The organism is Paenibacillus sophorae, assembly GCF_018966525.1.
GTDB lineage: Bacteria > Bacillota > Bacilli > Paenibacillales > Paenibacillaceae > Paenibacillus_AQ > Paenibacillus_AQ sophorae.
In genome coordinates this window covers 55941-113611 of the sequence record NZ_CP076607.1, presented here as the reverse complement: position 1 = coordinate 113611, position 57671 = coordinate 55941, and the positions used below count along the sequence as shown (strand labels likewise).

At 47.3% G+C, this 57671-nt stretch carries 40 protein-coding genes, 1 tRNA gene and 3 rRNA genes (2 of these 44 cut by a window edge); 37 read left to right on the top strand and 7 right to left on the bottom strand.

Annotation, left to right across the window (positions count from 1 at the left end):
- On the bottom strand, positions 1–1103 hold the 5' end (the start) of the coding sequence (locus KP014_RS00555; RefSeq protein ID WP_036604520.1) for an O-antigen ligase family protein. The gene continues 1360 nt to the left of window position 1, outside the view; 1103 of the gene's 2463 nt are visible here — the first part of the coding sequence; its start codon is at positions 1101–1103; the stop codon falls past the left edge of the window.
- Positions 1104–1227: 124 nt separating this feature from the next.
- Between KP014_RS00555 and KP014_RS00550 the strand changes: the two genes are divergently transcribed.
- The 25 genes from KP014_RS00550 to KP014_RS00430 all read left to right on the top strand — a co-directional run bounded on the left by KP014_RS00550 (position 1228) and on the right by KP014_RS00430 (position 34875).
- A complete protein-coding gene (locus tag KP014_RS00550; protein ID WP_036604521.1) occupies positions 1228–2589 on the top strand; it encodes an ABC transporter permease in 1362 nt (453 codons plus the stop codon).
- An 11-nt stretch (positions 2590–2600) separates the two neighbouring features.
- Positions 2601–3821 carry an ABC transporter ATP-binding protein gene (locus tag KP014_RS00545; RefSeq protein WP_036604523.1) on the top strand — a complete coding sequence of 407 codons (1221 nt, stop codon included), beginning with the start codon at positions 2601–2603 and terminating at the stop codon, positions 3819–3821.
- Positions 3818–5410 carry a class I SAM-dependent methyltransferase gene (locus KP014_RS00540; protein WP_036604525.1) on the top strand — a complete coding sequence of 531 codons (1593 nt, stop codon included), beginning with the start codon at positions 3818–3820 and terminating at the stop codon, positions 5408–5410. The genes KP014_RS00545 and KP014_RS00540 overlap by 4 nt, the downstream gene beginning before the upstream one ends.
- Positions 5411–5432: 22 nt before the next feature.
- Positions 5433–7775, top strand: a complete 2343-nt coding sequence (locus KP014_RS00535; RefSeq protein WP_063619562.1) for a glycosyltransferase family 2 protein — start codon at positions 5433–5435, stop codon at positions 7773–7775.
- 154 nt (positions 7776–7929) lie between these two features.
- Positions 7930–8196, top strand: a complete 267-nt coding sequence (locus KP014_RS00530) for an EamA family transporter (RefSeq protein WP_246590612.1) — start codon at positions 7930–7932, stop codon at positions 8194–8196.
- Positions 8197–8223: 27 nt separating this feature from the next.
- On the top strand, positions 8224–10224 hold the full coding sequence (locus KP014_RS00525; RefSeq protein WP_036604528.1) for a hypothetical protein: 2001 nt from the start codon (positions 8224–8226) through the stop codon (positions 10222–10224).
- Between the two features lie 19 nt (positions 10225–10243).
- Positions 10244–11356, top strand: coding sequence for an FAD-dependent oxidoreductase (locus tag KP014_RS00520; protein WP_036604530.1), 1113 nt, complete (start codon positions 10244–10246; stop codon positions 11354–11356).
- Positions 11353–12327 carry a glycosyltransferase gene (locus KP014_RS00515; RefSeq protein WP_036604531.1) on the top strand — a complete coding sequence of 325 codons (975 nt, stop codon included), beginning with the start codon at positions 11353–11355 and terminating at the stop codon, positions 12325–12327. The genes KP014_RS00520 and KP014_RS00515 overlap by 4 nt, the downstream gene beginning before the upstream one ends.
- 15 nt (positions 12328–12342) lie before the next feature.
- Entirely contained in the window at positions 12343–13119 is a 777-nt protein-coding gene (locus KP014_RS00510) for an NAD-dependent epimerase/dehydratase family protein (protein WP_036604533.1), read from the top strand.
- A complete protein-coding gene (locus tag KP014_RS00505; RefSeq protein ID WP_036604535.1) occupies positions 13116–13931 on the top strand; it encodes a sugar phosphate isomerase/epimerase family protein in 816 nt (271 codons plus the stop codon). The genes KP014_RS00510 and KP014_RS00505 overlap by 4 nt, the downstream gene beginning before the upstream one ends.
- Positions 13932–13948: 17 nt before the next feature.
- Positions 13949–14770 (top strand): glycosyltransferase family 2 protein, encoded by an 822-nt coding sequence (locus tag KP014_RS00500; protein ID WP_036604553.1) that lies wholly within the window; start codon positions 13949–13951, stop codon positions 14768–14770.
- A gap of 231 nt (positions 14771–15001) precedes the next feature.
- Entirely contained in the window at positions 15002–16024 is a 1023-nt protein-coding gene (gene rfbB, locus KP014_RS00495) for a dTDP-glucose 4,6-dehydratase (RefSeq protein WP_036604537.1), read from the top strand.
- Positions 16024–16893 (top strand): dTDP-4-dehydrorhamnose reductase, encoded by an 870-nt coding sequence (rfbD, locus tag KP014_RS00490; protein ID WP_036604539.1) that lies wholly within the window; start codon positions 16024–16026, stop codon positions 16891–16893. Before rfbB ends, rfbD begins: the two co-directional genes overlap by 1 nt.
- A gap of 94 nt (positions 16894–16987) precedes the next feature.
- Positions 16988–20218: a hypothetical protein gene (locus KP014_RS00485; RefSeq protein WP_036604541.1), complete on the top strand. Its 3231-nt coding sequence runs from the start codon at positions 16988–16990 to the stop codon at positions 20216–20218.
- Between the two features lie 287 nt (positions 20219–20505).
- Positions 20506–21498, top strand: coding sequence for a glycosyltransferase family 2 protein (locus tag KP014_RS00480; RefSeq protein ID WP_036604543.1), 993 nt, complete (start codon positions 20506–20508; stop codon positions 21496–21498).
- Positions 21495–21812: a chorismate mutase gene (locus KP014_RS00475; protein ID WP_036604545.1), complete on the top strand. Its 318-nt coding sequence runs from the start codon at positions 21495–21497 to the stop codon at positions 21810–21812. Before KP014_RS00480 ends, KP014_RS00475 begins: the two co-directional genes overlap by 4 nt.
- 170 nt (positions 21813–21982) lie before the next feature.
- The gene (locus KP014_RS00470) at positions 21983–22930 is read left to right on the top strand and encodes a glycosyltransferase family 2 protein (protein ID WP_051500667.1); all 948 of its coding nucleotides are present in this window, start codon (positions 21983–21985) and stop codon (positions 22928–22930) included.
- A complete protein-coding gene (locus KP014_RS00465) occupies positions 22927–24333 on the top strand; it encodes an undecaprenyl-phosphate glucose phosphotransferase (RefSeq protein ID WP_036604546.1) in 1407 nt (468 codons plus the stop codon). Before KP014_RS00470 ends, KP014_RS00465 begins: the two co-directional genes overlap by 4 nt.
- Before the next feature lie 269 nt (positions 24334–24602).
- Complete coding sequence (gene pcrB / locus KP014_RS00460) at positions 24603–25319, top strand: heptaprenylglyceryl phosphate synthase (protein WP_036604548.1); 717 nt, start codon at positions 24603–24605, stop codon at positions 25317–25319.
- A 70-nt stretch (positions 25320–25389) separates the two neighbouring features.
- Positions 25390–27738: a DNA helicase PcrA gene (gene pcrA, locus KP014_RS00455; protein ID WP_090833793.1), complete on the top strand. Its 2349-nt coding sequence runs from the start codon at positions 25390–25392 to the stop codon at positions 27736–27738.
- A 130-nt stretch (positions 27739–27868) separates the two neighbouring features.
- Entirely contained in the window at positions 27869–29893 is a 2025-nt protein-coding gene (gene ligA / locus KP014_RS00450; protein ID WP_036592882.1) for an NAD-dependent DNA ligase LigA, read from the top strand.
- A gap of 228 nt (positions 29894–30121) precedes the next feature.
- Positions 30122–31843 (top strand): alkaline phosphatase, encoded by a 1722-nt coding sequence (locus tag KP014_RS00445; RefSeq protein ID WP_036592883.1) that lies wholly within the window; start codon positions 30122–30124, stop codon positions 31841–31843.
- 12 nt (positions 31844–31855) lie between these two features.
- Positions 31856–32572, top strand: a complete 717-nt coding sequence (locus KP014_RS00440; protein WP_036592884.1) for an ABC transporter ATP-binding protein — start codon at positions 31856–31858, stop codon at positions 32570–32572.
- Complete coding sequence (locus KP014_RS00435) at positions 32569–33801, top strand: ABC transporter permease (protein ID WP_036592885.1); 1233 nt, start codon at positions 32569–32571, stop codon at positions 33799–33801. Before KP014_RS00440 ends, KP014_RS00435 begins: the two co-directional genes overlap by 4 nt.
- A gap of 15 nt (positions 33802–33816) precedes the next feature.
- Positions 33817–34875, top strand: coding sequence for a hypothetical protein (locus KP014_RS00430; protein ID WP_175491781.1), 1059 nt, complete (start codon positions 33817–33819; stop codon positions 34873–34875).
- A gap of 175 nt (positions 34876–35050) precedes the next feature.
- Here the strand turns inward: KP014_RS00430 and KP014_RS00425 are convergent, their stop codons facing one another.
- Positions 35051–36319, bottom strand: coding sequence for a molybdopterin-dependent oxidoreductase (locus KP014_RS00425; protein ID WP_090833792.1), 1269 nt, complete (start codon positions 36317–36319; stop codon positions 35051–35053).
- A 194-nt stretch (positions 36320–36513) separates the two neighbouring features.
- On the opposite strand from KP014_RS00425, the gene KP014_RS00420 reads away from it, so the two are divergent.
- The 4 genes from KP014_RS00420 to KP014_RS00405 all read left to right on the top strand — a co-directional run bounded on the left by KP014_RS00420 (position 36514) and on the right by KP014_RS00405 (position 41151).
- A complete protein-coding gene (locus tag KP014_RS00420) occupies positions 36514–37221 on the top strand; it encodes a response regulator transcription factor (RefSeq protein ID WP_036591623.1) in 708 nt (235 codons plus the stop codon).
- Between the two features lie 24 nt (positions 37222–37245).
- Positions 37246–38385 (top strand): sensor histidine kinase, encoded by a 1140-nt coding sequence (locus KP014_RS00415; protein WP_051499631.1) that lies wholly within the window; start codon positions 37246–37248, stop codon positions 38383–38385.
- Between the two features lie 85 nt (positions 38386–38470).
- Positions 38471–39241 (top strand): hypothetical protein, encoded by a 771-nt coding sequence (locus KP014_RS00410; RefSeq protein ID WP_036591627.1) that lies wholly within the window; start codon positions 38471–38473, stop codon positions 39239–39241.
- Positions 39238–41151: a transglycosylase domain-containing protein gene (locus KP014_RS00405; protein ID WP_246590611.1), complete on the top strand. Its 1914-nt coding sequence runs from the start codon at positions 39238–39240 to the stop codon at positions 41149–41151. The genes KP014_RS00410 and KP014_RS00405 overlap by 4 nt, the downstream gene beginning before the upstream one ends.
- A 125-nt stretch (positions 41152–41276) precedes the next feature.
- Here the strand turns inward: KP014_RS00405 and KP014_RS00400 are convergent, their stop codons facing one another.
- Complete coding sequence (locus tag KP014_RS00400; protein WP_090833791.1) at positions 41277–42530, bottom strand: MFS transporter; 1254 nt, start codon at positions 42528–42530, stop codon at positions 41277–41279.
- Between the two features lie 465 nt (positions 42531–42995).
- Here KP014_RS00400 and KP014_RS00395 point away from each other — a divergent pair.
- From KP014_RS00395 to rrf, 4 genes are all read left to right on the top strand, one after another.
- Positions 42996–44552, top strand: a 16S ribosomal RNA gene (locus tag KP014_RS00395).
- Positions 44553–44650: 98 nt separating this feature from the next.
- Positions 44651–44726, top strand: a tRNA-Ala gene (locus KP014_RS00390).
- Positions 44727–44855: 129 nt separating this feature from the next.
- Positions 44856–47784 (top strand): 23S ribosomal RNA (locus KP014_RS00385).
- Between the two features lie 54 nt (positions 47785–47838).
- Positions 47839–47955: ribosomal RNA gene (rrf, locus tag KP014_RS00380) — 5S ribosomal RNA — on the top strand.
- The 16S, 23S and 5S rRNA genes sit together here with 1 tRNA gene alongside, the layout of an rRNA operon.
- A 216-nt stretch (positions 47956–48171) precedes the next feature.
- Here the strand turns inward: rrf and KP014_RS00375 are convergent.
- The 4 genes from KP014_RS00375 to KP014_RS00360 all read right to left on the bottom strand — a co-directional run bounded on the left by KP014_RS00375 (position 48172) and on the right by KP014_RS00360 (position 52988).
- The gene (locus KP014_RS00375) at positions 48172–49215 is read right to left on the bottom strand and encodes a LacI family DNA-binding transcriptional regulator (protein WP_036595666.1); all 1044 of its coding nucleotides are present in this window, start codon (positions 49213–49215) and stop codon (positions 48172–48174) included.
- Between the two features lie 152 nt (positions 49216–49367).
- Positions 49368–50204 (bottom strand): sugar ABC transporter permease, encoded by an 837-nt coding sequence (locus tag KP014_RS00370; protein WP_036595664.1) that lies wholly within the window; start codon positions 50202–50204, stop codon positions 49368–49370.
- Positions 50204–51544 (bottom strand): carbohydrate ABC transporter permease, encoded by a 1341-nt coding sequence (locus tag KP014_RS00365; RefSeq protein WP_246590610.1) that lies wholly within the window; start codon positions 51542–51544, stop codon positions 50204–50206. Before KP014_RS00365 ends, KP014_RS00370 begins: the two co-directional genes overlap by 1 nt.
- A gap of 148 nt (positions 51545–51692) precedes the next feature.
- Positions 51693–52988 (bottom strand): sugar ABC transporter substrate-binding protein, encoded by a 1296-nt coding sequence (locus KP014_RS00360; protein ID WP_051500119.1) that lies wholly within the window; start codon positions 52986–52988, stop codon positions 51693–51695.
- Positions 52989–53425: 437 nt separating this feature from the next.
- Between KP014_RS00360 and KP014_RS00355 the strand changes: the two genes are divergently transcribed.
- The 4 genes from KP014_RS00355 to mcsB form a co-directional block, all read left to right on the top strand.
- On the top strand, positions 53426–55108 hold the full coding sequence (locus KP014_RS00355; protein ID WP_036595660.1) for an alpha-glucosidase: 1683 nt from the start codon (positions 53426–53428) through the stop codon (positions 55106–55108).
- 670 nt (positions 55109–55778) lie between these two features.
- Positions 55779–56240: a CtsR family transcriptional regulator gene (locus tag KP014_RS00350; RefSeq protein WP_025690718.1), complete on the top strand. Its 462-nt coding sequence runs from the start codon at positions 55779–55781 to the stop codon at positions 56238–56240.
- Between the two features lie 29 nt (positions 56241–56269).
- On the top strand, positions 56270–56794 hold the full coding sequence (mcsA, locus tag KP014_RS00345; protein WP_036595658.1) for a protein-arginine kinase activator protein McsA: 525 nt from the start codon (positions 56270–56272) through the stop codon (positions 56792–56794).
- Positions 56795–56823: 29 nt separating this feature from the next.
- Positions 56824–57671, top strand: partial view of a protein-arginine kinase McsB gene (gene mcsB, locus KP014_RS00340; RefSeq protein WP_090834682.1) — the 5' portion only. 217 nt of this gene lie beyond the right edge of the window; only the first 848 of its 1065 coding nucleotides appear in the window; the start codon lies at positions 56824–56826; its stop codon lies off the right edge, out of view.

Genomic DNA, 57671 nt, shown 5'->3' with positions numbered 1-57671 from the left:
TAAGCGGCAAGTGCCACCAGCACCGTTGCGCCGATCGGAAGCCACAAATTGGCGAACCTGCGGTCTGCCCCGCGTCCCAGGCTCGCTTCAAGCCTAGGAGCGGCAAAACGCTGCACCGCCCAGCATAGAACCGCCGTAACGGCTGAAGTAATCAGCAGGTAAGCCCAGCCTTTGACAGCCGCCGAAGGGTCGGGGACGAGGCTTAGACGTTGACCAATCTTGGTGACCGGACTGATCACCGCCAGCGAGGCGATACCCGCGATAATCAGATAGATAATCCATAAGATTTGCCGTGCCGGTTTCTCGAACAGCAGCAGAAGCACGAATGCCACAGGCAGCATGACAAGCCCGCCCCGTGAGAGCGTCAGCAGCAGCGATACGATAATAGGTACAAGCATGAAGCCGTTGATTAGCGCGCCGTGCGCTTTTTTCGAACGAATCAGTGCAAATATCGCCACCAACAAGAACGCCATCAGGAAGCCGGCATATGTATTGGCGTACTGAAATATCGAAGTCAGACGCGGTCCGAGGTTGGTATCATACAGCACTGCGTCCAGATATTTGCCTCCTCTAACCGTATTCGAGAACCAGCCGATCAGCCCTCCGGCAACATTCCAGGCGCCCAGCCAGTTCATCAGTCCGAACCAGACAATCAGATAAGCCACTGTCAATACAGCGGTTTGTATGATAACATTAACTTGTTTTTGTCGAAGGAGGTAGAGACTTACAATGAACACAGCCGCGTACATGCTCTGAATCAGCAGCATATTCATCGCCATATAGTGCGAAGCGGCGACAAAGAGCGACAGGAAATACGTCAGAGGAAGCAGCAGCACGGCTACCGCCAGCAGATCCCGTTGGTCTTCCAATTTAAACCTTTTGTAATAAAGGGCGACCCAAAAGAACAGCATCAGACACCCGAGCAATACGGCTAGATAAATCGGTTTCTCATAGTCCGTCTGCTGCCCGTTAAATAATCCCACTTGAAACGGGGCCCAAAATAAAAATAAAATAAAACCAATCACCAACACCCAAAGCGAGTCGGGTATCTTCTCAGCATTTCTCGACTGAGCAGCCTTTTTACCGTATACTGGATTAGCCAACTTTTTAATCTCCTTTTCCTGTAGATACGACAATATTTTAGCATAAGGACAGGTGTAATTAAACTTAATAAAATTAACTACAGCAATCTCGGCCTTTACTTGATAAATAGTTAGGAGAAGTATAATGAAAGCGGCAAAGCATCTTTTGTTATTTATGTGTGCTTTAATTGTTTTAGGAGTATCTTACTACTATATCAATTTGTATTGGAAAGAAAACACCGATGTGTCTTTGCATATCAAAGTCAAATCGGAACAAAAAATAGACTATCAGTTGTTTTATGCGGATGATCCCGATGCGTGGAGTGAAGAGAAGTCTATTCATATTAGTTATACTAATCCGGGTGATTGGAAAGAGCTTGTATTCAATTTGCCGGAGTATTCTTTTATCCGAATCGATTTTGGTAACGAGAATAATATAGTAACTGCTCGTGATTTGTATATCACCGCAAATTCAAAAGTGAAACTAGATGTAAACGAAATTAATGCGAAGCTAAATCAGTTGAAGATTGAAAAAAAGGAATCCGAAGAATATCTCTTGAAGGCTGGCGGCAAAGATCCGTTTATTTATTTTGATGCCAGCAGATATATTACTGAAGCTAAGCATGGCGGAAGTTGGAGTTTGAAAATCATATCTTTGTTTTTAAGCCTGCTTGCCGCAGCCGCCTTTTATTTTATAGGAAGATATGTGAAAGAAAGCATAAGGTTTGTGAGAGATTTTTCTGCTAATAAGGAACTTGTTCTAAATCTGGCGAAGAATGATTTTAAAACGAAATTTGCTTCGTCATATTTGGGTGTTTTGTGGGGATTTATAAATCCCTTGCTCACTATCGGCACCTATTGGTTTGTATTCCAAGTTGGACTGAGAAGCGGCGATGTAGGGAATGTCCCATTCATTATTTGGTTTATTGCCGGTATCATTCCATGGTTTTTTTTCTCCGACGCTCTTTCAACCGCTACTAACGCTTATCTTGAATATAGCTATCTTGTAAAAAAGGTAGTCTTTAAAGTTGAGTTGCTTCCATTAGTTAAGATATTTTCGGCATTTTTTGTTCAGTTATTTTTTATTATTTTTATATTTGTTATTTATGCATTTTATGGGCGATTCCCAACCATATATAGCTTTCAACTGATCTACTATGTAGTATGTTTGTTGGTCTTAGCTGTTTCGGTATCATTCCTCACTTCTTCAATCGTTCTTTTCTTTAAAGACCTAAATCAGATAATTGCTGTAATTCTTCAGATCGGATTTTGGTTCACACCAATTGGTTGGACGGTCAGCATGCTTTCCGATTTTTGGAGCAGAGTTTTCAAATTAAATCCAATGTTTTATATTGTACAAGGTTACAGAGATACGTTTATTGACCATATTTTATTTATAAATCGCCCGTACCAAACTGTGTATTTTTGGTTGTTTTGTCTTGTATTGTTTACTTTTAGCATAAAAGTCTTTAAAAAACTTAAACCGCATTTTTCGGATGTGCTATAGGAGTGAGATTATTGAACGGGATAATAGAAATAAATAATCTTGTGAAAAAATACAAGTTATATAACAAGCCAACCGATCGTTTTAAAGAAGCGGTCCATCCCTTCAATAAAGTCTATCATAAGGAATTTGTCGCTTTGGATGGCATTACACTTTCCGTAGAGAAGGGGGATGCTGTTGGAATACTTGGCAAGAACGGCTCGGGTAAATCAACGCTCCTAAAAATCATTACGGGAGTATTGTCGCCAACCGGCGGCAGTGTTGAAATCAATGGGAAGATTTCTGCTATTCTGGAATTAGGGGCCGGGTTTAATCCTGAATATACGGGCCGGGAGAATATTTACTTGAACGGTTTAATGATGGGTTACGGCAGAGAGAAGATGGATGAAAAAATTGACTCGGTAATCGAATTTGCCGATATCGGTAAGTTTATAGATCAGCCTGTCAAAGTATACTCTAGCGGTATGTTTGCCAGACTTGCCTTTGCAGTATCCATAAATGTGGAGCCCGATATTCTCATCGTTGATGAAGCCCTGGCTGTTGGAGATACACGGTTCCAGACAAAATGTATTGATAAAATGAAGGAATTAAAGAGAAACGGCACTACGATCCTCTTTGTTTCTCACGCTTCAGAGCAAGTAAAGAGGTTCTGTAATAAAGCGGTTTGGATAAAAAATGGGAAGATAGAAGCGCTGGGAGATTCAAGTGAAGTCGTAGACTTATATGAGGATTATATGAGAAACGATACAGAACAGTTAACGGAGGGAACTGAACCGAGAGCGAACAAAGTGATTACTTCGATAGAGCCGGATTTTGTTCTTCCTTCCAATCCTGATGTGCTAGCTCTTATCACGAATGTTCAAATTAATAAAACGTCACTTCGAACATTTGAGGAGTTAATTGTAGAAATAGAATATGAAGTATATGAAGAGTCGATTGACGATCTGCTATTAGGAGCAGCAATTTATACGCCGAGTCGAGACTATATTTTTGGTCCAAATACTTTTTTGGAAAATATTTCGATTCCTAATAAAATGGGAAGACATAAAGTGAATTATTGTATTCCGCAGCTTCCCCTTTTGGGTGGAACCTTTTGTTTAGATGTGGGTCTTTTTAATAATGAGGGAATCATCAATATACATTATATGGAGAACGCGGTATCTTTTACTATAACCAATAAGTACTTTTCAGAAGGATTAGTTTATATAAAGCACAATTGGGAGGTACTAAAATGATAGATGTTCTTTTTGATCAATATCAACGGTATCAAAACGTTACTGATATAATTAATTCGATGAGGATGCCTGGGCAAGTCTTTAATATTCTTGAGGTGGGTGCCAACGAACATCAGAACTTAGAGAAGTTCTTGCCGATTGACCAAATAACCTATCTAGATATACAATTGCCTGAATATTTACAAAATAATCCTAAATATATATTAGGTGATGCAACCTCAATGGATTTTTCTGATGATCACTATAATATCGTTGTTGCATTAGACGTATTTGAACATATCTTTGAAAAAGATCGTGAAAAATTTCTAAATGAACTTAACAGAGTTAGTTCGGATTTCTTTGTTATTACAGCCCCTTTTCATTCTCCTGAAGTGGTTGAAGCAGAAAGAAGGGTAAATGCGGTATATAAATCGATTTTTGGCAAAGATTTTATCTGGCTAGAAGAACATATGATGAACGGTCTGCCCGTTTTGCGTAAGGTGTCTGAGCATCTTAAAGCGCAAAACATTCAGTTTGAGATGATTAATCATGGAGATGTGCGCATCTGGGAAAGGCTAATGGCTATACATTTCATTGCAGCTCAAGACTCCAGATTGGGGATTTATAGAAATGAAATTGATAGGTTTTACAATCAACATCTTTTTGCAAATGATTTTGTGGAGAAGTCCTATAGAAAAATATGTGTAGGATCAAAAAGTAGAAACTTATCTGCGTTACCATTAAGAAAAATAAATTTATCTAAAAGAGATGAAGACCTATTAAAACTAGATGGGATGGAAAAGATCTTCTATAGCCTAGCTGACTTGCCTTTGAAAATAAATATTAATGATGCTTCTGCAGACTTTATTCAGATTTTTAAAGATGAAGGGGCAGGATACACTGAAGATAAAAGTATTAAATTCAACCTGAAAAGTAACAGACAGCACATACATGCTGATCTTAAATCTCAGAATCTTAAATCAATAAGAATAGACCCGTCTAATTTTAAAGGCTCATTTGAAATCAAAAATATTATAATTACTATAAACGCTCAAAACAACCTTCCAAAAGCAGCATATACGATTAGTGGGAACTTTAATCTGAATTTTAATAACACTTTTATTTTCCATGAAGATGATCCTTATATAATTCTGAGTATTTTAATGGAAGAAGCTATAGAAGAAGTGAGTTTCGACATTGTCAAGTTACCCCAAGATGAAGCTTTTATTTCTATAGTTGACTATTACACTGAACACATGAGAATTATTGGCGAAAAGACGAGACTGATGGGGATTTCACATGCAAAAAGTATTGAGGAATTGGAACAGCAAATATCAGTATTGTCAGCAAAGATTAATGAACTAATGATTACAAATCAATCCTTAATTACGGAGTTGGAAAATCATAAATTTTCGAATGATACTTCCAGGAAAACTATAAATGAAATTAACCAAAAAAATGCTCAGTTATCCCAAACAAATGGGGAGTTACACCAAACTATTCTTGAATTACGACGAGTAAATAACAGTAATGCAGCTGAATTAAAATCCATATATGAGTCTAGAGGATGGATTTATTTAACAAAGTTGAAGAGAGTTATAGGGAAATAATATTAAGAGAGCAGGTGCTTCTTTGTTTTCAAGATTAAAATCGATTTTTTTTATCTTACTTGGAGTATTTGGTGTAAAAAGTAAACTGAAATTAATTCCTTTGAATGACTTGAAGAAAGATGGAGACCGCTGGATTTCATTTGGAGCAGATCCAAGTTTTTTGGTAGATGGAAAATTCGGAAATGGATGGAACGAAATGTCATGGAGTTCAAATGCTGGGGAACGTATCCCTTTAAAGATGTACTGGGATGATGGCGAAGGTTTTAACGAAGGTCGTAGCCTAATTATCGGTGAAATCACCAAAGGTAATTCCAATACTAAAACGTATCTTTATATTCCTGACGATGCAATAGCAATCAGATTGGACCCTGGTGAAAAGAAACTTGACTTTAGCTTTAGCAGTTTGAAAATGAAGAAAGTTAGTAGAATTTGTGTTGCTGTGAAAGCTTTAAGAAATTACTCTTCTCAAAGAGGCTATGGTTACCGAGGGATTGTCAGTTTGATAAGAAAAGTTCTGAACGCTATCAAAACTAGTGGTATGAAGTCACTATGGGTTAATGCTAAACAAATTATGGAGTACAATAGCAATAGCATGGTTAACGATTATAGTAGTTGGCTTGAGAAAAGCAGGTTTTTGGAAAAAGAGATCTCTCAAATAAATGATGAAATTGAAGCTTTTGAATATAAGCCCTTAATATCTATTATTCTTCCCGTTTATAATATAGAAGAGGTTTGGCTGAGAAAATGTATCGATTCCGTATTGGCGCAGTATTATTCTAATTGGGAACTATGCATTTCCGATGATGCCTCTACTAAATTACATATCACGAAGGTGCTAGAAGAGTATAAAGCTCGTGATAGTAGAATAAAGGTAGTATACAGAAATGAAAATGGGCATATTTCTAAATCATCAAATTCTGCTTTGGAAATTGCGACCGGTGAATTTATCGCACTGCTCGACCATGATGACGAACTAACTCAAGATGCTCTTTATGAAAATGCTTTACTGCTTAACAGATTTCGTGATGCAGATATTATTTATAGTGATGAAGATAAGATTTCAATCCAAGGGGAACGATTTTCTCCCTTTTTCAAACCGGACTGGTCTCCTGATTTGTTACTCTCTCAAATGTATATTTGTCACCTAACAGTTTGTCGCAAAAGCCTAGTTGATCAAGTTGGAGGGTTCCGCGAAGGGTATGAGGGAAGTCAGGATTTTGACCTAATGTTAAGGGTTACTGAATTAACCAATAACATTTATCATATTCCCAAAATCCTTTACCATTGGAGGGCAATTCAGAACTCTACCGCTTCTAGCGGGACGTCTAAGGATTATACACATATTGCTGGTTTGAAAGCGGTAGAGGATGCAATAGATAGAAGAAAATTGTCTGCAACTGTTGTATCAATAGAAGGCCATTCCAATATATACTTAACTAAGTTTAAGCCTACCAGCAACCCTAAGATTTCTATTATTATTCCAACCAAAAATATGGCTTCTGTACTAAAAACATGTTTGGATTCCATTTTCACAAGAACTAGATATTATAATTATGAAGTTATTATAATTGATAACGGAAGTACAGAACCTGAAATTTTTGAATTGTATAAATATTGGGAAAAGAATGAAGAAGAGAGATTTAAAGTCTATGTGTTGGACATTCCTTTTAATTACTCAAAGTTAAATAATTTTGGCGCAGAAAAGGCCAGTGGAGACTTATTACTATTGTTGAATAACGATACTGAAGTTATCTCCGAAGATTGGTTACAGGAAATGGCTGGACAAGCAATTCGTCCAGAAATAGGAGCTGTAGGTGCATGCTTATATTACCCTGATAAAACACTGCAACATGGAGGAGTCATACTAGGACTTGGAGGAGTGGCCGGGCATAGCCATAAACATTTTGCTTCGGATAGTTCTGGTTATTACCGAAGATTAAAAATTGTATCAAATTATACAGCTGTAACAGCTGCATGCTTAATGATACGTAAAGAAATATTCTTTGAAGCGAACGGTCTAGAAGAGGAGTTGCAAGTTGCTTTTAATGATGTTGATTTCTGTTTAAAAGTCTGGAGCTTAGGATATAACAATTTATGGCTACCACACGTGAAGTTATACCATTACGAATCAAAAAGTAGAGGATATGAAGATACCCCAGAAAAACAATTTCGATTTGCTGGGGAGATTGAATGGGTTAAAAATCGTTGGTCTAGGATTTTAAACAATGATCCAGCTTATAATCCTAATCTAACAAAGGACAAAGAAGACTTTTCAATAGGTACCCCCTCTGAAATTTATGAAAACAATCTTAGTATTATGAGATGTAAAAAAGAGAAAGCACACTCAATTGAAGTTAATATTTAACTTATAGTTTTTGGGAATTTGATATTAAAGAAACTTAGCGATGTTAGTTCTATAAGTTAGCGAGGAATAAAAAATGTGGATATACTTATTTGTTTCAATTATACTTAACGTCTCCGCACAGACTGTTCTAAAATTCGGATTAAACAAACTGCAGTTGGATACTATAAATTCTGATAGTATTGTCAAGATCATTTCTACGCCAAACATATGGTTTGGCGCTTTGCTTTATGGTGGCAGTTTTTTTGTTTATTTGTTTGCTCTGTCAAAAGGAGAAATTGGAAGGTTGTCTCCTATTGCACAGGCGCTAACAATAATAGGGCTCGTATTGGTTTCCGTTGTTTTTTTTCATGAAGGTTTAACAATGTCCAAAACGATTGGTACTATCCTATTGGTAGCAGGTGCTATAATTATTTTTCACTGATATTCAGCTTTGGGAGGCTGGGGGAAATTGAAGTTGGAAGAGAATTTCAATAATACGAAATACAGATACAGTCTGTGGATAATCATATTTTTGTTCTGTGGCTATATGGGTTGGATTTTTATTGATTATTATGCAAACAATAACGAAAAAATAGCCTTTCCACATTATCTAGTTGCCTCACTCTTATTTTATGGGGTTGTAATAATACTTCTTAAACAAATTAAATACAGAGAACTTACCTATATCATGTTTGCTTTGTTAGGCCTATACTACATTTTATTTCTCCCCTTTTTTTCTCCAATTGATGAGGGAGCCCATTTTGACTATATACTGCATATTATTCAACAGCATAAACTGCCTACGCTTTACGACATAATTAATACAAATGAGCTTTATAAAGTGACTGGAGAGCTAGTGCCGAGTAATACACAATATGAAGCTGTTCAGCCACCGTTATATTATTTAGTTTCCTCATTATTAGCAGCCCTTTTTCAAAAGAGTTTGATTTTTAGTGTCATAATGTTGCGTGTGTTTGGCATCGTTCTTATTCTTCTGACTTATTTTTTTATTCAAAAAACTTATCTGGAACTGGTGAGAACAAACATCATTGAGAAGAATGATCACCTGTTTCATGCTGTTTCTCTTTTATTTTTTTTGAATCCAGGCTTTATGACAAGAATGATCACCATAAGCAACGAGCAATTAGTTGTATTTCTAATGAGCGTATTAATTTTTTACATAGTAAAAATATTGGGTGAAAAACATTCCTTCAAACATCTAACATATCTTTCCCTAATAACTGCAGCAATGATTTTAACTAAATTCACTTCCATATATATTATTGGAGTAATTATTCTATTTTACTTATTGAACAAAGAGATAAAAGAGGCCTTATATTATGCTATATTCAGTGGGATTCTAATTTCCCCATGGTTTATTTTTAATTTGTATCATTATCAAAAATTTACTGCGAACAGTCTTCATGTTGCTTTCGTGAAAGGGATTGTAAATCCTAATAATATACAATTATCGATATACTATATTCTGCAAAAAACTAATTTTTTTCTGGGATCTTTCTGGAACCCGCAAGAGAGTGGGTTTCCAGGAATAAAAGAACCTTACTTCACGATCACGAACTTATTGTCCTGGGTATTGATAGGAACACTTGTCGGAGCGACTATATATGCAGTCAAGTCTTGGAGAAATCTTAAGGATATTAAATCTCAACTTATAACTCTACTTACTTCCAGTATTTTTTTAAACATAATTATTCTGTGTTATGGGACTATTTCTCAAGATGTTGATATAATGATCGGTAGATATGTATATATGAATTCGATTGGATTTATTATATTGACAGTCGTGCTGACTCAGAAAGTAATTGTTAAAAAGTATCATCATCTATTTGGATGGATTTTGTTAATGATGATTTGTTTCTTAACAGTCAATTTTATGTTTGACACGGCCCAGTCGAGGCAGAATTTCGCAACAAAAATTAAGGTAAACATCCTTGAAGAAAAGATTTCATTGGAGAATTATCAACAAAAGATATACAATCCATTTTTAAATACTCAGGATTTAAAGAACATCCCTTCGAAATTAGATGGCAATCTCACCGTTAAACTGGATAATTCCAATGTATTCCATCCCGAACTATATCAGTTTAATAATATTAGTTTAGAGAATTTGAATGAATTAAAAATTATAGGCAATGATCCTTTCCTTGTTGTATCCTTAAATAATGCTCATTCCGTACAAGTCGCGGACTTGATTAAGGTGACCCTAAACAATGTACAGCAGGATGGGATAGGGCAATTGTTTTGGGATGACGGGACTGGATATTCAGAAAATAGATCTATAAAGTTTTCAATTTTGAAAGGGGAACATTCATACTTTATACCCGTGGGGAGAAACGCTTCATGGATGGAGAGCAAGAATATTAATAAAATTAGGATGGATGTTGATGGATATGCTCCTAATAATACGTTTATCCTGAAAGAATTTATGCTTACAAAAGTAATGAGCTGACCTGAAAGGATGACAAGTTTTGAAGTTCGATTATGTGATATTTGGAGCGGGCATTTATGGGCTTTATGCAGCGCATTTGCTTGCTAAGAAGGACTTAAAAGTGGCTGTTATAGAATTCGATGATAAACCTTTACAGCGAGCTAGTTATATTAACCAAGCCAGGGTGCATAATGGCTATCATTATCCTAGGAGTGTATCCACGGCTGCAAAATCGGCAAGCTATTATGAGCGGTTTTCTAGGGATTTTTCGTTTTCTATCAATGATAGTTTTAAAAAGATTTATGCTATATCTGCAAATGACTCGTTGACAAACGCGGAACAATTTTTGAATTTCTGTGAGTATGTCAATATTCCAGCCTATGAAGTCAGCAGCAAGCCTTATTTTAATCCCGGCTTGGTAGAGGCGACGTATGAAACTGTAGAGTTTAGCTATGATGCAAATATTATACGCAACTGGTATGTGGAAGAGCTGGGGAGTTTCAAAAATGTAACAATTTATTATAATAAACATCTAGATCGGAGCTTTAAAGAAGAAACTGATTTCAGACTGCTTTTTAAAGATGGCGATATTATAACAACACCTAAAATACTTAACGCTACTTATGCAAGTATCAACCAAATATTAAAGATTTTTGATTATGATTTGTTTACTACAAAATATGAAATATGTGAAGTTATAATGACTAAGGTATCGCAAAGCATGAAAAATGTAGGGATAACCGTTATGGATGGTCCATTCTTCTCGTTGATGCCATTCGGCGTAAGCGGGTACCATTCATTGACTTCGGTAGGTCATACTCCACATGAATCATCTTTCAATCCATTACCGGAATTCACATGTCAGAATTATCGGGAGGATTGTTCAAAGGATCAGCTCCAGAACTGCAATACTTGCTTTGTTAAGCCAGAGTCAGCTTGGAACAGAATGCACCAGTTAGCTAAGAAATATTTAATGCCAGATATTGCTGTAGCCTATGAAAGCTCATTATTTGCCGTTAAAGCGTTGATAAGCGCTTCAGAGCTGGATGATTCTAGACCCACTGTAATTAAGGAATTTTCCAATTCACCGTCTTTTATTTCAGTATTTTCGGGGAAATTTAACACAATTTATGATTTGGAGGAAGTGCTATGAAAGAGCAGGTTTTTGTTTCTGTCGTTGTTTATGCTCATAATAATGAGTCAACGGTGGGTCATACACTGACTACGCTTGATCAACTGTTCGATAAAAATTTCAAAAGTTATGAAATTATATTAGTAAACGACTACAGCCAGGATGAAACAGTTATTAAAGCAAGGGAAGCTATCAAACAAATCCATGGCGATACCACCATAATTAACTTATCAAGAAAACATGGCATTGAACATGCGATGATGGCTGGTTTAAATAAATCTATGGGAGATTTTGTGTTCGAGATTGAGACTGCGACAATAGACTATCCTGTTGAACTGCTTTATGAGCTTTTCCAGACAGCAACCAAAAAGGGATTCGATATTGTAGCTGCAACAGCAGGTTCAACAGGCTGGAAGTCCAGACTATTTTATAAAATGCTTAATAATCTATCCTATATGAAATTATCTTTGCAAACCGAAACCATCAGACTGGTAACTCGTAGAGCGCTCAATTCCATGCTGAATCTCAAAGAAAAGGTCAGATACCGCAAGGCTCTATATGAACTTACGGGTTACTCCAAAAGTCTCGTAACGTATCAATCCCTTTTCAAATCTAAAGGAAAAAAGATGACCAGGGAGAATGTATCACTGGCCATTGATGCTCTGGTTTCTTTCTCCAACGCCGGCTTAAAGGCTGCTCATTATTTAACTTTTGCTTTCTTTGGATTTTCCATTTTTATGGGCGCGTATGCGCTCTATAATTATTTCTTTAATCAATCAGTTGTTGAAGGTTGGACAACATTAATGATTTTAATTTCATTCGGTTTTGCGGGATTGTTCTTTATATTCGGTGTAATCGGAGAGTATATTTCGAGAATTCTTACAGAAATTCAAAATCGGCCATTCTACAGCACCAGCTCGGTAGAGATGTATAAAGAGAAAAGACAGCATCTCCAATTAGTGGAACGCAACAAAGATAATTTATCCGTTTAAAGGAGAGGTTTTACTTTGACAAGTTGTCTGATAGGCTATACGGGTTATGTAGGCTCCACACTGCTGAGAAGTACAGCGTTTGACGATTTGTATAATTCTAAAAATGTAGATGATATCAAAGGAAGAGACTATGATCTCGTCGTTTGCGCTGCCGCCCCGGCAGTAAAGTGGAAAGCCAATCAAAATCCTGAAGAAGATTTGCGAAATATTGAAAAGATTATAGGGAACTTGGAAACAATAACAGCAAAGAAATTTGTTCTAATCTCAACCGTTGATGTCTACAAGAATCCCATTGAAGTGGATGAAGAAACCGAAATCATTCCTGAAGAAGTAACACCGTATGGGCGGCATAGATTCTATTTGGAAGAATTCGTGCAAGCAAATTTTCAGAATCATCTTGTTATAAGACTTCCAGGATTATTTGGAGAAGGTTTGAAGAAAAATTTCATTTATGATCTTATTCATACCAATTGTCTGCATTTAACTCATCGCGATAGTCAATTTCAATTTTATAATATGGATTCGTTATGGAATGACATTAAGACCGCTTTAAATCAATCCCTCTCATTGGTGAATTTTGTCGTAGAACCGGTTAGTGCGCATGAGGTGGCTAAAGCAGCTTTGAATATATTATTTGATAATGTTACAGAGAATCCCCCTGTTTTCTACGATATGCACAGCAAATATAGCTATCTTTTTAACAATCGTGAATCAAAAGAATATTTTAAAAATAAGAATGAAATTTTATCGGAAATAAAGGCCTTTATATCGAAAGAGAGGGCTGAACTGTGAAGCTTTCTATTTCGAATATAGCTTGGGAAGCAGATGATGAGGAACAAGTTATAAAGGTATTACAGAGTCGCAATGCTACAGGTATAGAAATTGCTCCAACAAAAAAGTGGAAATCACCCGTCGATTGTACAGAGCATGAACTTAATAATTACCGAGTACAATGGATAGATCGCGGTTTAGAACCAGTCGCCATGCAGTCTCTTTTATTTGGCCAACCAGATTTAATTTTATTTGGCGAAGAGAATAGTCGTGTCCAATTAATCGACTATTTGACGAAGATTATTAGGGTTGCCGGGGTTCTAGGAACAAAGGCATTGGTATTTGGCTCGCCTAAAAACAGATTGGCAGGAAGCTTGAGCTCTACTGAAAGACTTGATATTGCCATTTCCTTTTTTTATGAATTAGGCCAAGTTGCTTTGGAAAATGGCGTGGTTTTTTGCATTGAACCTAATCCATCCCAATATGGGTGTGATTTTGTTACCGATACAGACCAAGGTATTGAACTTGTAAAGGCAGTTAATCATCCAGGCTTTAGATTACATTTAGACGCTGCGGCTATGAACCTAAATGGTGAGAACTATTATGAATCAATCGAGAAAAGCTTGCCTTATTTAGCCCATTTCCATGTGAGTGAACCTTATCTGGGTTTAGTAGGATCCAATGCTATGGAACACCATCAATCCATTGCCAAAGCGCTGAAGGAACTTCACTACAAACAGTATATTTCAATCGAGATGAAGAGCGGTTTATTGCCATCTAATGTTGAGAGCGTTAGGAGAGCTGTTGACTTTGTGGGAGAAACGTATCTCTAATGGGGGGACTTCAAACAATGAATAAGGAAAATTGGCAAGTTCCTAATTATGCGGCAAATGAGCTGAATGATAGATCAAGGAATAAATACTGTGTATGCATACCGGTCATAAATGAAGGGGAAAAGATACAGAAGCAATTAAAGAAAATGGCAGCCATATCTTCTAATATTGACATTATTATATTAGATGGTGGAAGCACGGATAATTCGTTGAACCTGCAGTTTTTGGAGGGGTTAGGAATTAAGACGCTTCTCGTGAAGAAGGATTCGGGGAAATTAAGTGCACAGCTCCGAATGGGCTTTGCGTATGCCCTTGAACAAGGGTATGAAGGGGTCATTACTGTAGACGGCAATAATAAGGACAGTGTCGAGTCTATTCCGTCATTTATAGAGAAACTTGATGAGGGCTACGACTTTGTACAGGGTTCGAGATATGTTCCCGGGGGCAGTGAAATTAATACGCCTTTATCTAGGAAGCTTGCCATAAAACTGATCCATGCACCAGTTATTTCTTTGATTGCAGGTTTTCGCTACACAGATACAACCAATGGTTTCAGAGCCCACTCAAGGAGCTTTTTATTGGACCCTAAAGTTCAGCCGTTTAGAAATATATTTAGTACTTATGAACTGCTGGCTTATTTGTCAGTTAGAAGTTCCAGATTAGGATACAGAGTGATAGAAATTCCTGTGACTAGAGCTTATCCCAAAGGGAAAATCCCTACTAAAATCAGTCCTTTAAGGGGTAATATGCTTCTCATGAAAATATTGTTTAATTTGGCACTTAAAAAATATAACCCTGAATCTAATGTGGAATATCAAAAAGGTGCGCAATCACTTTAAAGTTTCGTAACAATTCTGGTACCTATTTGGTACAAATCCTGCTATATGGTGTACTTAGGATAATGAAAATCATGATGTTGTACCTAAGTAGTAACAAGTTCTATAATAATACGTGTAGTTAGGGCCAATTTATAAAATGCAGTGGACGAAATTCATTCCATCACACATAAATGTTGTATAAGATATAATATTGAAATATTTATGACTGATGAAACAAAGGTGGTTTAATTAATGAAACTCCTCATCACCGGCGGAGCCGGTTTTATTGGCAGCAACTTTGTTATGTACATGCTTCAGCAGCATCCCGATTACCAAATCGTCAATGTGGATGCTCTTACGTATGCAGGTAATCTGGAAAATTTGAAATCGGTTGAGAATCATCCGAACTATACGTTTGTTAAAGCGGACATTACGGATGTTCAGGCGATGGACTCTTTGATCGGCCAGGGCGTGGATGTGGTCGTGAATTTTGCGGCGGAGTCGCATGTGGACCGGAGTATTTTGGAGCCGGATGTGTTTGTGAAGACGAATGTGCTAGGGACTCAGGTGCTGCTGGATGCGGCGAAAAAACATAAAGTCACCAAGTTTGTACAGGTATCCACCGATGAGGTGTACGGTACGCTTGGGGCGACCGGTCTGTTTACGGAAGAGACGCCGCTGACGCCGAACAGTCCTTATTCTGCCAGCAAGGCGGGGGGGGATTTGCTGGTGCGCGCTTATCATGAAACGTTCGGTCTGCCGGTTAATATTACGCGCTGCTCGAACAACTATGGCCCTTACCAGTTCCCGGAAAAGCTCATTCCGCTGATGATCTCTCGCGCTTTGGCTGACGGGGCGCTGCCGGTGTACGGCGACGGCTTGAACATTCGCGATTGGCTCTATGTGGAGGATCATTGCAGCGCGATTGATCTGGTCATTCATAAGGGTGTACTGGGTGAAGTGTACAACATTGGCGGTAATAATGAGCGGACGAATGTGCATATCGTCAAGACGATTTTGCAGGAGTTGGGTAAGCCGGAATCTCTGATTACGTATGTGCAGGACCGTCCGGGGCATGACCGGCGCTACGGCATAGACCCAACGAAGATTATGAACGAGCTGGGCTGGAAGCCGAAGCATACGTTTGAAACGGGAATCAAGGAAACGATCCAATGGTACTTGAACAATAAAGAATGGTGGACTCGCATCCAGTCCGGAGAATACCAGAAGTATGCCGAAAAGCAATACGGCAGCCGTTTGGGGGATGCCCTGTAATGTCGACGAAGGTTCTGGTGACGGGGGCGGCGGGACAACTCGGCCGTGATGTGGTGCTGCTGCTGGAAAGCCGGGGGTATGAGGTGCTGGCCTGCGACCGGCAGGAGATGGATATTACCGATCTTGACCAGTGTGACAAGGTTATTGGAGAATTTGGCCCTGAGGTAGTCATTCACTGCGCCGCTCATACGGCGGTGGACGCCGCAGAGACGGATGTTGACGCTGCATACTTGATCAATGCTGTGGGAACGCGCAATGTTGCGCTCGCATCGGAGAAAGCCGGCGCCAAGCTGGTCTATATCAGTACGGATTATGTGTTCGACGGACAAGGAAGTCAGCCGTATCATGAATACGACAACACCGATCCCAAGAGCATCTACGGCAAGTCCAAACGAGCCGGGGAAATCCTGGTGCAGACCTTGTCGTCCAAGTATTTTATCGTGCGCACTTCGTGGGTGTATGGAAAATACGGGAATAATTTTGTCAAAACGATGCTGAAATTTGGCCAGGAAAAACCGGTGCTGCAAGTCGTGGATGACCAGAAGGGCTCACCAACGTATACGGTGGATTTGGCAAATTTCCTGCTGGAATTGATCGGCACTGAAAAGTATGGAATTTACCACGCCTCCAATACTGAAGTTTGTACGTGGTATGAGTTTACCCAGGCGATTTTTGCCGAGGCGGAGGAAATCTTGGGACTCAAGTTTACCGCTAAGCTGGAGCCATGTACGACTGAACAGTTTCCACGGCCCGCTCCGCGTCCGCGAAATTCTGTGATGGAGCATTTGTCGATCCGGACGAACGGTCTGCAGGATTTGCGGTCGTGGCGGGAAGGTCTTAAAAGTTTCCTGCTAGAGCTAAAAGTATAAGGAGTTCAACTCCCGCATCATTATATGATACGGGAGTTTTATTTGCATTTTATACTACCATTTATTTCTGGAGTTTAAGGGGATGTTGTAGGAGATGTTGAGAAAAAAATTGGGAGCAATATATAATACCCCAAAAAAATTATTAGTTTCCGTGTCAGCATCAGCTCTTTTGTTCTCATTATTACTAGCTTTAATATTTATGAAAAGCGTATTAATATATGAGCCTAATATAAAGGATTTTTCAGATCATATAATGTCTTCTGCTACGGCTACTAATCTGGACATAGCTGACCGTATAAATACATATATTATCTTTTTAATCGGTTTAATTTTAATTTCAGCCTTCTTTTTCTTTGTAATACATAGAATGATTATCAGCAGGTGTAATGATAGTACTTTACCTTTCATTCGCGTAATTACTGAAATTTCATTTATTGGTATAGCGGGTGTTGTAACAAGCATTTTATCTGCTGGACAAGATTTAGCTCTTTACTTTATAGGAGAAGTTATTTTATTAGGATGGATTTATATTAGGTTTTTTTACGATAAAAATATAGAACTAAATATGTTTATTTGGTATATATTAATGGCCATCCCACTTAGTTTATTCGTATGGGTTGTTTCGAAAAATCTCCATTTATTGGATTATTTTTTCAATATAAAACTTGTACAACAATTAGGAATAAATGTCGATGTCTTGTATATTATGTTGGGATGCTTTATATCAAGTGCAATCTTGCTTTTTGTATGTGAGAAGTTATTTAAGCATTTCAGAGATAAAACAAACATAGAAGATAATAAATTAAAAAATTTAATGTTTGTAGCTGGTATACCAGTTATGTTAACTGGAATCTTACAACCAATAATGCTTGAGGTACTGAATATATTCAATAAACGGTTCGGCATAATAATTAATAGGCCACTCTTAATGTATAGTATATTATTCGCTATATGTTTGATCTTATTTATGATTATTATCAGCTTTTCCAAAAGTAATAAAGAGTGGTTAAATATAGATAGAAAGAAATTGTTGTACAAGATTTATATCCCGATTATTTTAGCTACAGTTGCTTTTATGATAGCACAACCAAGTCGAGTAGCTGGTGTAGGCCGAGAGTATTTTGAAATGGCTAATCATGGATTAGCGATTGATCATTTCTTTAAATATGGAAGCATCCCTATAATTGAAAACTATGATGCTCATATGCTCTATAATCAAGTGTTCGCTTACTTATATTCTTTTGTTAATGGGTATGAACCATGGGCGGCCTTTTTATACGATAAGTATGTGGTAGTTATATATATACTTCTTGTGTATTATTTATTAAAGGCTCTTATTGGGGAGATCAATTCATTTTTCTTTATTATGACATTTCCTTTATTGGAGAATTTATTTAACATATTGTACTTGTTCTCTGGTATTATAGTTTTTTTTATTTACAGATGCGTTAAAGCTGGTTCTATTAAAAATACTATTAAGTTCTGGCTGGCTGCGACATTCTTATGTATTTATAGACTTGACTTGGGTGTTGCAGCAATTATTAGCGGAGTGGTTACCTATATAATCAGTTGTTTCTTTTACAGACAACGCTATTCAAAAATACTTAAATTTTTAGGTTCGGGTGTCATAATTATTTTCTCGGGGATAATTCTCTTTGTAGTATTATGTTTGATAAAGGGAATATCTCCGGTGGACAGAATTGTTGAATTTGTTAAACTATGCGAATCCAATCAAAACTGGGCTTATAGTAGTGTAGGAGATTATAATTTAATAGCTTATACAGTAGTCTATTACATATTGCCTATTTTGATATTGGTAATCTCTTTAATTACTATTGGGAAATATACAGTTTTACAAGATGAGGTACTAAAAGTAAATCAGCAGAATTTAATAATGTTTTTCTATTTCTCATTCTTTTATTTGGCAAATATCTCAAGAGGGATTGTGCGTCACTCTCTTGTTGAAGGTAGTATAACTCATGCGTTAGGAACATTCTCATTAGCCATTTTATGCTACATGATAATTAGATTTGGTTATAAAGATAAAATAGTCATCTTTTTAATAACTTCCATTATTACTATTGCATTGATTAATATCAATATGGTTACGCTGAAAGGAAACATATCTGTAACAACTAAAGCAATAACATCTACAAATTATTATCAACAATACACAAATTCATTTGACTTTAATGGATCTCGAGTTAGGGGAGAACTTTCGGATGCGACTCAGCTTAAAGACATACTAGACGCCACATTGAAGAAAGATGAGACATATTTTGATTTCTCGTCAACAAATTATTTCTTTGCTTTAGTTAATCGGAAAAATCCTATTTATGCTAATCAATCTCCACTAATGATTAGTGATGATACAACACAAAGACTAGCTTTGAAAGAAATTAAATTGAATAATCCTCCATACGTCTTGATGCCGATTGGGGGGAAGCTAGGAAGTAGTATTGACAATATTTCTGTTGATTTTAAGTACTATATGCTTTCTGAATATATTTACGAGAATTACACCCCTTTTATTAGGTTGGCTAACTTTGATCTTTATGTATTAAAATCAAAAAAAGATATTTTTCATGATAAGTTAGCGAAAAAAAGATTAGTTTCTAATGTTATAGAAGATCAACCAGAAGTTTGGGTGAGGGACATTGGGGATATTCCTTTATTATGGGCTGAACGGGATGGAAATGATGCATTTCTAAAGTCCTCATCTCTTACTCATCCAATAATTAACATCCATCAATTTTTCGTCGATACACAAGAGAGAATCATGAAACAACCTCTATTCTTAATAATAGAAATGGAAAGTGAAGCAAATCAACGTGCTGCAATTGAATTGAATTCTAAGAATAAGGATAAATTGGGGGGGTTTTTATTCAATATAACCAAAGGTAAACATAGCTATGCAATTCGCTTGAGTACAGATTATAAGTGGTGGGATAACAAAGTGAATTATTTAACCTTTTTATTTGATTCAAATGTGTCAATAAGTAAAATGTTGTATTATGATGATGAAAAAGATAAGTATTATCCTATAAACCCACAGTCTAATCAACAGCTGAAATTATCAAATTTATCCGATGAACACTGGAGTAACGGTATTGGAAAGGATAACTTTACACTATTATTTGATACTACACTTAATAATTTAGAGCAATTAAGAGTAGGAAATAAATTAGTATTTAAAGATGGAAGAAGGGTTACAATTACTTCAGTAAACATTTCTGGGGCATACATTCATGTCGAAATTGGACAAAAGTTGGACGCTTATTCTGATATTGCTTCATTTCCGAATTTAATCGGCATAAATGAATAACTTAACATTGACCTTTATATTAGGGTATTTCAGTTGATATATTAAGATCTGTAAAAGATACGGACTTTGGAACTAGAGGGTTGGAGAAAATAAAATATTGGAAAAAGGCTTAAGGAATTTCTGGCCGACGAACTAAGGGATTAATAGGATATTCTGAAACGACAGCTTTATAACAAATTCAAGACTCCCGGTCTGTACTGACAGACGGGGAGTTTTTGGTTTAGAAAGTGCCAAGTTTGCGATATACTATTGAATTATCAATGACTAAATCAAACAAGGAATAGGCCATGGCGAACAAAACGATAAGTGTACATATCGTAACGTATAACAGCGAGGCGGATATAATGGACTGCCTGAAGGCTGTACAGTATCAGGATTATCCGGTTGACCGGATTATTGTGGTCGATAACGCTTCTTCGGATGGAACGGTGCGGAATGTTGAGAAATGGTACGAGGGTGCAGGAGGAGACGACAAGCTGGGAGCAAAAGGAGAGGAATCCGAATACGGCTGCCCGCTCCTCCTGAATTCTTCCAACACCGGCTTCGCCCCCGCCCACAACCAGGCGATTGCCGCGAGTGATGCCGATTATGTGCTGGTGCTGAACCCCGACGTTACACTGGCACCGGATTATGTGTCCAGGCTGGTTGCCCGGATGGAAGCCGAGCCCGGAATCGGCAGCGCCACCGGAAAGCTGCTGTTCAAGGCGGACCCGGGGACGGTGGACAGTACGGGGCTGCGGATGAATAAGGCCCGCAGGGCTTTTGACCGGGGAGCAGGGGAGCCGGCGGAGAACTGGATGGAGTCGGGGGAGGTGTTCGGCGTATCGGGGGCGGCGGCGATGTATTCGCGTCGGATGATTGAGGAGATCAGCGTGGACGGCGAGTTTTTTGACGCGGATTTTTTTGCCTATAAGGAAGATGTCGATGTGGCGTGGCGGGCGCGGCTGCTGGGCTGGAAGGCGTATTACGTCGCGGATGCGATCGGATACCATGAACGGGGCTGGAAAGCATCGGGCCGCAGCGGGAAGCCGCTGTTTATCCGGAGAATTTCTTATATTAACCGGTATAAGATGATTGTTAAAAATGAGCCGCTCCGGACTGTGCTGAGAACTATTCTATGGTCTCTCCCATACGAAATTGCCGCCCATGGATATATGCTGCTGAAGGAGCCGAAGGTGCTAAAGGCGTGGAGAAGTTTTTTTGCGCAATGGGGTTCGCTGAGAAAGAAAAGAAAATGGGTTCAGGACAGGGCGAAGCGTAAGAAAGGAAGAGTGCGATGAAATCTTGCGGAAGCATCGAAGAGGTAAGGGCTAATATTGATAGGCTGGACCGGCAGATTGTGGCGCTGCTGTGCGAAAGACATTTATACGTGAATAAAGCGGCTGCATTCAAAAAGGATGCCGACGCCGTCAAAGCTCCTCAGCGTGTGGAGCAGTTAATAGCAAAAATACGGACAACAGCTGCGGAGCATGGCGGCGATCCGGATATAATGGAACAAATCTATCGCGGCATTGTATCGGCTTTTATAGAACATGAACTGCGGCTTCATCGCGAAATGACGAATGAAAAGGGCACCCAATCCGTACCCGATTAACAGGAACGAACAGGAAATGCGGCAGTACCCGCGAGGCTAATATTGTATTGATCTTACTCCAGCATTTTGCAAAATGCTTACTTGAGAGCATCCCGTTATTGAGCGCGGTTTTATGCTATAATATTGTCGATAGATTACTATTTTTGTCTGGAGCGTAAACAAAAGTGAATATCGATGTCAGCATCATCATTGTAAATTACAATACGTGCCGCTTGACGGTAGACTGTCTGCTGTCGGTGTATGACTCGGAAACGCAGTATACCTATGAAATCATTGTGATCGACAACCATTCTTCTGACGACTTGGTAGAAGTCATCCGGGAGCGGTTCCCGCAAGTAAAGCTGATAGCCAACCAGGAGAATACCGGATTCGCGCGGGCTAATAACCAGGGGATGGAGATTGCCTCAGGACGCTATGTGCTGCTGCTGAATTCGGATACGGTGGTGCAGCGAAACACGCTGGAGACGATGATTTCCTTGATGGACTGGCGGCCGGAGCTCGGGGCTTCGGGCTGCAAGGTGATTTTGCCGGATGGAAGTCTGGATAAGGCATGCAAACGCGGATTTCCGACCCCAGCGGCCTCCTTCTATTATGCATTTGGATTCAGCAGACTGTTTCCCGACAACCCGCGGTTCAATGGATACCAATTGGGATATCTTGACCCTGACAAGGAATATGAGGTCGACTGTCTGGTCGGCGCGTTCATGCTGGTAAGGCGGGAGACGATCGAGCAGGTCGGCGGATTGGATGAGACCTTTTTTATGTATGGCGAAGATCTCGATTGGTGTTACCGGATCAAGGAAGCGGGCTGGAAGATTTACTATTATCCCCAAGCTTTTATCGTGCATCTGAAGGGCGGCAGCGCACGGCGAAGACCGCCTAAGATCATTTATGAATTTCACCGCGCCATGATTGTCTTTCACCGTAAGCATTACAGCAAACAGTATTCTTTTCTGGTAAATGGGGCCGTATACGTAGGGGTAGGCGTTAAGCTTGCCGCAGTCCTTGTACGCAATGCTCTGACGTTGGGACGGCGGAAGCAAGTGCCTGTGCCGAGCCTCTCTGCTGCGGGCGAAGCCGGAGCGCGTTCCGAATCGAATGCCGAGGTGAGATTATGATCCGCCGCAATCAGCGGTTTTTGACACAGCTTTATATGGTCGCCGACTTTATTATCATTCAGGCTGCCTTTCTGTTCTCCTGGTGGCTCAAGTTCAAGAGTGACTGGATGCCTTACGAAAATCATATGCCGGTGGAATCGTATGCTTACTGGAGCTTGATTTATGGCACAATCGCCGTGCTGATCGGTATCCTGCTCACGCTGTATATGCCCAAACGGAAGAAGCGGTTTGCCGATGAGTTCCTGAAGATTTTCCAAGTGCATGTAATGGGTATCTTCATCCTGCTTGGCCTGATGTATTTTGTAAGAGAAATCGATATTTCCCGTCAGTATTTGACTATATATATCGGCACGATTATGCTCTCAACCATGCTGTACCGGTATGTGCTGAAGAAGATGCTGAAGTCTTTCCGGGAAAAAGGGTTCAACCGCCAGTTTGTGCTCATTCTCGGGGCGGGTACGCTGGGCAGAAGAATTTACGATAATCTCGCCCAGTACCCCGAGCTCGGTTATGAGATTATCGGGTTTCTGGATGATTACCAAAGTTGGGATACCCTCGACTCCCAGCGCTACAAGCCGATTCTCGGCAAGCTCGACGAGCTGCCGGCTATGCTGGAGACGATGCTGATCGACGAGGTGGTTCTCGCTCTGCCGCTCGATGTGCATCATAAGTTTCCCGCCATTATCGCGACCTGTGAAAAAGCCGGGGTCCGCACGCTGATCATTCCGGATTTCTTCGATTATCTGCCTGCGCGTCCGTACTTCGATAATTTTGCCGGGCTGCCGATGATCAATGTGCGCGACATCCCGCTGGACATGACGGCTAACCGGATGGCCAAGCGGTTGTTCGATATTATATTCTCGCTATTCGCCATTGTAGTGATGGGTCCAATTATGCTGATTGTGGCGCTTGGAGTGAAGCTGACTTCGCCGGGACCGGTGATTTTCCGGCAGGAGCGGGTGGGACTTAACCGCCGGACGTTCATGATGTACAAATTCCGCTCGATGAAAATGCAGCGGGACAACGAGGAGGATACGGGCTGGAGTACGGAGCATGATCCGCGCCGCACCCGGTTTGGGTCGTTTATCCGCAAGACGAGCCTAGATGAGCTTCCGCAGTTCTTCAACGTGCTGATGGGCCATATGAGCGTGGTCGGTCCACGTCCGGAACGCCCCTATTACGTGGAGCAGTTCAAGGGAGAAATTCCGAAATATATGGTCAAGCACCATGTGCGTCCCGGAATTACCGGCTGGGCGCAGAGCAACGGCCTGCGCGGCGACACCTCGATTGAGGACCGGATCAAGCATGATATTTTCTATATCGAGAACTGGTCGCTGCTATTTGATATCCGGATTATTTTCAAAACGATCCGCAACGGCTTCATCAATAAAAATGCATACTAACCTGAGGCTATCATACATCTCTTTCCCCGCTTCCGCCGCTTACAAGGCGGGGCGGGGAATTATTTTTTCACACCGGCTGCCAAAGGAATGCTATACATGAAGCAGAACGCGCCCATATCCTGTGTGACGGAAAAAAAGCGAAAAAATGTTCGTATTTTCTGCTTCTTTAAATTGACACGCCCAGTCCGGCTATTTTAACATATAAGAAGCAATAAGCGCGGCTGCTGAAGAGCGGCCAATTCATTTAAACCGAATAAGGATGAAAGATTATGACTGTGGTACGACAAATGATTGAGACCTGGCGCCATGTATTCAAGCTGGACCCGGACCGCGCGATTAGCGAAGAAGACCTAAGGGCGGTTTGTCAGTCTGGAACGGATGCGATTATGGTAGGTGGCTCTACAGGCATCACCTATGACAATACCGCCCGCCTGATGTCCGGAATACAGCAGTACGGTGTACCGTGCATCTTGGAGGTATCCGATCTGTCCGCCGTCGTGCCCGGCTTTGACGCCTATATGATTCCGATGGTGCTGAATGCATCCGATCCGGCATGGATTATCGGCCACCACCGAAGAGCCGTCGAGCGCTACGGCGATTTTATCCCCTGGGAGCTGCTGCTGACCGAGGGTTATATTGTGCTGAACGAAAGTTCCGCCGTGGCCCGTCTGACCGGTGCGGACACGGGGTTGTCAGCAGACGGAGCGGCCGCTTATGCGCATATTGCCGATAAGCTCATGACGCTGCCCATCGTCTATCTGGAATACAGCGGCAGCTTTGGAGATGTGGAGACAATGAAAGCCGTGCGTGAAGCCGTAGGCCATGCGCGTCTCTTCTACGGCGGTGGAGTTACCGGACCGGATCAAGCGAAGCTTGCGGCCTCTCTTGCCGATACAGTCGTCGTGGGCAACATCATTTATACCGATATTGGGCGGGCCCTATCGACAGTCAAGGCGGTTAAACAGACGCTGCTATCTAGTGAATAATGTAGTGGTTCTGTTCAGAACCACTCAATGAAATAAGCGATTTAAGCTATTGGAAAGGGGCATGCCCTACATGCAATCTGTTAACATACAAGATGCCGTAAGCCGGCTCAATCCTCCCCAGCGCCAGGCGGTCGAGGCGACCGACGGTCCGCTGCTTATCATGGCCGGAGCGGGGAGCGGCAAGACAAGGGTGCTGACCCACCGTATCGCCTGGCTGATTGCCAATCGAAAGGCTCCGCCTTGGGCGATTCTTGCCATTACATTCACGAACAAGGCGGCAAGAGAAATGCAGGAACGGGTGTCCAAGCTCGTAGGCCCGGAAGGCCGTGATATTTGGGTATCGACGTTCCACTCCATGTGCGTCCGGATCCTGCGGAAGGATATAGAACGGATCGGGTTTACATCCAATTTCTCGATTCTGGATTCTACGGACCAGCTTTCCGTTATCCGCGCTTGCATGAAGGAACTGAATATCGACACGAAGAAGTTCGAGCCGAAGGCGGTGCAGTCGATGATCAGCACAGCCAAGAACGAACTGGTGACGCCTGCTCAGTACGAGATGAAGATCGGGGATTATTTTGAAGGACTCGTTGCCAAAATATACACAATGTACCAAAAAAAGCTCAAAAGTAACAACTCGCTCGATTTCGACGATCTGATCATGACGACGATCCAGCTGTTCAAGGAAGTGCCTGAGGTGCTGGATTTCTACCAGCGGAAATTTAAGTACATTCATGTGGACGAATATCAGGATACGAACCGGGCGCAGTACATGCTCTGCCGCATGCTGGCTGACAGCCATCACAATATTTGCGTCGTGGGCGACAGCGACCAGTCGATCTACCGCTGGCGCGGCGCCGACATCACCAACATTCTCAACTTTGAGGAAGACTACCCGGAAGCCAAAGTCATTTTGCTAGAGCAGAACTACCGCTCGACCTCGAACATTCTGAACGCCGCCAACGGTGTTATCGCGCTGAATACCGGACGCAAGCCGAAGAAGCTGTGGACGGATTCGGAGGAAGGGCCGAAGATCAAGGTGTACCGGGCCGATTCCGAGCATGACGAGGGCTATTTTGTATCCGGAGAAATCAGCAAGAATGTGAAAAAAGGAAAGTCGTACCAGGATCATGCGATTCTGTACCGGACCAACGCGCAGTCGCGGGTGATAGAGGAAATTCTCATTAAATCGGATATTCCTTACCAAATTGTCGGGGGCATTAAGTTCTACGACCGCAAAGAAATCAAGGACCTGCTCGCTTACCTGCGGCTGCTGTCCAATCCCGACGACGATATCAGCCTGACCCGGGTGATCAATGTTCCCAAAAGAGGACTCGGCGACACGACGGTCGCCAAGCTTGCCGACGCGGCGGCATCCCGGGGCGTCTCCATCTTCCGCGTGCTGGAAACGGTGGACGACCTGGGATTTGCCGGACGGACGCGGAACGGGCTGGTCGAGTTCTACGACATGATTCTGGCGCTCCACCGGATGGTGGAATTTCTATCAGTGACGGAGCTGACGGAGAAGGTGCTGGAAATGTCGCAGTACAAGCTGGAACTGCAGAAGGAGAACACGATCGAATCACGCTCCCGCTTGGAGAATATCGACGAGTTCTTGTCGGTAACGATGGAGTTTGAGAAAAATAATGAGGACAAATCGCTCGTGTCCTTCCTGACTGATCTTGCCCTGATCGCCGACATCGACAGTATGAACGATGCGGACGAAGACCGCAGCGACGCTGTTGTGCTTATGACGATGCACAGCGCGAAGGGGCTGGAGTTTTCGGTCGTGTTCATCGTCGGCATGGAAGAAGGGGTATTCCCGCACAGCCGCGCCTTCCAGGACAATGATGAGCTGGAAGAAGAGCGGCGGCTGGCGTATGTGGGCATTACCCGCGCCGAGAAGCAGCTGTTCCTCTCCTGCGCGCGGGCGCGCACGCTGTTCGGGCGGACGACGGCCAACCCGCCGTCCCGCTTCCTGGACGAGATTCCGGAGGAACTCAAGGAAGACACCGTCATGACCCACGACCGCTTCCGCCGGGGCAGCGAGGCGGGAGGAGCCTATGGCGGCCGCGGCTTCGGCGCAGGCGGCCGCAGCAATTTCGGCGGCGGACGGGGCGGAGCCGCCGCCTCATCGCCGGGCGCCGCTGCAGGCTATGGCGGCGCTTCGGCGTCCGCGGCGGCGGGCCGCAGCCGCGTGACCGTGACCTCGGGCGGGGCTGCGGCCCGCCCGGCGAGTGGAGGAGCGTCCGCCGATTTCAAGGCGGGCGACAAGGTCTCGCACGGCAAATGGGGCGTCGGCACCATTGTCGCCGTGAAAGGCAGCGGCAACGACATGGAGCTGCAGATCGCTTTCCCTGCGCCGGTGGGCGTGAAACGGCTGCTTGCCGGATTTGCGCCGATCACCAAGGTGGAGTAAGGGTTCGGCTGTGGATGGTACGGCTCCGGCATAGAGCATGCGAGCCGCCGCCCGGCGATTAAAGAACCGGCTTTTGGATCAGGCTGAAGAATAAGGAAACTATTTGGTATGGCGGAGGGATGTCTCAAGCATGGATGCAATGCATACGATGGAAGAGCTTGTGGCGGAGCTGAATAAATATAACTATCATTACTATACGCTGGATGCGCCGCTCATCAGCGACAAGGAATACGACGCCCTGTACGACAAGCTCGCCTCCCTTGAGGCGGAGAGCGGCTTCATACTGCCCGATTCGCCGACCCAGCGCGTCGGCGGCGACCTGCTGAAGGGCTTTGTCCCGCACCGGCACCTCGCACCGCTGTGGAGCCTCGACAAAGCGCAGAATATTGAACAGCTCCGCAGTTGGAACGCCCGGGTTCTTCGGCTGGTAAATGACTATAACAGCAAGAATCCCGAGCAGCCTCTTCCGGAGCCCCGCTATGCCGTGGAGCTGAAATTCGACGGTCTGACGCTGAACCTGACTTACCGTGACGGGAGGCTGGTTCAGGCTTCCACGCGGGGCAACGGCGTTACGGGCGAAGGTATTCTGGCGCAGGTAAAGACGATCAAATCCGTTCCGCTGACGATACCGTTCAAGGAAGGCGTCATTGAGGTGCAGGGCGAGGGCATCATGAATTTGTCGGTGCTCGCGGACTACAACAAGAAGGCGGCAGAACCGCTGAAGAATGCGCGCAACGGCGCGGCCGGAGCACTGCGCAACCTGAATCCGAAGCTGACGGCGGAGCGGAGACTGAATGCCTTTTTCTACAATGTCGGCTACTCGGAAGGCGTAGAATTCCATGACCACCAGGAAATGATGCAGTTCTTACGCGACAATCAGTTCAAGGTCAATCCTTATCTGGCCTACTTCGACAACTTCGACGAAGTGTCGGAGCAGTTGGCCGAAATTGAGGAGGGCCGCTCCAAGCTGGACTACCTGATCGACGGCGTGGTCATCAAAATTACCGATTTCCGTATTCGCGAAGTGCTCGGTTATACGGACAAGTTCCCCCGCTGGGCGGTCGCCTACAAGTTCGAAGCGGAGGAGACGACCACCATTCTGGAATCGGTCATCTGGAATGTGGGCCGGACCGGCAAAGTGACGCCACTGGCCCGGGTCGAGCCGGTAGAGCTGGCCGGTGTTACCGTTCAGAACTGTACGCTTAACAATATCGGCGACATTGAGCGGAAGAATCTGAAGCATGCGCTCGGGACGCGTGTCTTCATCCGCCGTTCCAATGACGTCATACCGGAAATTCTAGGGAAGGTGACCGAAGAGAAGGACGGCGGGGAGATCATTTATCCCGAGCAATGCCCGGCTTGCGGTTCACCGCTGGAAATACGGGGAGCGCATCTGTTCTGCAACAATAAGCTGAACTGCAAGCCGCAGATCGTTGCGCGGATTACCCATTATTCCTCCAGGGACGCGATGGACATCGAAACCTTCAGCGACAAGACGGCGGGGCAGCTGTACGAGGAGCTTAACGTCCGCGAGCCCGCGGATCTCTATGAGCTGACGCTGGAGCAGCTGGTGAAGCTGGAGAGGTTCGGCGAGAAAAAGGCTACCAATCTTCTTCAGGCGCTCGAAGAGAGCAAGGGGCGGGAACTTGCATCCTTCCTGTACGCGCTGGGCATCCCGAATACTGGCAAGGCGACGACCAGGATGCTGGCCGACCATTTCCGCGATCTGAACGCCGTTATGACGGCGAGCGCGGAGGAGCTCTCGGCGCTGCCCGATATCGGCGGCATTGTGGCTGAGAGCATCGTTTCCTTTTTTGCCGATCCGTTCGTCGTTAATGGCATCCGCCGCCTGCTTGATTTGGGCGTTCAGGCCCAGGCGCCGGAAGCGCCGGCTCCGGTCGCAAGCGATTCCTTCTTCAGCGGCAAAACAGTGGTGCTTACCGGATCGCTGCAGCAGTTGACCCGTGAGGAAGCGGCGGAGAGACTGGAAGCGCTGGGCGCCAAAGTGACCGGCAGTGTCTCGAAGAAGACCGATCTTGTCATTGCCGGAGAGAAAGCCGGCAGCAAGCTGGCCAAAGCGCAGCAGCTCGGAATTCCGGTCATCGACGATGAGACCGAGCTGATCCGGCTGCTGGATGGCGGAGCGCCGTCCTGACATTCAGGGGATTTTTACCATGAAAATTATGCTAGGGGATGCACCCCAAAGTCATTAACGAGACTTTGGGGACATCCCCCTTTTTGCCGTTTCCCGGATCAACTGAAGTAAGAAAAACAGGCTATTTTCATAAAAATTAATCCAAGTCTGCCTATACTTTTACATGGAGCGAATACTCTCCCCTTAGACTAGGTTTGATCACTTACTACTGGGAGGGTAAATAAAAAAATGAACAAAGGTCTGAAGAAAGTTGCAATCGGCGGTTTGGCCTGCCTTGTCCTTTCCGCAGGAAGTTTTGCCTACGCGGCGAAAGGTTCTTCCAAGACACAAGCGGCCGCAAAAGCCCCGTCGAAGAATCTGATCGTCCTGATTGGCGACGGCATGGGACCCGCGCAAATCTCGGCGACGCGTTATTATGAACAGTATAAAAAAGGAGTCAAGCATCTTAATCTCGACCCTTATTATGTGGGACAAGCCACAACATATGCGGATCGCGGCGAAGACGGCGGCAAAGTGGTGTCGGGTGTCGTAACGGACTCCGCTTCCGCGGGAACGGCTTTTGCCACAGGCCATAAGACATACAATGCGGGCATCAGCGTATCCAATGAAGATGCGTCCAAGCCTTTCGCCTCCGTTATTGAAGCGGCGGTAAGCAGCGACAAAGCGACAGGTCTCGTAACCACCGCGCGGATTACCCATGCGACGCCTGCCGTATATGCGTCGCATGTCCGCAACCGGGATAACGAAGCGGCCATTGCCTCCCAGTACCTGGATAGCGGCGTGGACGTGCTGTTCGGCGGGGGCAAGCAATTTTTTGTGACAAAGGATGAGAAAGGCAAGCGGACCGATAAAAATATCCTGCCTGATTTCAAAGCGAAAGGGTATACCGTTGTCGAGAACACGAGCGCGCTGAAGGCTCTTCCGGCTTCCACCACCAAAGCGCTGGGTCTGTTCGGCAGCTCCCATGTCGCCTATACCCCGGACCGTACCGCTGAGATTCCAAGCTTGGCGGCAATGACGTCATCCGCATTGAAGATTTTGTCCAAGGATAAGGACGGTTTTGTCATGATGATCGAAGGCGGCCGGATCGACCATGCCGGACATGCCAACGATTTTCCGACGCTTATCCAGGAGACACTCGATTTCGACGCTGCCTTTAAGACCGCGATCGAGTTCGCCAAGAAAGACGGCAATACATCCGTAGTCGTGACCGCGGACCATGAAACCGGCGGCTTGTCCCTGTCGCGCGACAACATCTATGAGCTGAATATCGACCTGTGGGACAAGCAGAAGCATTCTTCGGAATCCATTGCCAGCAAGCTTGCCGAGGCCAAGACTCCTGAGGAAATCCGCAGCATTGTGGCGGAAAATACCGGCTTTACCGATCTGACTGACGAAGAGGTGCAAGCAATCCTGGCAGGCGATGGTTCCTCTTACAAGCAGGAGGGCGCCTACAATGCCGTTATCTCCAAAAGACTGCTCGTTGGCTGGTCCGGACACGGACATTCCGCCGTTGATGTTGGAATATGGGCATACGGTCCAATCGCCAATAAAGTGAAAGGCCAAGTGGATAATACCCAGATCGCCAGAGCTTCGGCAGCCATTGTAGGGGTCAATCTGGACAAGAGATCCTCTGAGCTTCAATCGAAATATGTATATCCGAAATTCAAAATCAATCGCGAGAATGAAGTGCTGTATCCTGTAGCATCGCTGATTAAGGCCCTTGGAGGAAGCTACAGCAGCGGATCATCCGTCTCGAAGGCCGCTTTTGGCAAAAACACGCTGAATATCAACATGTCGGCTCTGACAGCTACTCTGAACGGCAAGGCTGTCTCTTTCACGGTAGATAACGATAACGGAACCGTATATCTTCCGCTGTCCGCTTTCAGCCAGTTAACCGGCAAAAATCTGAAATGGGATTCGCTCTCCGAACGGATTGTCCTGCGTTAAGGGGGAGCAAGCATGCTGCAAATTTTCGGCCTGAACAAAAGCTTCCGAATTGACGGACGCAGTCTGCCGATTCTGGATATTCCCGCTTGGCAGGTGGAAAAAGGTGAAAAGGTGGCAATTACCGGACCCAGTGGGTCCGGTAAAAGCACGTTGCTCCATTTAATCAGCGGAATTGCGGTGCCGGACAAGGGTGAGATTCACTTGGAGGGTCAGCCGCTGCACACCATGACGGAGGCACAGCGGGATCGGCTTCGTTCACTGCACATCGGTTATGTGCTGCAGGATTTCCATCTGATTCCATCTCTTACCGCCAGTCAGAATATCGAAATCGCAATGGGCGCCAGCATGCCGGCGAAGCGGAGGAAGACGCTCATCTCTGAGTGGCTTGAGAGAGTAGGCCTGGCGGACCGGGCGAAGCATATGCCTTCCCAGCTATCCCGGGGTCAGCAGCAGCGGGTGGCGATTGTCCGCGCACTTGTGAACAATCCGCCGCTCTTGCTTGCGGATGAGCCCACCGGCAGTCTGGACTGGGAGACCGCCGATGAAATTTCGCGGCTTCTGCTCGATCTGAGCTCTTCCGGGCAGCAGACCCTGATTGTCGTCACGCATGACCTGAACATGGCGGAACGCTTTCCGAAATGTCTGGATATAAGGGAGCTGAACCGTGTTCGGAAGCATACTGAGCATCAAGCCGGAAGGGGCGGCGCACAGGAGGTAAGCAACGGATGAATCTTTTTTCATTGTCGCTGCGCAATATCCGCCATCGGCTTTTTCTCTCTTTTCTTACCGTCTGCGCGATCGGGGCGACCGTCGCTTTTATCGTCCTGTTCTCGCTTTTCCGGGACAGCGTCGAACAGGGGGCGGAAAAGGGATACGGTCCATTCGATCTCGTCATTGGCGCACAGGGCAGCGAAACACAGCTAGTGCTGAATACTTTCTATCATATTGGTGCGCCTACCGGGAACATTCCGGCGAACGTGCTGGAAGAGGCGCGGCGCGATTCGGGCGTGGACAAGGCGTATGCTATGACGACCGGGGATAATTACAACGGATTTCCGGTAGTCGGCATCGATCCGGAGTATTTTCTGACACGGTACGGCGACCGCACGCTGAAAGAAGGCGCGCTGTATACGAAGATGGGAGAAGCGGTTGTCGGATCGCATGTTGCCCAAACTCTCGGTCTGCATGTGGGTGATACGTTCACGGGGGCCCATGGACTTGTGGAGGAAGAAGGGCAACATTCCGGCGAAGAGGAGACCGGGGGCCACGCCGGTGAAGGGGAAACGGAAGAACATTCGCATGAAGGTTTTTTATATACGGTGACTGGTATTCTGCCCACGCTAAACACACCGGATGACAGAGCGGTGTTCACTACCGTCGATTATGCTTGGGCGGTTCATGAGCTTCAAGGGGAAGACCGCGAGATCACGGCCGTTCTGGTCAAGCCGTCAACTCTCCTTGGTGCGCATAATCTGAAGCAGACGCTTGATGGTAACGGCGGAGTTCAGGCTGCTTATACAAGCAAGGCCGTGTCTGATGTAGTGAACGCGGTCGATCAAGGTTCCCGGCTTGTCGAAATATTGGCCGGTCTGTGTGTGCTTCTTGCTGCGATTACGATTCTGCTGTCCTTGATCGCCGCCGCCGGAGAGCGCACCAAAGATGCCGGTCTGCTGCGGCTGTTGGGCAAGCCGAAGAGCTATGTATGGATGACGCTTATTAGTGAAGGTCTGATCCTGACGCTGACGGGTCTGGCCGCGGGTTTTCTTGCGGGACATTTAGCCGCACTGCTGTTTAAGGAAGTACTCTTTGCCAAAGCGGGAGTCCGAATAGACCCTTATTTGTGGAACGCCGAACACGGCTGGATTGCCGCGGGAACGATTGCAATTGGGCTGCTCGCCTCGCTGATTCCCGCCTTCCGGATGTACCGGCTTCACCCGCTCGCTTTGTTTAAATCTTAGGAGGTAGGCTGCCTTATGAAGACAAGACAAAAGTTTCTGACCGCCGCGGCTGTATGCCTTACCCTATTGCTGTCCGCATGCGGCAAGGATGGGCAAGAGACGTCGGCGTCTTCGTTTTCGTCGGTTCAGAACACCTCGGTATCTGCTGAAGAACAAGATAATTCCCAGGTAAATGAGGATAGGAAGGCAGCCGGAGATTCTGCTGCTGGCGGGGATTCTTCTTCGCCTGAAGTTTCCCCGGCCGCTTCTCCTTCTCCGGGTGCCGCCACTGCCGCTATCCCGTCTGCCGAACCGTCCCCGGGCTCCATTACCGCCGTTACCGGCTCTGCAGCACCATCTCCGGCGTCATCTGCATTGGCTTCGCCGGATACGAAGCCAACGCCGATCCCTAAGGCCGAAGCTTCGGCTTCAGAGACAAAATCGGCCAAAGCAACGCCTTCTTCTGGAGGGCAGAAGGCAATTGCCAGCTCCAAGCCTGCGGTTCTTCCCGCCCAAAGCGCCGAGGCCAAGCCATCCGGTTCTAACCGGAAAGCGTCTGCTTCCGCCGCTCCTTCTCCTACGCGTAAGCCGGTCTCTGCTTCGCCTTCGCCGTCAGCTTATGCTGACAACGGCAGCAAGACGGAGGTAGCAGCTTCTGTTGCTCCGCCGAATGCTGGAGGAGAGACGGCGGCCAAAAGCTCGGATGACGGGAACCCGTCAGGCACGGTAAAGATCGGCTGGTCGGAATTTTTTGACGGGGGCGACCAGACCCGGCCGTCGGAGCGTTTCTGGGACCTCAGCGAGAGCAAAAGCAAAGTGACCATCAAAGGCTTTATGGGCGAGGTGCTTTCCTTCGAAAAGCACTGGTTCCTGCTGATCCCTCAGCCTGGAGCCGAATGTCCTTTTGACAACGGGGACGAAACGTACTGGAACAAGATTATGATTGTATTTGTGCCGGACGATATTAAGCTGAGGCATAAATCGGGTCCGCTGCAGGTGACGGGACGGCTTGAGGTGGGGATTAAGATCGACGAGTCGGGATACAAGACCATGTTCCGGCTGTACGACGCATCCTTTGAGGAAATCAAGGAGTAGCACTGGTTCTAAAGGAGTAGCACTGGTTCTAAATGGAGGCTTGTCCGGGGAGAGAGATCTTTCTTGCGGACAAGCCTTTTTTGAAATATAAGACTTTATAAGCTTCGCGCCTATCGTTTGGTCTTATATTTTTACGAGAAACGTACCTGCAGACGGCGTCAGGCGTTTCTTCTTGTTATATTTTCTCTTTCCCCGGCAGCCAGGCGTCGACATCGTATCCCCGTTGTTCCCAGTAGCCGACATGGTCGCCTTCGATCAGTTCAATGCGATTGAGCCATTTCACCGATTTGTAGGCATACATTTGCGGAACGATAAGCCGCACGGGACCGCCCAGCTCATTGGAAATGGGCTTGCCGTCGTGCATAACGGCGACTAGCACATCGTCCATACGCGCTTGCTCCAGGGTAAGCGAGTCGGTGTAAACGCCGTCTCCGGAATAAAATTTGACGCTTGTGGCTGTACTCTGCACATCAGCCATGTCCATAAGCTTCGCAAGCGGGATTCCCTCCCATGTATTTTTATAGACCGACCAGCCTGTGATGCAGTGAAAATCGCTCACCTGAACCTCCCGCTGAAGCTTGACGAACTGCTCCCAGTTCCAGCTCAGCTTATTGTCCACCAGACCGTCGACCTTAAAAAACCAATTGGAATTGTCGAAGGAAGGGATGTCCGTCACCGTATAGATGCGGAAATGCCCTTCAGCGCCTCCGCCGATCGGCGGGGAAGACTGCGGCAGCGGAATAGGGTCGGGCAGGAGCCGGTTGGCATTGGCCACCGTTGACTCTCCCGCTGAAGGCAGCTGCAGCGACCGACCCATCCAGCGGACGAAAGTAGGCCCGAGCGTGACCGCCAGCCCTGCGCCGACGGCAGCTTTAAGAAATCCGCGCCGCGTGTAAATAGGCTGGGGATGCTGGAGCCCTTTTTCCGTTCCATTGGAAACTGCTGTGTCTTTGGTTTCTTGCTCCGGGCGAATCGACCGTTTGTCCGGTTCTTTAAGCCAGCGGGTGCGGGTAATCGAATGGTAAATAATAATCGGCAGTCCAATCCAGGTGAAAAGATCATGCGCCAGCAGCGCGGCATTGGCCGCCCGAGGACCGAAGGCTTTATACTGCCAAAGCACAATCCCTGACACAATCCAGCCGAACAGCAGCGTGAGCACCGTGATGACATTGGCTTTTTGCGCCGTCTTCCCCTTCAGTCGTTTCCAATGCTTGGCCGCCAGCAGCAGGTAATAGATCACCGGAGCGAGCAGGGCCAGCCCGGCCAGGGTATGCCCCCATTTTAGCCAGACTCTGCCTTCCCCCAGCCATTCCCGCCAAAATGCGCCCAGGAGCATCAAACCGCTTATAGCCAAGAACAGCACAAGCCAGGCATTCCATGCATGAATGGAGACTAGCTTTTTCCCGTAGCCTTTCCGAACGCGCGCCAGCGATTGTTTTAGCATTGTGCTTCCTCCTGTCCTTTTGAACAGATGATATTTCAAGTTTTAATTAATTGTAACGCAAAAGGCAGTCGTTGATAATACTTGAACACAGATCTACAGGGGTCATCCTCCCCCAACGATTGTACTTCTGGAATGGACATTTTCTGGTAAGATGAAGAGGGTAATGCTTATAGCACAAGAGGAGGCTGTCCGCTGTGAAGCAGGATACGATATTGCTGGTAGATGACGAGAAAGAAATTGTGGAACTGCTTGAGATTTATTTTAACAATGAGGGCTATCGGCTGCTAAAAGCCTATAACGGCCTGGAGGCATTGGAATGTCTGGAACAAGAGGATGTGGATCTGATTATTCTGGATGTTATGATGCCGCGGATGGACGGGATTGCCGCATGCCTGAAAATTCGCGAGGACCGGAATATGCCGATTATTATGCTGTCCGCTAAAAATACCGACATGGACAAAATTACAGGTCTCAGCCTCGGCGCGGACGATTATGTCGGCAAGCCGTTTAATCCGCTGGAAATTGTGGCCCGGGCCAAATCTCAGCTTCGCCGCTACCATAAATGGAACAGGGATCTTCCCGCCCGCAAAAGCGATCATGAGCTTCAGTTCGAGGATTTGCTTATCGACACAGCGAAGCATGAAGTCAGCGTGGATGGCCGCAAGGTTAAGCTGACACCCCGGGAGTTCGCCATTCTGGAGCTGCTGGCCCGTCATCAGGGTCAAGTGCTGAGCATGGAGCAGATTTATCGCAGCCTGTGGAATGAGCCTTTTCTTGACGGGGGAAACACGGTCATGGTGCATATTCGCAATATCCGGGAGAAAATCGAGCTCGATCCGAAGCGTCCTCGTTACATCCAGACTGTCTGGGGAGTCGGTTACAAGCTGGACGGTCCATCCTAAAGAGACGAAAGGCGGGATACCCGTATGAACGGCAAATTTATCGCTACCATCCGGTGGAAGTTTATCCTGGCTTTTATGCTTAGCAGTGTGTCGGCGGCGGGGCTGCTGATGGCTTGCTACCAGTTAGTGAACTCGATGGTATATTTGAACTCAGGCCCTCCGAATGCTCCGTACCGCCGAATTCTCCGGTGGATCATTAACCACATTGGCTCCGTTCCCTTGCTGACGACGGTGGGAATCGCCAGTTTTTTGCTGTTCTTTTTTATTTATACGCGCAAAATTGTCGTGTACCTGGAGGAAATCACACAGGGCATTCAGCAGATGACCAGAGTGGGAATGGCGCACAGAATCGAGGTCCGTACCGGAGACGAATTGGGGGTATTGGCTGAAAATATCAACGAGATGGCCAAGCGGCTGCAGCGCTCCCTGGAGGAGGAACGAAGGGCAGAAAATGCGAAAACCGACCTGATTACCGGCGTTTCCCATGATCTTCGGACTCCGCTCACCTCTATACTCGGGTTTCTGGAATACATTGAGCGCGACCGCTGCCGGGAAGAGGCCGAAATGCGTTATTATGTGAGCATCGCCTATCAGAAAACATTGGTGCTGCAAAAGCTGATTGACGACTTGTTCGAATATACCCGTGTGAACAGTGGAGGACTGCCGCTGGCTTTGCAAAAGCTTGATTTGAAGGCATTTATGCGCCAACTGGCGGAGGAATCAGTTCCCGCGCTGGAGCAGGCCGGCATGACTTATCGAATTGAGGATAACGCCGACCGTCTGTGGATAATGGCGTCTCCCCATGAGCTGGTCCGTACCTTTGAGAATTTGATTATCAATGCGATCCGCTACGGAAAAGAGGGCAAGAGAGTGGAGATCGGACTCAGCCGGGAAGGCGATGAAGCGGTGGTGCGAATCCGTAATTTCGGTGAGCGGATTGCGGAGAGCGATCTGCCGCATATTTTTGAACGCTTTTACCGGGCGGAGCGCTCCCGTTCGCAGCATACCGGCGGTTCGGGGCTGGGCCTGGCCATTGCCAAAGGGATTATCGAGCGTCACAACGGTATTATTTCCGCGCAAAGCGATATGAGCCGGACCGATTTTATCACCCGTTTCCCCTTATGCGAGGAAGGGACGCCTGAACCACTATTAAGAAAATCTTAAGAAAAGACCCTCGCAGTTCTTAAGATTTGGTCGCTATCCTTTAGCTTTAGGTCGGCAATTGCCTGAATGCGAGGAGGAAGAGGCCATGAAAAGATTCTACACGGTGCGGCTCGGCTATTTGTATATTACCGGCGGATGCGCTCTGCTGAGCGGCGTCCTTCTGTTTGTCGTCCGCCGGATATTCGCCTTGCTGTATACTTGCTATTCGCCGGAATCGGAAGCTCTGTTTATCCGGTTGTCGAACGGGATCATCAATGTTGTTGGGCGGACTCCGCTCTCCGTCGTCTTGTATTTGACATGCTTCGGCCTTCTGTTTATGCTAAGGTCCCAAATGCTGGACAGTGATATGAAGACGCTCCTGCGGGTGTCAGAGAAACTGGCGGAAGGCGGCAAAATTTCGGAACTCGCCGTACGCACCGGGGGAGAACTGAGTGAATTCGCTGCTAATTTGGAGCGAATCGGCAAAAGCGAAATGGCGAGCTCTCCCGAATCGTCCGGTTCCCGCCTGTCGGAGGTTCCGGAGCGTTCTCCCGAATCGTCCGGTTCCCTCCCGTCGGCAGTTCCGGTACGTTCTCCCATATCGCCCGGTTTGAACTCATCCGCAGCCCCGGTGCCTCACTCTTCCTCTCTCCCGAAGCAGCTTGGAGGCGAGGACGACGAATGTAGGGAACCGGCAGATTGGACCGGCGGGGAGGCGATCGCCCTCGTTCTTAGAACGAAAAGAATACTTCGAGAGTTGTCGGCGGCGGAATCGGAGGTTCCGGACCGGGAGAGTGCTCTATATGCCCATCTGGAATCAGCGAAAGTGGAATTACTGGATATGGAACGCTCGCTGGAAGGCCGGATTGTTCCATGAAGAAAATATTCGCCGTTCGCAGAGGGATGCGATTTCCCCGTAACCATGGAATCCAGGGCCGACGCGCTGACGTTCTCCGCTTCCTGTGCAGGCTGTTTGACGCGGGAGTGCTCGCCGCCATGCTGGGGCTGATTGCGCTCTTCTATATGCGCGAGTACGGAGAATTTGCCGTTCATCGCCATCAGGATATCCTGATTCTTCCCGAATCCAGCGTCATCGCCGCTTCGGACGGTACGACTGTGCGCAAAATCCCTTTGCCCGGATCGGGTTACAGACAAGCGGCCAAACTGCAGGAAATGCCGGAGCTTCTAATCAAGGCGTTTGTTGCCGTTGAGGACCGGCGCTTTTATGACCATAATGGTCTTGATTACAAGGGAATTCTACGGGCGTTCGTGAACAATTCCGCTCGGATGAGGCTTTCCGAGGGAGGGAGCAGCATTACGCAGCAGCTTGCCCGCAACCTCTATCTGAACAGGGACAGGACGATGTTGCGCAAGCTGAATGAAGCCTCCATCGCCGTCGCTTTGGAAAAGCGGCTGTCCAAGAACGAAATCATGGAGCTGTATTTGAACCAAATCTATATGGGGAGAGGACAGTACGGCGTCAAGTCTGCGGCGGAACGTTATTTCGGCGTCTCCGACCTGAAGCGGCTGGAGATTTGGCAGATTGCTATTTTGGCGGGAATTCCGAAAGGGCCGTCCGTTTATAATCCGGTGGATAACGCCGAGAAGTCGCTGGATAGGCGCAGGCTTGTCCTTGGCATCATGCTGCGGGAAGGCTTAATCACCGTAAGTGAAATGAGGGAGGCAGCCGGTCGCAAGTATGAGCCGCCCGGAGAGGCCGAGGCCGAACCGTCTGCCGTTTCCTATATGGAGGCCTCGCTCCGTGAAGCGTCCCGGGTAACGGGCATATCGACGGAGAAGCTTCGAACGGGCGGGTATCTCATTGAAACCGCGATAAATAAAGGAGCTCAGTCTGCGCTGGAGAAGGCCTTTTTGAGGAAGGAGGCCTTTCCGCCGGATGGTAAGAACCGCAAAGCGGAAGCTGCCATGGTCATTGTGAACCATCATAACGGCGAGATCGTCGCCATGATGGGCGGACGCAATCCTCGCGAAGGAGATCTGAACCGGGCCATTCTTGACGCCCGCCAACCCGGCTCCGCCTTTAAGCCGATTATCGTTTACGGACCCGCGCTGGAGAGCGGGAGGTTTACACCTGACAGCGTGCTGCCCGACCGTCCGTACGCTTACGGAAGCTATCGGCCCGAAAATATTAACAACGCCTATACGGGACAATTAACGATGAGTGCGGCGCTTCAAAAGTCCGCCAACGCCCCGGCAGTATGGCTGCTAAGGCAGACGGGCCTGGCTTATGCGCGTCAATTTGCTTCCAAGCTTGGTATTGAGCTAACCGGCGAGGACAATAACCTGTCGATAGCGCTTGGCGGCCTGCATAAAGGGGTATCCCCGCTGAAGATGGCCCAAGCCTATAGTGTGTTCGCAAGCGGCGGCACCTACCGGGAAGCACATACCGTACGCAGAATTACAGACCGTCACGGAACCGTGCTGTATGAGCATGTTCCGGCCGCTTCCCGGGTGATTTCGGCGCGGACAGCTGGAGAAATGACCACCATGCTGCGGACTGTCGTCCAGGAAGGCACAGGTATAAGAGCGCAAATGAACAGACCGGTCGCCGGAAAGACCGGCACAACGGAGCTGGATCTGCCTGGAACCGATCGTAAGGCCAACCGTGACATCTGGTTTGTCGGCTATACCCCGGAATGGACGGCTGCCGTGTGGATGGGGTTTGACCGAACCGACCGGGATAACTATATGACCGCAGGCAGCGGAGCAGCGGCAGCCTTATTTGCCAGGGTTATGGAATCGGTCCTGCAACAGACGCGGCGATAAGCCTCGATATGCTCCATTTTCATGCCCCCCCTCTCCTTTCCCGGGACATCAATTATGAAAAAAGCTCATCCTCCCTGTGAAAAAGGAAGCGATGAGACTTTTGCGGACGGTTCAGTTTCCATGGATCACTCTGCCGCCCATTCTTCCAGTTTCCGGTCCCCTGGGAGAAGCAGGGCGAGTAGGCCGAGAAGCGGCAGGAAGCCGCAGGCAGTGAAGACACGGGTGATGCCGACCATATCGATCATATGACCGATGAACAGCGAGCCGATCCCTCCGAGACCGAAAGCCAGTCCGGTAATAAGCCCGGAGACGGTGCCGATATTGCCGGGATACAGCATTTGCGCATAAATAACGGTTACCGAGAAGCTGGACAGCAGGACAAATCCGCCTATGAGCAGCAGCACACCTGCCCAAAATTGATTTACAAACGGAAGTGCCAGCGCAAATGGTACGGTTCCGACCATGGAGAACAGGATCAGATTTCGCCGTCCGAACCGGTCGGCAAGCGGGCCGCCGAAGAGAGTGCCAAGAGCTCCGGCAGCCAAGTACATAAAAATATAATTCTGAGCACTGTCCAGCACCAGACCGTATTTCTCCATTAAATAGAACGTATAGTAGCTTCCGATGGCTTGACCATACCATGAGCGCACAAAAACGATTAAGACCAGAATAATCACTGCCCTCAAAATGCTTTTCCTTCTGGCGGGATCCATTGCGCGGGACACGGTTTTTTTGCTGAACGTATAGCCGGCATCCAGCATCTCCCGGTACCACCGGGCCACATAGGTCTGCACCACGACACCGGCGGCCGCAATAATTGTAAAGCCTAAAGCGCCAATCTGCCCGAACGGGATAAAAATCCACTTCATCAGCAGCGGACCAAGGGACTGTCCTGCATTGCCTCCTACCTGGAAGATGGATTGGGACAACCCTTTTTTCAGACCGGCAGCCATATGCGCCACACGCATGCCTTCGGGATGGAAGGTCGCTGAGCCGAACCCGATCAGAATGACGGAGATCAGCACCAGGGCATAATTATTGGCGTAGGCCAGCAGCAGAACACCCGTTAAAGTGCTGCCCATCCCGAGCGGAAGCAGGATCGGACGCGGATGGCGGTCTGCGGCGTAGCCGATGACCGGCTGAATAACCGAGGACGTAATGTTGAGCGCAAACGCTATCCATCCGATTTGGGCGAAGGAGAGCAGCATATTACTCTTAAGGATAGGAAAAATAGCCGGGATAACCGCCTGAATGGAATCGTTGAACAAATGGACGAAACCGACGGCCAGCAGAATCCGATAGATCGTGGCCTGCTGAAGATTGCGCTGCTCTCCCGCCGCCACATTTACCTGCGATATTGTAGACGTTTGATTTCTCATAACAGCTCCTTTCTATATTAAGCCGGGAAATGGATATTAATTACGATAACTCGTTTTACTGCTTCACTGCAATGAACATTCCACAAAAACTATGAGGTATAGACCGATTAATACCTTTGCGTAATAGATAAATAATTTATTTTAAAAAAAGTGTTGCAAGTTGGAGATAGGCATGATATATTATTTCTTGTCGCTCGCGAGGTTGTGATGAAGTTAAAAGTCACAATTGAAAAAAGAGTTGACGAAAGTAATGTAGCGTGTTATTCTATAATTCCTGTGCATGAGACGGAATGTTCAAAATGCCGGGTGCAAGTTCTTTGAAAACTGAACAAATGGAACGCGTTAATTTAAATGATTCATGTGAATGAATCGTCAGTTTCAAAATGAGCTAATCGCTCTATCGATAGACTTTTCGGATGGTTATTTTCTTGGAGTGATTCGAGGGAGTAACCGCACGAAAAAACCTTATTGGAGAGTTTGATCCTGGCTCAGGACGAACGCTGGCGGCGTGCCTAATACATGCAAGTCGAGCGGAGTATTTTTGAGAGCTTGCTCTCAAAAATACTTAGCGGCGGACGGGTGAGTAACACGTAGGCAACCTGCCCCTTGAACTGGGATAACTACCGGAAACGGTAGCTAATACCGGATAATTCCTCTTGGCACCTGCTGGGAGGCTGAAAGGCGGAGCAATCTGCTGTCAAGGGATGGGCCTGCGGCGCATTAGCTAGTTGGTGGGGTAACGGCTCACCAAGGCGACGATGCGTAGCCGACCTGAGAGGGTGAACGGCCACACTGGGACTGAGACACGGCCCAGACTCCTACGGGAGGCAGCAGTAGGGAATCTTCCGCAATGGGCGAAAGCCTGACGGAGCAACGCCGCGTGAGTGATGAAGGTTTTCGGATCGTAAAGCTCTGTTGCCAGGGAAGAACGTCTTGTAGAGTAACTGCTACAAGAGTGACGGTACCTGAGAAGAAAGCCCCGGCTAACTACGTGCCAGCAGCCGCGGTAATACGTAGGGGGCAAGCGTTGTCCGGAATTATTGGGCGTAAAGCGCGCGCAGGCGGCTGTTTAAGTCTGGTGTTTAAACCATGGGCTCAACCTGTGGTCGCACTGGAAACTGGGCAGCTTGAGTGCAGAAGAGGAAAGTGGAATTCCACGTGTAGCGGTGAAATGCGTAGAGATGTGGAGGAACACCAGTGGCGAAGGCGACTTTCTGGGCTGTAACTGACGCTGAGGCGCGAAAGCGTGGGGAGCAAACAGGATTAGATACCCTGGTAGTCCACGCCGTAAACGATGAGTGCTAGGTGTTAGGGGTTTCGATACCCTTGGTGCCGAAGTTAACACAGTAAGCACTCCGCCTGGGGAGTACGGTCGCAAGACTGAAACTCAAAGGAATTGACGGGGACCCGCACAAGCAGTGGAGTATGTGGTTTAATTCGAAGCAACGCGAAGAACCTTACCAGGTCTTGACATCCCTCTGAATACGTTAGAGATAGCGTAGGCCTTCGGGACAGAGGAGACAGGTGGTGCATGGTTGTCGTCAGCTCGTGTCGTGAGATGTTGGGTTAAGTCCCGCAACGAGCGCAACCCTTGACTTTAGTTGCCAGCAGGTGAAGCTGGGCACTCTAGAGTGACTGCCGGTGACAAACCGGAGGAAGGTGGGGATGACGTCAAATCATCATGCCCCTTATGACCTGGGCTACACACGTACTACAATGGCCGGTACAACGGGAAGCGAAGCCGCGAGGCGGAGCCAATCTTATAAAGCCGGTCTCAGTTCGGATTGCAGGCTGCAACTCGCCTGCATGAAGTCGGAATTGCTAGTAATCGCGGATCAGCATGCCGCGGTGAATACGTTCCCGGGTCTTGTACACACCGCCCGTCACACCACGAGAGTTTACAACACCCGAAGTCGGTGGGGTAACCCGCAAGGGAGCCAGCCGCCGAAGGTGGGGTAGATGATTGGGGTGAAGTCGTAACAAGGTAGCCGTATCGGAAGGTGCGGCTGGATCACCTCCTTTCTATGGAGAATCGTTTCCCGAGCGGAAACATTCAAATACGGAAGCTAAGCTTCCATAATCTAACGTGTTCCCATTTGTTCAGTTTTGATGGAATTTGCGGGGCCATAGCTCAGCTGGGAGAGCGCCTGCCTTGCAAGCAGGAGGTCAGGAGTTCGATCCTCCTTGGCTCCACCAACAAACTTCATCTATTTGTTATGTCTTGATCCTTGAAAACTGGATACCGAAACGAAAATTGCGTTTTAGAACATCTTTTAGCTGAGCTTGTGTCAAGCGATTGAACAAGTGAAGTGAAAGTGCTTAGTTGGTTAAGCTAGTAAGAGCACACGGAGGATGCCTAGGCGCCAGGAGCCGAAGAAGGACGTGGCGAACAACGAAAAGGCCTCGGGGAGCTGTAAGCAAGCGTTGATCCGGGGGTGTCCGAATGGGGAAACCCGGCTGTGGTAATGCACAGTCACTCCTGCCTGAATTCATAGGGTAGGTAGAGGCAGACCAGGGGAACTGAAACATCTAAGTACCCTGAGGAAGAGAAAACAAGAGTGATTCCGTCAGTAGCGGCGAGCGAACGCGGAACAGCCTAAACCGAAGAGCTTGCTCTTCGGGGTTGTGGGACGTCTCCCATGGAGTTACAAAGGAACGGTTTAAGCGAAGAGGTCTGGAAAGGCCCGCTAGAAGAGGTAAAAGCCCTGTAGCTGAAAAATCGTTCCCTCCGAGACGGATCCCGAGTAGTGCGGGGCACGTGAAACCCCGTATGAATCCGGCAGGACCATCTGCCAAGGCTAAATACTCCCTGGCGACCGATAGTGAAACAGTACCGTGAGGGAAAGGTGAAAAGCACCCCGGAAGGGGAGTGAAATAGTACCTGAAACCGTGTGCTTACAAGAAGTCAGAGCCCATTTTAGGGGTGATGGCGTGCCTTTTGTAGAATGAACCGGCGAGTTACGTTTAACGTGCAAGGTTAAGGCGAGGAGCCGGAGCCGCAGCGAAAGCGAGTCTGAATAGGGCGACGAAGTACGTGGGCGTAGACCCGAAACCGTGTGATCTACCCCTGTCCAGGGTGAAGGTGCGGTAACACGCACTGGAGGCCCGAACCCACGCACGTTGAAAAGTGCGGGGATGAGGTGGGGGTAGCGGAGAAATTCCAATCGAACTCGGAGATAGCTGGTTCTCCCCGAAATAGCTTTAGGGCTAGCCTCGGATTTGAAGTCGTGGAGGTAGAGCACTGATTGGGTGCGGGGCCCGCAAGGGTTACCAAGCTCAGTCAAACTCCGAATGCCATGGACTTACGTCCGGGAGTCAGACAGTGAGTGCTAAGATCCATTGTCAAAAGGGAAACAGCCCAGACCATCAGCTAAGGTCCCCAAGTGTGTGTTAAGTGGGAAAGGATGTGGAGTTGCACAGACAACCAGGATGTTGGCTTAGAAGCAGCCACCATTGAAAGAGTGCGTAATAGCTCACTGGTCGAGTGACTCTGCGCCGAAAATGTAACGGGGCTAAACACACCACCGAAGCTATGGCTTGATGCTTTGCATCAGGGGTAGGGGAGCGTTGTATGCGGGTTGAAGGTTGACTGCAAGGACAGCTGGACTGCATACAAGTGAGAATGCCGGTATGAGTAACGAAAAGATCAGTGAGAATCTGATCCGCCGAAAGCCCAAGGTTTCCTGAGGAAGGCTCGTCCGCTCAGGGTAAGTCGGGACCTAAGGCGAGGCCGACAGGCGTAGTCGAAGGACAACAGGTTGATATTCCTGTACCACCATAATCCGTGATGAGCAATGGGGGGACGCAGGAGGGTAGTGACGCGGACTGATGGATGTCCGTCCAAGCAGCGAGGCTGGTGTATAGGCAAATCCGTACACCATAAGGCTGGGCTGTGATGGGGAGCGAAAATTGTAGTAGCGAAGGTCATGATCTCACACTGCCAAGAAAAGCCTCTAGCCAGGAGAAGGTGCCCGTACCGCAAACCGACACAGGTGGGCGAGAAGAGAATTCTAAGGCGCGCGGAAGAACTCTCGTTAAGGAACTCGGCAAAATGACCCCGTAACTTCGGGAGAAGGGGTGCCTCGGTAGGGTGAATAGCCCGAGGGGGCCGCAGTGAAAAGGCCCAAGCGACTGTTTAGCAAAAACACAGGTCTGTGCGAAGCCGCAAGGCGAAGTATACGGGCTGACGCCTGCCCGGTGCTGGAAGGTTAAGGGGAGCGGTTAGGGGTTAAACCCGAAGCTGTGAACCGAAGCCCCAGTAAACGGCGGCCGTAACTATAACGGTCCTAAGGTAGCGAAATTCCTTGTCAGGTAAATTCTGACCCGCACGAATGGCGTAACGACTTGGGCGCTGTCTCAACGAGAGATCCGGTGAAATTTTAATACCTGTGAAGATGCAGGTTACCCGCGACAAGACGGAAAGACCCCATGGAGCTTTACTGCAGCTTGATATTGAACTTGGGTACGATCTGTACAGGATAGGTGGGAGCCTTGGAAGCCGGAGCGCCAGCTTCGGTGGAGGCATCGTTGGGATACCACCCTGATCGTATCTAGGTTCTAACCTGGTACCCTAAGCGGGTACGGGGACCGTGTCAGGCGGGCAGTTTGACTGGGGCGGTCGCCTCCTAAAGTGTAACGGAGGCGTCCCAAGGTTCCCTCAGAATGGTTGGAAATCATTCGAAGAGTGCAAAGGCAGAAGGGAGCTTGACTGCGAGACCTACAAGTCGAGCAGGGACGAAAGTCGGGCTTAGTGATCCGGTGGTACCGCATGGAAGGGCCATCGCTCAACGGATAAAAGCTACCCTGGGGATAACAGGCTTATCTCCCCCAAGAGTCCACATCGACGGGGAGGTTTGGCACCTCGATGTCGGCTCATCGCATCCTGGGGCTGAAGTAGGTCCCAAGGGTTGGGCTGTTCGCCCATTAAAGCGGTACGCGAGCTGGGTTCAGAACGTCGTGAGACAGTTCGGTCCCTATCTGTCGTGGGCGTAGGAAATTTGAGAGGAGCTGTCCTTAGTACGAGAGGACCGGGATGGACGTACCGCTGGTGCACCAGTTGTTCCGCCAGGAGCATGGCTGGGTAGCTACGTACGGACGGGATAAGCGCTGAAAGCATCTAAGCGTGAAGCCCCCCTCAAGATGAGATTTCCCAAGTTAGTAAGACCCCTTGAAGACGACGAGGTAGATAGGTTGGAGGTGGAAGTGCTGCAAAGCATGGAGCTGACCAATACTAATCGGTCGAGGGCTTATCCAAAAATAACGCAATGTTTCGTTTCGAATCCAGTTTTCAGGCGATCAAGGCCTGCCGTTTGGTGGCGATGGCGGAGGGGTTCCACGCGTACCCATCCCGAACACGACCGTTAAGCCCTCCAGCGCCGATGGTACTTGGACCGAAGGGTCCTGGGAGAGTAGGACGCCGCCAAGCACATGAACCACTGCTGAGATTTCAGCAGTGGTTTTTTGTATTTCTTTTTAACTTATGCTGCCTAGCGGCGATTGGATTAACACGCGAATAAGGGTTCCGCCATCCGCCATACCCGCCGGAGCGGGTGGAGGATCTGGAGAGCGATTTCGGAAACCGCGTCCGGAAACCGCAAATAGACCGCACCTCGAAAAGGGCGGCCTGTTCGCATATCGATCGCTATTTGTCGACCGGAATCACGGCTACTGACTCTCTTTCAATGATTTTATAAGCGAGGTAAAACTGTCCTTTCTCGGGGAACTTTCCTCCCTCGGCAAAGTGCCTGATCATATGCTTGACGCCCTCTGCGCCAATCTCGCCAAAGGGCTGTTCAATCGTCGTCAGCTTGGGCGTCGTGATTCCGCTTACCGACAAATTGTCAAAGCCCATGACCGAGATATCCTCCGGCACTCTGAGCCCCGCGTCGTAAATGCAGCGCATCGCTCCGATCGCCATCTCGTCGGAGGCAGCAAACACAGCGGTTAGTCCGGTCTGCTCCCGCTCGGCGAGAAGCTCCTTCATCGCCTTGTACCCGTCATCAAAACGCATATCCCCGTAGGCGACAAACGACTCCGAAAAGGGCAGTCCATAGAAGTCGACCGCCTGCTTATAGCCTTTGAGCCGGAGCTGTTCGCCGCGGTCGTGCTGCTGTGTCAGCATGGCGGAAATCATGCCGATGCGCCGATGTCCGCGCGATACGAGATAAGCGACGGCGTCGAACGAAGCACGAATGTCATCGACCTTGTAGGCCGGCAGTTTGGCGCTCTCATGGGAGTCTAGCAGCAGGACGACGGGAATCTGCAGCGTATCGACCAGCTTGTCATACTCGGCCGGCATATGGAAGCTGGTCAGAATAATCCCGTCGACCAAATGCTGCTGCACGAAGGAAAACGCCTCGGTCAGCCCCTCCTCGTTCATTTTGCCGCTCTTCAGCTCGTACAAAATCAGATCGATGTTGTTCTCCTGGGCGACCCGGCTGATTCCGCTAAATAATTCGCCGAAGAAGAACGATGTAATATATGGAATAATGACGCCCAGGGAAATCTTCGTGTTCTTCGCATTGGTCTGCTTGAACTTGGCCGTGTCGAAATAGTTAAGCTTCTTCGCCGCCTGCATCACGCGCTCGCGCGTCTCCGCATTGACGAGCGCCGGCTTATTGAGCGCTCTTGACACGGTGGCAATGGAGATCCCCACATAATCTGCTATATCCTGAATTGTCGCCAATACTGTAACCCTCCGTTTCTTTCTTTCCCGGAGGCAGACCTATCGGACCGCTCGGAACCGTACATTGCAGTTATTGCATACTCTTCTTTCAATTATACCCGATGCAGCCCCGGCCGAACAGACAACCTCCAACTCTCTGCCCGCGTTCTTCGCTAGCCTTTCTCTGCGCCGGACGTCAACCCGGCAACCAGATAGCGCTGCAGCAGAAGGAACAGCGCCGTAATCGGAACAGCAATCAGCACGCAGCCGGCAGCGAACATCGTAAATTGAAGCTTTGTTCGGTCTGTTACAATATCGTATAGTCCGACGGCCAGCGTCTTTTTCTCTGGAGTCCTCAGCACGAGCCTGGCGAAGATGAAATCCGTGAACGGACCGGTAAAATTCATCAGCACCACATACACCAGCAGCGGCTTTGACAAAGGCAAAATCATGCGGAAGAACGTGTTCATATGACCGGCCCCGTCGATCCGCGCCGCCTCTACCAGACTGCGCGGAATCGTATCAAAATAGCTTTTGGAGAAAAGAAAGAACAGCGGCGCTCCCGCGGCAGACACGATAATAACCGCCGCATGCGTATTAAGCAGATTCATCTGGTTTAGCAAAATATAAACGGCAATCATGCTCATAAAGCCGGGAAATAAGCCGAGCGCCAGCAGCATGCTCATCAGGTTTTTTCGGCCGGTGAAACGGAACATTGAGAACACATATCCTGTCATCATCACAAGCACAGTGGAGATCACGGTGCTGATAATGGCGATTTTGAACGTATTCACATACCACTCGGCGAACGGATAATTCTCAAACAACTGCCTGTAATGAAGGAGTGTGAACGATGTCGGAAGCAGTGTTTCGCTAAAGAGCATATCCCCCGGGCGGAACGAGGACAGCAGCACCCAGAGGGCGGGATAAATACAGAACAGCGCGGCAAGCGACAACAGCACGTAACTTAACGTTAGGCGCACCGCTTTTCGTAAGGGGCGATTCGTCATTATAGCCTCTCTTCCTTAAACGACTTCGTCCGGCGGATGCTCCAGACAGCGAACCCGGACAAGAGTACAAAAATGAAAATACCGATAACCGAAGCAAAATTATATTGCCCCTGCTCCATGGACAGCTTGTACAGCCAGGTAATCAGGATATCCGTATGACCCGCGAATTGATAATTCCCGTTAACGGGATTGCCTCCGGTCAGCAGATAGATCACATTGAAATTGTTGATATTCGCCACGAATTGCATAATCAGTATCGGCATCATGGTGTACATCACGGTAGGAAAAGTGATCAGCCGCAGCTTTTGCAGTCCGTCCGCCCCGTCGATATCGGCAGCTTCATACATATCCCCAGGTATAGTGGACAGGACGCCGATAATCATCAGCATGATTACAGGGAAGCCGAGGAGCATGTTGACGAGGACAAGCGTGAGCTTTGCCCACTCTGGGTCCGACAGCCAGGGAACCCGCCCGAACCCCATGAGTTCGAGGTAGTCGTTCACCGGTCCGAACTGGCCGTTAAATACGTTGCGTAGAATGAGGGTGGAGACGAATAAAGGAATGGCGTAAGGAAGAATAAAGATTGTCCGCCAGAACTTTTTGAACCGGATATCCTTCTGCTGTACCGCCAGCGCAATAACAAATCCGGCCGCAAAGCAGGTCAAAGTAGACGCTACGGCCCAGAGCAGGGTCCACAGGGTTACACCGTAGAAGGTCTCGCTCCAGACGCGAAGCCGGAAAATATCGCGAAATGTCTCCAGGCCGTGCCAATTGATTAATTGGGCAGGGGGCATATGGCTGCGCGTGAAGTCGGTGAAAGCGAGTAGAATCATGAACACAATCGGCATTACCGTAAAAAATAAGATACCCAGCACCGGAATGGCAATGGCAATCTGCGGAAAGCGGTAATCGAGTAAAAAATGCAGCGTCTGCCTGAACGTATGCAGCGGCATGCCTTCTTCCCTCAGTCTGGCGCAGCGATAAGCATCCCTGATATTTAGAACATAAACGGCCAGAAGAAGAAACATTAGAAAAATCATAATCAGACCCTCCACCAGTAGATAGATGGAATGATCCCCGATTACCTGTTGATACACCTTGCCGACCTTCTCCAGACGGGCCGATGTCTCTCCTAGTGTAACCAACGCCCATACCGCATGGGGCAGCTTGGCAATCGCCACATACAGACCTGCCAAATGCAGCAGCATTAGCGCTATTCCTTTCCCGTACTGACGGTTGTTAAGCTGACCCGCTCCCATAACCAGAACCGACAAGACAGCGCTTGTCCGGCAGCCGGACAGAAATGGTCTTCGAAGCTCTATTATGGATCGTTTTTCCACCGTTGTATTCACTCCTTATAGAAAAGCCGCTCCGATAGCGACGGAGCGGCCTTAGCGTAATAGTTAAGAATTTTGGGGCCCCCGCAAAGTATTTGGAATAAGCTTCGAAGTTAAGGCTCCACTTTGTGGGGCTATTGTAGTCAGCCTCCTATTGGGCTGCGGCAATATTCGCCTTCATATCCGCCACAGCCTTATCCAGTGTGGACCTAATGTCGGCCCCATTCCAGATTTGTTCCAGCACAGGGGTTATATTTTGGAAGAAATACTGCACTTCCGGAATGACCGGCAGCATCTCCGCATTGGCTACATGCTTGGCGAAGACTTGAATGATATCATCCGACTCCAGCTTTTCATCGTTCTCAATCCCGGCATAAGCAGGCAGTACGCCTCTCATCTCATAGTTCTTGAGCTGCATTTCCTTCGTCGTCATAAAGTGGGCAAACAGCTTGGACGCATTCGGATACTTCGAATAGGAGCTTACGAAATAAGCGGGAACGCTCGCGTAAGGCTTGGGATCGACGCCACCCGGCATTTTTGGCATTTGAATGATTCCGACCTCAAACGGCAGGCTCTTGTATCGGCCAAGATTCCAAATTCCGTCCAAAATAATGCCAACCTTGCCCTGCTCGAACAGCGATACTTTGACATCCTCGGTAAGATCGGAGCTGGCCACAGGCAATATCTCCTTCAGCGAACGGTAGAATTCCATTCCCTTAACCGCACCCTCGTTGTTCAAGCCGATGTCGTTCTTATCTGTTCCGTTATTGCCAAAGATATAGGCGCCGTAACCGGCCATAAATGAATAATTGTAGAGCAAATTGTTGGTTTCGTAGAACAACCCGTATTTATTGTTAGGGATATCATTATACTTCTTGGCAAAAGCCTTCAGATCGTCCCACGTATCCAGCTTCGCGTCCTTTACAATATCTTTGTTGACATACATCATGAAGGATTCGATATTGCGCGGATAACCGTAAAGAATGCCATCGACAGTCACTGCATCCAGAGCGGATTTAACCGAAATGTTAGTTGTTTCCTCGGCAAAATAATCATTCGGCAGGAAGAGGCCCGAGTTCACATTGGGACCGAGCTGATCGGCTCCGGCGACAAACACATCGGCGCCGGTTCCCGCCGGACCATCCGTAATGAGACGGCCGACTGTTTCCCAGAACATCACTTCTTCAAGCGTTACTTTGACATTGTATTTTTTCTCAAACTCTTGCACGGCATATTCGGAAAAAGCATCTTTCTTGTCCCAGTAGACCAGTTCAGCTCCCGGTTCTGGCTGCAGCTCGTCCATCGTCGCATCTGAGCTCGGTAGTGGGGATTCGCTGGCCGCAGCCGGAGCCGATGAAGGATTCGCCGCAGGCGAAGCGCTGCCGCAGGCGGTGACGGCGAGCATACAAACAATTAGAAGGGAAATCAGTCCGGTTCTTCTTTTCATACACATACCTCTCCTCTTGAATACAAAATATTAAGGCAGACAGACACGATAGAAGCGATTAATTTTCACCAAGCTAAGGATTTGGCCTCATCTTCAGCCGGGATATGTAAGGCTTTGTGACATATGACGTTGCCGTTCCTTACAATTTTCAATATACAGGAGGGGATTTGAGAGTGTCAATCATTTTTGTGATTTGTTTTTTCAATAAAATTTGTCTATTTGATCTATTTTCTTAAAGTATTCGTGTAGAACATAAGAAAAATCCTGATATTAATTCCGAATTCACTCAGAATGTTCGTCATTTTGTTGACAGTGTTCTTTTTGCTCATTATTATTAATTCGACTATATGATTTATTTACATGTAAGAATGTAAAGAAAAATCACTTGCTTTGTAGTGTATCTTACATTTTCCAGTATCGAGAAGGAGTGGCTGGCAGTGACGAGGACATGGTGGAAGGAAGCCGTTATTTATCAGATATATCCGAGAAGCTTCAGAGACAGCGACGGCGATGGGATTGGCGATCTTAAAGGAATTGAAGAAAAGCTGGACTATTTGAAAGAGCTTGGGGTCGATGTGATCTGGCTGGGGCCTGTCTATAAATCCCCTAATGATGATTACGGTTATGATGTGAGCGATTATTACGAGATCATGGATGAATTTGGAAGCATGGAGGACTGGACGAGTCTGTGCAGTGAAATTCACTGCCGGGGCATGAAAATCATGATGGACATTATTCTTAATCACACCTCTGACGAGCATGCGTGGTTTCAGGCTTCCAAAACTCCTGGGAACATTTCTTTCCGCGATTATTACTATTGGCGGGAAGGCGACAGCGAGCCGAACAACTGGGAATCGTTCTTTGGCGGATCGGCCTGGAAATATGATGAGGAGGCCCGCGCCTACTATCTTCATCTCTTCTCCGTCAAGCAGCCCGATCTAAACTGGTCGCATGATGCGCTCAGAAAGGAAATGTACAGCATGATGCGCTTTTGGCTGGACAAGGGTGTGGATGCTTTTCGCCTTGATGCGGTCAATCTTCTGGTCAAGCCCGGTGAATGGCAGGACGGGGAGCCGGCCGAACCGGATCATTGCCTGGCCCCGTGCGGGCATTTAATTGCCAACGGCGAAGGGATTCACGATATTTTTCAGGAGATGAACAATGAGGTCTTCTCCCGTTATCCCATGTTTACCGTCGCGGAAATGGCCGGGGTATCGGCGGAGGAAGGTCTGCTCTATACAGATTCCGCTCGCAAGGAGCTGGACAGCATTATCTATTTTGAGCATATGGATGTAGATAACGGCCCGGGCGGTCGCTGGGAGACCATTCCGTTCTCTCTGCAGGCCTTTAAGCAAATTATTACACGCTGGCAGATCAAGCTTCAGGGCAAAGGCTGGATCGGACTTTATCTGAACAATCATGATCAGCCGCGCGTCGTTTCGCGTTGGGGCAATGACATCCGTTACCGCGTGGAAAGCGCAAAAATGTTCGCCACCTGCATTCATATGCTGCAAGGCTCTCCTTACATTTATCAGGGCGAAGAGATCGGTATGACCAATATCCGTTTTGACAGCATTCAGGATTACCGGGATGTGGAGACCCTTAACTATTACCGGATCGAATGCGAGATCAAAGGACGCTCCCACGAAGAGGTGATGAGGGATATCTACCTTAAAAGCCGTGATAATGCGCGCACACCTATGCAATGGGATGACAGCAACTACGCTGGATTCGGAACTGTGCAGCCGTGGATTGATGTTAATCCCAACTATAAGGAAGTAAACGTGGAGAAGGCTCTCGCAGACCCCGGCTCCGTGCTGCACTACTACCGAGAACTGATCCGGCTCCGCAAACGGCATGAGGTGATCGTCTATGGCGATTACAGCCCGCTGCTTGAGGAGCATTCTGATGTGTTCGCGTATAGGCGAACGCTGAATGATGAGACGCTGTTTGTCATCACCAACTTTTCTGAGAAGGAGCTGATTGTTGATCTGGGTGAACCGGCCTCGGAGCCGAGCTTGCTGCTGGCCAATTATCCCCCTGAGGAAGAACCGCTTACAGCGCTGCGGCTGCGCCCCTTTGAAGCGAGAATCTATCTTGCCCGGAACAACATTTCATAGCGAGATCACAGCAGTCCGAGAACTGCATACCGGAACAAAGCGGCTACCGTCTTGCTAAGAGGACGATAGCCGTTTTTTTCAAAATATAAGAATTTATAAGCTGAGCGCTTATCAATTTGCCTTATATTTCTACGAGAAACGGTGCCGTCCTAAAAGGACGGCGAAGCCGTTTCTTCTTGTATAAATAACGCCTTGGACTGGGGACTGGTTATGCTGATCATGATTTGCAGGCAACCTGGTGCTGCTCAGTTACGAAAAAGCCGATGAACCTGTATCAAGCGGGACTGCTTATGGGTAATGTATCGGTAGAGAAAAGGGAGCGGGAACGTATTACGCACGTCCGGACGGCATTGTTTGATTTTTTTTGAACAAAGACTTGGCATTTCGTAAGAATGTGCTATAATAATAAAAAAAGTCAAAGAAAGTCAAAGTCAACAGAGCATACAGCAGGTGATTACTTATTCGTTCCCGTTCGCTTTTTCAAGTATGCGGTGTACAGTTTAGGCCACACTAGTAGGGCTTGAACAGAATCTAAATCCGGGCTTGTCAGCCGGCTTTATACGGGATTCGGCTCTTTGCACTTTGGTTAAAGTTCCTTTAAAGGTTGAGGCCGAAAGAGGGAACGGTGCCATCGGCTGCATCTGCAAGCTCTGAATCTGGAGGATGAGTGATGCGTAATATCTCCGATATCATTGAACAATATCTGAAGAATATTTTGCATGAAAGTCCCGAAGGCACAGTAGAAATTCAACGCAACGATCTGGCGGACCATTTTTCCTGCGTACCCTCCCAGATCAATTATGTAATCAGCACACGCTTTACGCTTGAAAAGGGCTATTTGGTGGAGAGCAAACGCGGCGGAGGCGGATATATCCGCATTCAGCGCATTGAGCTTCCGCAGCACTCGGCGCTGCATACGCATCTTAACCAGAAAATTGGCTCGGGCATCGACCAGAGTACGGCTGAGGGGCTCATTTATCAGCTCGAGGAAGCCGGCTTTTTGACCAGACGCGAAGCCTGTCTTATGCGCGCCGCCATTTCGCGTGAATGCATTGCGGTTAAGCTCCCCCATCGGGACGAAATTCGTTCCAAAATGATGAAGGCGATGCTGATCTCATTGCTCAGCAAATAATTCGGCGCATAGAGGGAGGATTTCGTTATATGGTTTGCCAAGAGTGCGGTGTCAGACCGGCAACGCTTCATTTCACGAAGATTGTGAACGGAGAGAAGACGGAATTTCATATTTGCGAGAACTGTGCAAGGGAAAAGGGTGAATTAATACCGGGTACGTCGGGCGGATTCTCTATTCACAGCCTGCTTTCGGGTTTATTGGATCTGGAGGGGGCAAGCAAGGGGAAATCCGCTGCCGAGGCAAAGCCTCAAGACGTTCGCTGTGAGGAGTGCGGCATGACCTATGGGCAGTTCAGCAAGCTCGGACGATTCGGCTGCAGCTCCTGCTATAAATATTTTGACAAGGGTCTTGATCCGCTCTTCAAAAGAGTGCACGGCAGCACCAGCCATGTGGGGAAGATTCCCAAACGCATCGGTGCGCAAATCCAGTTCAAGCGGCAAATCGATGAATTGAAGGAACAGCTTCAGGAAGCAATCATGCAGGAAGAGTTCGAAAGCGCTGCTGAGCTCAGGGATCAGATTCGAAAACTTGAAAAAGAAATTGCACAAGAGTAAAGTCTTAAGATATATAGGGGGAATGCACGATGCCAGATCTCCGGTTTACCGAACAAGCGCTAAGCGAATGGATGCGCAGCGGCGGCAGCCACTCCGAGATTGTTATCAGCAGCCGTGTGCGGATCGCCCGCAATATACAGCATCACCCTTTTCCTCTTCTGGCTACGAAGAATCAGGCCGATGAAGTCTTGGATGTTCTGGCTCCGGTCGTTGATCAGAACCAGGACGCGGGATATGGCACGTTTGAGCTGGTGAAGCTTGACGAACTGGAAGAATTGGATAAGAAGGTACTGGTCGAGAAACATCTGATCAGTCCCAATCTCGTCAATGACTCCCGCAGCGGGGCGGTGCTGCTGAATGAAGAAGAGTCGGTCAGCATCATGATAAATGAAGAAGACCATCTTCGTATTCAATGCCTGTTTCCCGGATTTCAGGTTCGCGAGGCCTGGGAGAGGGCAACCGCGATCGACGATATCTTCGAGGAGTCGGTCGATTACGCTTTTGACGACAGAAGAGGCTATTTAACCAGTTGCCCGACCAATGTCGGCACAGGACTCCGCGCTTCGGTTATGATGCATCTTCCGGCGCTTGTCATGACCAAGCAGATCGGCCGTATTCTCTCGGCTGTTAATCAGGTGGGGCTTACGGCAAGAGGCATTTACGGGGAAGGCAGTGAAGCTGCCGGGAATATCTTTCAGATTTCCAATCAGATCACACTGGGGCAGACCGAAGCAGAGATTATAGACAACTTGCATGGTGTGGCTATCCAGATTATCGATCATGAACGCAATGCCCGCCAGCGGCTGCTGGATGATTCCGCCTTGCGGATCACTGATCGCATCATGCGGTCGTACGGAATTTTGTCCTACGCGGCCGT

What these genes read in the sequence shown, in the direction of transcription:
- KP014_RS00550 (WP_036604521.1), top strand. Translation starts at nt 1,228, where the DNA reads ATGAAAGCGGCAAAGCATCTTTTGTTATTTATGTGTGCTTTAATTGTT.
- KP014_RS00540 (WP_036604525.1), top strand. Translation starts at nt 3,818, where the DNA reads ATGATAGATGTTCTTTTTGATCAATATCAACGGTATCAAAACGTTACT.
- KP014_RS00515 (WP_036604531.1), top strand. Translation starts at nt 11,353, where the DNA reads ATGAAAGAGCAGGTTTTTGTTTCTGTCGTTGTTTATGCTCATAATAAT.
- KP014_RS00500 (WP_036604553.1), top strand. Translation starts at nt 13,949, where the DNA reads ATGAATAAGGAAAATTGGCAAGTTCCTAATTATGCGGCAAATGAGCTG.
- rfbB (WP_036604537.1), top strand. Translation starts at nt 15,002, where the DNA reads ATGAAACTCCTCATCACCGGCGGAGCCGGTTTTATTGGCAGCAACTTT.
- rfbD (WP_036604539.1), top strand. Translation starts at nt 16,024, where the DNA reads ATGTCGACGAAGGTTCTGGTGACGGGGGCGGCGGGACAACTCGGCCGT.
- KP014_RS00485 (WP_036604541.1), top strand. Translation starts at nt 16,988, where the DNA reads ATGTTGAGAAAAAAATTGGGAGCAATATATAATACCCCAAAAAAATTA.
- KP014_RS00480 (WP_036604543.1), top strand. Translation starts at nt 20,506, where the DNA reads ATGGCGAACAAAACGATAAGTGTACATATCGTAACGTATAACAGCGAG.
- KP014_RS00475 (WP_036604545.1), top strand. Translation starts at nt 21,495, where the DNA reads ATGAAATCTTGCGGAAGCATCGAAGAGGTAAGGGCTAATATTGATAGG.
- KP014_RS00465 (WP_036604546.1), top strand. Translation starts at nt 22,927, where the DNA reads ATGATCCGCCGCAATCAGCGGTTTTTGACACAGCTTTATATGGTCGCC.
- pcrB (WP_036604548.1), top strand. Translation starts at nt 24,603, where the DNA reads ATGACTGTGGTACGACAAATGATTGAGACCTGGCGCCATGTATTCAAG.
- pcrA (WP_090833793.1), top strand. Translation starts at nt 25,390, where the DNA reads ATGCAATCTGTTAACATACAAGATGCCGTAAGCCGGCTCAATCCTCCC.
- ligA (WP_036592882.1), top strand. Translation starts at nt 27,869, where the DNA reads ATGGATGCAATGCATACGATGGAAGAGCTTGTGGCGGAGCTGAATAAA.
- KP014_RS00445 (WP_036592883.1), top strand. Translation starts at nt 30,122, where the DNA reads ATGAACAAAGGTCTGAAGAAAGTTGCAATCGGCGGTTTGGCCTGCCTT.
- KP014_RS00440 (WP_036592884.1), top strand. Translation starts at nt 31,856, where the DNA reads ATGCTGCAAATTTTCGGCCTGAACAAAAGCTTCCGAATTGACGGACGC.
- KP014_RS00435 (WP_036592885.1), top strand. Translation starts at nt 32,569, where the DNA reads ATGAATCTTTTTTCATTGTCGCTGCGCAATATCCGCCATCGGCTTTTT.
- KP014_RS00430 (WP_175491781.1), top strand. Translation starts at nt 33,817, where the DNA reads ATGAAGACAAGACAAAAGTTTCTGACCGCCGCGGCTGTATGCCTTACC.
- KP014_RS00425 (WP_090833792.1), bottom strand. Translation starts at nt 36,319, where the DNA reads ATGCTAAAACAATCGCTGGCGCGCGTTCGGAAAGGCTACGGGAAAAAG.
- KP014_RS00415 (WP_051499631.1), top strand. Translation starts at nt 37,246, where the DNA reads ATGAACGGCAAATTTATCGCTACCATCCGGTGGAAGTTTATCCTGGCT.
- KP014_RS00410 (WP_036591627.1), top strand. Translation starts at nt 38,471, where the DNA reads ATGAAAAGATTCTACACGGTGCGGCTCGGCTATTTGTATATTACCGGC.
- KP014_RS00405 (WP_246590611.1), top strand. Translation starts at nt 39,238, where the DNA reads ATGAAGAAAATATTCGCCGTTCGCAGAGGGATGCGATTTCCCCGTAAC.
- KP014_RS00400 (WP_090833791.1), bottom strand. Translation starts at nt 42,530, where the DNA reads ATGAGAAATCAAACGTCTACAATATCGCAGGTAAATGTGGCGGCGGGA.
- KP014_RS00370 (WP_036595664.1), bottom strand. Translation starts at nt 50,204, where the DNA reads ATGACGAATCGCCCCTTACGAAAAGCGGTGCGCCTAACGTTAAGTTAC.
- KP014_RS00360 (WP_051500119.1), bottom strand. Translation starts at nt 52,988, where the DNA reads ATGAAAAGAAGAACCGGACTGATTTCCCTTCTAATTGTTTGTATGCTC.
- KP014_RS00350 (WP_025690718.1), top strand. Translation starts at nt 55,779, where the DNA reads ATGCGTAATATCTCCGATATCATTGAACAATATCTGAAGAATATTTTG.
- mcsA (WP_036595658.1), top strand. Translation starts at nt 56,270, where the DNA reads ATGGTTTGCCAAGAGTGCGGTGTCAGACCGGCAACGCTTCATTTCACG.